Source organism: Marinobacter sp. LM1 (assembly GCF_042763285.1).
Taxonomy (GTDB): Bacteria; Pseudomonadota; Gammaproteobacteria; order Pseudomonadales; family Oleiphilaceae; genus Marinobacter; species Marinobacter nauticus.
In genome coordinates this window covers 230687-288357 of sequence record NZ_CP114373.1, presented here as the reverse complement: position 1 = coordinate 288357, position 57671 = coordinate 230687, and the positions used below count along the sequence as shown (strand labels likewise).

Sequence of the window (57671 nt, the reverse complement as noted above, 5' to 3'; positions counted from 1 at the left end):
CCAGAAGTTCAAACAGATCGCCGGTGAACTCTCCAAGGCCTTCGGGGTGCAGCGGGAAGTGCCTGCGCTTGAGATCCCTCAGGGCACCAGCCCGATCTTCGACAAGTTTTCGCCGGCGCCGCCAGAGCCCACTGTGGTCAATGAAGTCAAACAGACCACCACCGACGTACAGCCCGAAATCCAGACTCTGAAAAGCCCCGAAGAGAAAGCCATTGAGGAATCCATCCAGGAACAGATGGACGCCAACATGGCCCGGATTCTTGAAGTGCTGGAACCGGCGATTATGGATGGCCGGATCAACGTCTCGGAAGATCAGCGCCGCATCATCATTCGCATTGAGGAGAAGGGCTCGTTTGCCTCAGGTTCAGCCCAACTAACCTGGGAGTTCGAGGGCCTGCTGCTGGATATGGCGGAGGTTCTGGCCGACATGCCCGGCGACCTCGCCATTGAAGGCCATACCGATAACGTGCCCATCCGCACCGAACGTTTCTACAGCAACTGGGACCTGTCCGCAGCCCGCGCCGCCGCGGTGGCTAATGTTCTGCTGGCCCGGGAGCAAGTGACTCCGGACCGCATCCGGGTGACCGGTCTGGCCGACACCGAACCACGGGTACCCAACACCTCGCCGGAAAACCGAGCCAAGAACCGGCGGGTTGAAATCGTTATCGATCTGTCCAAGCCCATGGAAGAGCAGGAACTGCGCCTTCGCGAGCTGATTCGTTCCGAAAGCGAGTCGCAGGAAGCCATTATTGGCATTGAGCCCGGTCGGGATACGCCCAGCGAGATTACCTGGTAGTAAAACCTTGCCTCGCGCCCTATCCAGATTGGTGCACAAGCCCTTGATGCGCACGCCTCTGGTGCACTTTGACGCAGATAAATACCTCCCTCGGCGCCCTCAGGTTCTCCAACCCCCCTGCAGTACTTGATATGCATTGTTTTGGAACAGCACTTGCTTAAGCCGCACCCCAACAATGCACAACGGCTCATCAGAAGCCGCGTAATCAAAACACTCAGGAGAAAAACCCGTGGACATCACGAGTGCCGTACACACCCTGACCGAGAGCGCCAACACGCTCTTCATTCTGATTGGCGCCATTATGGTGCTGGCCATGCACGCCGGCTTTGCGTTCCTGGAAGTGGGCACAGTTCGCCACAAAAATCAGGTCAATGCCCTGGTTAAAATCATGACCGACTTCGGCATATCCGCAGTCGCCTATTTTTTCATCGGCTACTACATCGCCTATGGTGGGCACTTTCTCAATGGCGCCGCCGAACTCACCTCCGCCAACGGCTATGAACTGGTCAAATTTTTCTTCCTGATGACCTTCGCCGCGGCCATTCCGGCGATCGTTTCCGGCGGTATCGCAGAGCGTGCCCGCTTCTACCCCATGCTGATTGCCTCGGGCCTGATCGTGGCCTTCGTCTATCCTTTCTTTGAGGGCCTGATCTGGAATGGGAACTTTGGTTTCCAGGCCTGGCTGGAGAACCAGTTTGGTGCGTCCTTCCATGATTTCGCCGGCTCCGTTGTGGTGCATGCTGTCGGTGGCTGGATTGCTCTCGCTGCGGTGCTGCTGCTCGGCGCCCGCACCGGTCGCTATCGCAACGGTCGGGTCGTGGCCTTTGCCCCTTCCAACATTCCGTTTCTCGCCCTCGGCGCCTGGATTCTGACCGTGGGCTGGTTTGGCTTTAACGTCATGTCGGCCCAGACTCTGGACGGCATCAGTGGCCTGGTTGCGGTCAACAGTCTGATGGCCATGGTGGGGGGTATTCTGGTTTCCATGCTGCTCGGCCGCAAAGACCCTGGCTTCATTCACAACGGTCCGCTGGCCGGACTGGTGGCGGTGTGCGCCGGCTCAGACCTGATGCACCCCGTCGGCGCCCTGATTACCGGGGGCGTGGCCGGTGCCATCTTTGTCTATCTGTTCGAGTGGGCACAGGCGAAAATCGAGCGGCTGGATGATGTTCTGGGTGTCTGGCCCTTGCATGGCGTATGCGGTGTCTGGGGCGCCATTGCCTGCGGTATCTTCGGCCAGGAAGCGCTCGGGGGCCTGGGTGGCGTCAGCCTGATGTCGCAGATTATTGGCTCGGTGGCCGGTGTGATCGTGGCCTTTGCCGGCGGGCTCATCGTTTACGGTGCCATCAAAACCATTAGCGGCCTGAGACTGACAGAGGAAGAAGAGTTCAACGGTGCCGACCTCAGCATTCACCGTATCGGTGCCAATGCCGTTGAGTGAGTTTCCGGGCCTTATTGTGCCTGGTAACCGGTAAGCTCCATGTAACCCACGCCGGAATGGCTTCCGGTGACGGAAACCGGACTCTCCCAATACGGGTAGAGTCCGGAGTTCCGGTAATCTCCGGCCGGTGCCGAAACGTCAAGATTCACGCCGAAATCCGGCAGGGCTATCTGCCAACGGCGAGGATATCCGGATAGCTCGCCCGCAGCGGCCATCTCAATCTGCTCCACGCCCAGTGCCACCGGCTCGCCCGTGGCTGGAATCCAGGTACCGGAGCGGAACGCCTGTTGTGCTTCCCGCAACTGGAACACCATCAGCTTGTCCCCCGAATCCAGATGCAGGGCAAACCAGTCCCAGCCCTGCTGGCCGGCTTTGAGAAACTGGCTGCTCCACTCCCGGTCGAACCACCCGGTGCCCGCCACCGTCAACGTCTCGCCTTCGAGGGTGACCGTTCCCTCGATTTTCAGGTCTAACAGGCTGAAGTACATGGAGCCTTCGCCACTGGCGGATTTAGCGCTGAAACCCTCGTCACCATGGGCCACGGGATCACCCTGAGGCTGCAACAACAGGTCATAGGACCAGTGCTCCGTGGCGACCGACAGGCGCCAGCCTGCGTTTCCGTTTGCTGGCCTCAGGTGCCAGTGATCGAGCCAGACAGAAAAGGGTTGAGCAGTGGCACCGGCGTGCCCGATGTCGCCTCTGGCCAGCTTTTCGGCAAAGCGGTGCTGACCGTTGTAGCTCACCGCAGCATGGGCCATCCAGGCAGCCTCCAGAGGCCAGAGTGCCGGCTGCGGCGGTTCGGCATTGACGGGCCTTGGAGTCAGAGCCTGCCGGAACTGTGTCCATTGCAGCCCCAGGGGCTTACCGTTTTCGGTTTCCAGATTTGCGGTGAGATACCACCATTCAATGCGGTGCTGTGGATGGGAGCCGAAATCGGCGGGAAAGGAGAGCCGGTCTCCGGGCCCCGGCTGCAGGAACTCAATCTCGCTGTCGGAATCCGCCACACCAGCGAGGCCGGCGAAACCGTTCGGCTCTTTAGATCGATCACAGGCGGTGAGCAGCAGAGCCAGAAACGCGATAACGAAACGCTTCATCGTTCACCTCCCTGCAGCCCATGGGCGGACTCCGGCGCCGAACCCGGGCGACGCAGCTGCAGGCACATCAGCAAGGCAATGCTGAGGCCGATGATCAGAGCCAACACGGCCAGCTCGATCCAGAACCCCGGGTACACCGCCATCGGCAGTGACCAGCCAAAAGCCAGCGGATTGATGCGCTGGACCAGAATCCAGGTGAGCCACACGCCAAGCGGTAGTGCACAAACCAATACCGCAAAAATCAGCGCCAGGGAAACCCGGGTGAGCTGGGCCGCGGCCTGGCGTTGGGGCATACCCCAGACGATCAGCAGCCGGAAATACCAGGCGCGGGTAGAGAGGAAGACCCACACCATCAGCAACAACGCGGCGGCTGCCAGAATAAGCGTGAGGGTAGTCATGGCCCGGGTCAGCAGGAAGGTCTGGTCAAAAATATCAGTGGCCAGGGTCCGGATGGCCTGATTATCCCTCACTGTCAGTTGGGGGGTATGCCAAAGCCGGGCCAGTTGCGCCTCAACCACTTTGATCTCTTCGACGCCCGCGCTTATCGACAGGCTTCGAAAGCGGGCTTCAAAGTCCTCAGGCAAGAGACTCGCCAGCACCAGCACCTCACCGGAGGGCCGTCCGTAATCCGGATAAACGGCCAGCACCGGAGCCTGAAACCGACGGGCGCCAAGCCTGACAATGAGACGGTCGCCTACTGCAAGCTTTTGCCTTCTGGCCAACTGCTCATTGACCATTAGCCCCTTGCCCCGCGCCAACGCCTGCCAGGGCGTTTCTGTTTGCGCCAGCAAGCGCCAGTTTTGCACCAGGTGACTGACCGGCCCGAGGGCAAACACATCGACAGGCACCGGCTCACTGCCTGGTGCTGCCTGCACGCTGGCCCGCCCCCGAATCACCTGATGCCACGATTCCGGACTCACCAGCTCCGGCTGCGCCGTCAGCCAGCTTGCGGCAGCGGTGATATCCGCCCCTGGCGGTACTTCAATGTAGTAATCCGCTTCCAGCCGTTGCCCCAGCCACTGATCAAAGGTGTCCTCGAACGTGGTTACCAGGGCATGAACCGCCAGCACCAGTGCCAAGGCAAACTGCAGGGCCACCAGCGGTAGCGCCAGCCGACGCACCAGGACTGCGACTTCCTGTAGGCGCCAGCGAATCAGCGGATCCCCGGTGTTACGGGCCAGCCAGCGGACAACCCCGGCAATCGCCAGCGGGGCCAGCCAACCGGCAGCGAGAAAAACCAGTGCCACCGCCAGGAACAGCCAGATCAGAGTTGGTGCCCACAGAGATACTGCCAGCCCCAGGGCCAGTAGCACCGCAAAAAATGCCGGTTGCACCCGAGTCAGGAGCGACCCCGACGAGTCCCGAACGCCCGCCAGGCAAGCGGCCACGATCACCGCCACCATGGTCAGGGTTGGCAGCCACCAGTCCTCCCCTCCACCGGCATAGAGCGGACGATCGAACAGGCCTTCCAGGGCCTGCCCAAAGCCATCTGCCAAAACCAGTGACAGCGCCCGCCCCAACCAAACCCCGGGCAGTATGCACACCAACGCCAGCAGCAGGTTTTCCACCAGCAACAGTCGGCTGAGCTGGCTCCTGTTCACGCCATAGCGATACAGCAAAGCCAGGCTTTCCCGGCGTTGAGCCAGACCCAGAAGGAACACACTGCGCAACAACAACGAGGTAATCAGCAGGACCAGCACTCCGAGCGCATCCAGGTTGAGCAGAAAACTGTCACCCAGCTCTGCCGTGTCCGGCGCAACGGCGAATGCCTGATAGCGGTAGCCCGCCGGTGGTGGCGTCTGACCGTCGGCTTGCGACACCAGCAGAACCAGGGCCGATGCTTCGGCTGAGGCCTGGGCGGCGGCTTCGCTGATATCGACGAAGGGCTTGCCATCGAGTTCGCCCTGCCAGGGTGCTGGCGTGTGTTCCGGCTCGGCAAAGCAATGGGCCGCCAGCGGATCAATGCCCACCAGCCGGCCGCGCCCCGGTACCAGCACTTCCTGCCATGGCATCACGCACAGGCCCTGGCGTCGAAGGGTGACAAAGTCCTGCACCGAGACCGGCTGGCCGTCCTCACGCACCACTTGCTGGCGCTCGGCGACAGCGCTCTCGCTCTGTTCAAGGCTGGCCCTGGCCTGGCTGGTGAGGTGATGTATTCCAGTCCAGAGCGCGGTGGCAAGCAGGATCATGGCGGCCAGCGCGGCCAGCTGCAGGGGGTGACGACGATAATGACTGAACAATGCGATGCGGGGAGACATAGGTCTTCAGGGCCAGCCCTGGTGCCCGAGGTCCAACTGATGAAGGCAACGGGCTGCCAGGTCCGCATCGTGGGTAGCCAGCACCAGCCCACAACCATGGCGGGCCTGGAGTTCGAACAACTCATCGGCGACAGTCTCAGCCGTCCTCCGGTCCAGGCTACCGGTCGGCTCATCCGCCAGAATCAGTGCCGGCCGGGTAACAAATACCATGGCCAGCGCAGCCCGCTGGCGTTGGCCACCGGAAACCTGATCCGGATAACGCTGGCCCAGCTCACCAATGCCCAACCTCTGGAGCCAGTCGCCAGCGCTGGTGTCGTCCCGGCCAGCCAGGCGCGCTCGCAACCGGATATTATCCAGCAGGGACAGGGTCGGCATCAGGTTGGCATCCTGAAAGACCACGCCGAGTCGGCTCTGCCTCAATTCGCACCAGGTCCGCTCCAGGGCCTTGCCCGTTGGCGCGCCATCCCCGGCCAAAGGCTGTCCCAACATCGCCAGCCGACCGGAACCGGGAGACTCCAGACCACAAAGAACATTCAGCAGCGTGCTTTTCCCGGAACCGGACGGGCCGGTGAGCGCCAGCGACTCGCCTCGCCCCAGATGCACACTCAGTTCCCGCAACACGGTCACATGCTGGTCGCCGCTCTCGAACTGTTTACTCAGACCGGTGACACTGATCAGGTTATCGGCCATGTTTTCTCCCGGTATTCAGTCGGCAGCCCCCAGAGGTTCTGCCGCACCGTTCCTGCGTTGGGCACGCCATTCCCGGAATTGCTCGACCCAGGACAACAGCGCTGGAATCACCAGCAGCACCAGGAAGGTGGACAGTCCCAAGCCAAAGGCAATCGACGTTGCCATGGGAATCAGGAACTGGGCCTGCAACGACGTTTCGAACAGCAGCGGTGTCAGCCCCCCGATGGTCGTCAAGGACGTCAGCAGCACCGCGCGAACCCGCTGCACGGCGGCCTCATTCAGGGCATCCGTGATGTCCAGCCCCTTCTGCCGTTGCTGATTGTAGAAAGCCACCAGAATAATGGCGTTATTCACCACGATACCGGACAGGCCGAACAACCCAAACAGCGACAGTATGGTGAGCTGCAGCCCCATGATCCAGTGGCCCAGGAGGGCACCGACCAGGGCAAAGGGAATAATCGCCATGACGATCAGGGGCAGACTCCAGGATGCAAACACCCAGGCCAGCACCACATACATCAGGGCCAGGCCGATAAGCAGCCCCGTTTGCATGTCCGCCATGGTTTCGCGTTGATCGGCCGAGCGGCCCTCAAAGCTGTAGCGCACACCGTGGCGACTGGCGATCTCCGGCAAAGGCCCGGACTGCAGGCTTTCAAGAATCTGGTCGGTGGTGGCAACCCGGGTATTCAGCGCCGAGGTGACCTCCACTGCAAGCTTGCCATCGGCATGGCGCAGGGCCTGGAATCCCTGGCGGTGGTCCAGGTTCATCACCTGGGTCAGCGGTACAAAACGGCCATCGGGGATGCGGATGGTCATGCGCTCCAGGGTGGAATATTGTTCCCGTTGCGCCCTCGGCAACTGCACCCGGACTTCCACCTCATCGCGACCATCCTGGTAGATCTGGGCGATCCGGCCATCAAATGCCGCCCGCAACTGTCGGCCCAGATCCACAGTGGTCAGCCCCAGGGCCTCACCATAAGAGCTGACCTGATAGAGCAACTGTTCTCGGCCCCAGGGCATATCGTCTTCCACATCCAGCACGCCCGGCAGGGTATCCAGAGCCTGGGCCACTTCATCCGCTGCCCGCTTCAGGGCCTCTGCGTCATCACCGGTCAGTCGCACATTGACATCTCGCCCGGGCGGGCCGGCCTGACGCTCGTTGATGTTCAGGGCATCGAGTCCGGCCGGCAGCGTCATACGGCTGCGCCATTCCCGAATGAACTCGGCATTGCGCACAGAACGGCTGTCCGAAGGCACCAGCTCCACCAGCATGGAGCCAAGCTCGTCATCGTTCCGTGAACTGCCCTCAGCCCCTTGAGTAGCGCCGTAGGTGGTCACGGCATGGAGTACGAGATCGCCACCCAGGGCCTCCTCCGTTTCAGTGAGTGAGCGCTGCATTTCCCGGATGAAGCGCGCCACCGTGTCCTTATCCGTGCCCGCCACAAAGCTGGCATTGGCGTAGAACACCGATGGTTCCGGCGTCGGGAAGAAATTGAACCCAAGCCGTCCACCGGCCAGCAGGCCGACGGTGACAATAGCCAACGCCAGTGCCGAGGCTACGGTCATGCCCCGGTGCTTCAGGCTGTAGCGAGAGAACCGGCGGAAAGGGCCGTCGCGGAAGGTATCGAACCGTTGCTCAAATTCCCGGCGCAAACGGGCCACGGCGTGAGGGCGTCGCTCTGGCTGATTCTCGGAAACCTTGCGGACAAAGGCATGGCGAAGATGGGCTGGCAAGACCACAAAACACTCCAACAGAGAGGCAATCAACACGCAGATCATCACCACCGGAATATCGCCCAGGATATTGCCTATTACACCTCCCACCACCAGCAGTGGCATGAACGCCGCCACCGTGGTCAGGGACGAAGCCAGTACTGGCCAGACCATACGCTTGGCAGCGCCTTCGGCGGCATAGATGGACTGCTCTCCCATACGGGCATGGGCATCCGCGTCCTCCCCCACCACGATGGCATCGTCAACGATCACCCCCAGGGCCATGATCAGGGCAAACAGGGAAATCATGTTGATGGAGCCGCCGATCAGCCATAGCACCCCCAGGGCGGCGAGAAAGGCGGTGGGAATACCCACCGCCACCCAGGCGGCGACCCGCCCGGGAAGAAACAGGTAGAGCAGCCCCACCACCAGCACCAGACCACCCAGGCCATTGTTCACCAGCAGGGAAATACGGTCTTCAATCAGCTGCCAGGTTTCGTCGTAAACCTTGATATTTACGGTGGCCGGCAAGGTCGGGCGGGTATCCGTCAACCAGGACTCAAACACCCGCGCGGCGGTCAGGGAGTTGCCGTTTTCCGCCCGCTGAAGCTGCAGCTCTACGGCGGGCATGCCGTTGTTTTCCATTACCGTCTGGTTGTCCCGGGCTTCCTGGCGGATGATGGCTATGTCACCCAGTTGCATGCGGATGCGATCACCGCTGAGCACCGGAATGGTCTCGAAGGCCTGGGGGCTGCGTCGCTGCTCCACCGCCCTCAGCTCTCGGGTGGCATCCTGCTGAGCCATCATCCCCGCCGGCAGGTCACGGGACAGCGACGCCACCCGGTCGGCAATCTGTTCCAGCGAAAGGCCCAGGGATTCCAGCCGCTCCACCGGCACATCAATACTGATCTGCTGCTCCGGCAGGCCCCGGAGCGTGACCCGGTCGATGCCCCGGTCCAGTAATTCGTCCTCAAACCGGTACACCAGCTGGCGCAACTCGGCCCGGTCGACATCACCGTAAACCAGCAGCCGGGCCACCGGTTCGTACCGTTCGACCCTGGCCACCTGCGGTTCTTCGGCATCCGCCGGCAAGTTGTTGAATTCGTCGACCTGCTGGCGCACGTCATCCACTGCCTGTATCGGGTCGGTGCCTTCATGGAATTCCAGGGTAATGGACGACACCCCCTGCGCCGACGTGGAGGTCATCTTCTTGAGGCCGTCGACGCTGCGCAGACGCTGCTCCAGCGGATCGGTAATACCGCGCTCCACATCCTCGGCCGACGCACCACTCCACACCACCCGCACGCTAACCACATCCAGGGCGAAAGTAGGGAAGAACTGGATATTCATGCGAGTCAGGGCCATTACGCCACCGAGCAACATCACCAGCATCACCAGATTGCCGGCCAACCGGTGATGGACAAAAAAGCCGATCACACCCTTTTTGCGACTCATGAGGCCGGTGCTCCCTTGCTATCCGCCAGCTTTACTTTAAGGCCGGTGATCGCATTGGGCAGGTGGGTGGTGATCAGGCGCATGCCCGGTTTCAGGTGTTCACTGGCGATCAACAACCGGCGCTCGCCATTCTCGCTGAGTGCCTCGCCAACCCGTTGCACCGTCACCCGCTGCATCCTGTTATCATCAGTCATGATGTAAACACTGTCGGCCCCGTACAGTGCACTGAAGGGTATGGTAATCAGATTGTCCCTTGCTGGCCGCTGCAGCAGCAGTGGCTGCAAGGCCCCGGGCCGCAAGGCTCCCGATTCCCCGTTCAGCTCCAGCACCGCCTCGGTACCGGCCGGATCAGACAGGCCAGCAAACCGGACCAGCTCAAAGCGCTGGCCGGAAACCTCGGTGGTAGCCGTTAGTGTTGCCCCCTTGGCCAGGGCATCCACCAACTCGCCGAGATACATCTGCGGCACCCGCGCCCGGACTTCCAGCCCCTGTATCGGATAGATGCTCAACAACGCCTGATTGCGGGATACCTGATCGCCAGCCGCCACTTGCAGGTTGGTGACCATACCGTCAAAAGGCGCTGTTGATACCGCCCGCTCACCGTCCAGTTCTGCCGTGGTCAGACTGGCCCGGGCCTGCGACAACCGGGCTTCCAGGCTTTGCAGCCGGGCCGGATGCTCGGCTATGGCCCGCTCCCGGATACGAAGGGTCAACTCCGCCCTCGCCAGCGCATCGGTGGCAGCCTCAAGGCTTTCGCGGGAGGCCAGGTTACGCTCAACCAGCGACTGAATACGCTCAAACTGGCGACGGGCGTTGTCCAGAATGGCCTTTTCACTTTCCAGGGATCGCTGATCGTTGCGGTATCGCACCTGTTCGGACCGCACCTGCGCCTCCAGGTCGGCGACCTGGGCCCGGGCCTGGGCAAGTACCGGCTCGATATCGGCGGAATCCAGCGCGATCAGCAAGTCACCTTCGCTCACCTGCTTCCCTTCTCGTACCGGTAACCGGTCAATACGCCCGGCCAGAGTCGCGGTGATGGTCTGCAGATCCGGCGCTACTACCTCACCATACAGAGGCAATACCGGGGTCGCTTGAGTGGGATTGATCTCCTGCACCTGCACCAGCCAGCTGCGCTCAGTGGCGGATACTTCCGCCGGTTCCGGCCGGGTTGCCTTCAAAAGCAGGAAGCCGGCAATACCCAGGGCGATCATCAACAGGGGAAGCAGTTTTCTGGACATGGACCGTCAATACTCTGATTAAATGAAAGTGCGCAAAGACAACGAATTTACTATACAATTTTCAACAGGTTCCGGATTACTCCGGCAGGTTTCCAGGCTTCAGGATCGACTCCGTTGGACGCCACCCACGACACTCTGCTCAACGTCATGCTGCTGAACATTCTTCTGGTGTGTGCCGTTGTAGTGATACATAACGAAGTCCTGATCCGTTTGAGCGGCCTTCTCGCACGCATGCGTCAAAGCCACCATTTCCGTTTGATTGTGGCTGTGCTTGGCTGCCTGACCGCCCATGCGCTGCAAGTCTGGATCTTCGCCACGGCCTTTTATTTCATGCACCATGCCGAGGGCTGGGGCCAGCTAACAGGTAACTTCAGCGGTACCATGCTGGACTGTGCCTATTTTTCCTTCACCACCTTCACCACCCTGGGCTATGGCGATATCGAGGCCGTCGGCCAACTCCGACACCTCACCGGCATCGAGGCGCTCGCTGGCCTGATGCTGATCACCTGGAGTGCCTCCTTCCTGTTCCTGGAAATGCAGCGCTACTGGCCAACCCGCTAGCCACCAAGCCTCAGATCCATTTGCACCGGGCCAGGGTGTAATACAGCAAGGGCACCACGATCACGGTGAACAGGGTCGACATTGCCAGGCCGAACACCAGCGAAATCGCCAGCCCGTTGAAAATGGGGTCGCTCAGGATAAAGTAAGCGCCTACCATGGCCGATATAGCCGTCAGCAGGATGGGCTTGATGCGCACCGCACCCGCCATAACCACCGCCTTATCAAGCGCCATGCCCTCTGCCAGCAATTGCTGAATGAACACCACCAGCAGGATGGAGTTACGCACAATAATGCCGGCCAGGGCAATCATGCCAATCATGCTGGTAGCGGTGAATTCCTTATCCAGCAAGGCATGGCCCGGCATGATGCCGATCAGGGTCAACGGAATCGGTGCCATAATGATCAGCGGCAGCAGATAGGAACGGAACTGGGCGACCAGCAGCACAAAGATCATGAAGACACCCACGCTGTAAGCGGCGCCCATGTCCCGGAAGGTTTCGTAGGTAATCTGCCACTCACCGTCCCACTTCAGAGTGCCTTTTTCCGGCAATGGTGGTTGCTGGATAAAGAACTGCTCTGGTGCCTCAGCCTGATTTTCCAGCAAGTCCACCATACGGAACATGCCATAGAGAGGGGAATCGATGTCCCCGGCCATATCGGCCGTGACGTAGGTGACCGGCAGCAGATCCTTGTGGTAAATGGCGCCCATCCAGTCCGCCTCCCGCACGTCTGCGATGCTGGCCAACGGCACCAGTTCACCACTGCGACTGCGCACCTGTACCGAAAGCAGAGCCGAGGGCTGAGCCTTGTCACCCTCGGCCAGAATCACCCGGATCGGCACCGGGTATTTGGCCTGGTCATCATGCAGATAACTGACACCAGCCCCGCCCAGCGCGATCTGTAAGGTGCTGACCACCTGGGCCTGGGAGACCCCGAGCCGGGCTGCCCGGGCCCGGTCCACCACCACTTCCCACTGCCGGGTGGGGGCCTCCAGAGTGGTATCAATATCCACCAGGCCATCGATTCGAGTCATATCGTCGGCAATCAGGTTTGCCAGTTCCGCCCGGCGGAAGGCATCGGCGGCATAGATTTCTGCAACCACCGGCGACAGCACTGGCGGCCCCGGTGGCACCTCAACAATTTTCACCCTGGCACCGTAGCGATCGGCAATGGCTTTCAGCGGGCCACGCAGGCTCTGGGCAATCTGGTGTGATGGCCGCTCTCTGTGCTCGGAGCCGGCCAGGTTTACCTGAATATCGCCCTGATAAGGTTCGCTGCGCAGATAATACTGTCGCACCAGCCCGTTGAAATTGATGGGCGATGCGGTACCGGCATAGGTCTGCCAGTCGGTGACTTCCGGCACCGTTTCCAGATAATGACCCATATCAGTGAGCACCCGCTGGGTCTGTTCCACCGGCGTGCGCTCAGGCATATCCAGAATCACCTGCAGCTCGGATTTATTGTCGAACGGCAGCATCTTGAGAATAACCGCCAGAAAGACCGGCAAGGATGCTGCCGCCAGGGTCAGCAGCACCACGCCCAGGCCCAGAAAACGGCGGCGCCAGGCATGCTCGCCCAGAAACGGTCCCAACACACCGTTGAAGATCTTCAGCGCCAGCGGGCTGGCACCCTCGGCGGAACTGGCGGCCTCACCGGCCTCGTCCAGCTCCTGGCCCTTTTTGTGTTTCAGCAAACGGAAGGCCAGCCAGGGGGCGACGACAAAGGCGACAACCTGGGAAACCACCATGCCGGCCGAGGCATTGATGGGAATCGGGCTCATGTAGGGGCCCATCAGGCCAGTCACAAACGCCATAGGCAGCAGCGCGGCCATGATGGTCAGGCTCGCCATAATGGTGGGGGTACCCACCTCATCCACCGCCACCGGGATGATGTCCCTGATCGAACGACGAGTGTTCTGGATGCGCCGGTTGATGTTCTCGGTGATCACGATGGCGTCATCCACCAGAATCCCGATGGAAAAGATCAGCGCGAACAGCGACACCCGGTTCAGGGTAAAGCCCCAGGCCCAGGAAAACACCAACGTTAGCAGCAGTGTAATCAGTACCGAAATACCGACAATCAGGGCCTGGCGCCAGCCCATGGCCGCCAGCACCAGCAGCATCACCGCCACGGTGGCGGACACCAGATCGGAGATCAGTTTCTGCGCCTTGTCGGAGGCGGTCACCCCGTAATCCCTCGTCACCAGCACTTCAATATCCGGTGGCAGGGCACGGTTACGCAGCTCATCCAGCCGCTGCTCGATGGCGGTAGTGATATCGATGGCGTTTTCGCCTGGCTTCTTCGCAATCGCCAACGTCACCGCTGGATACACCTGGCCGGCCACGCCTGCTTTGTGCTCCGGGTGGGCCGGGCCGAAGCCGACCATTACACTCTGGTCCGGCACCGTCCCGCCACGGCGCACTTGCGCCACATCATCCATGTAGACGGCCGCCCCATTGTGCATGCCCACCACCAGGTAACGGACATCGTCTACGGATTCCAGCAGCGTTCCGGCCTGTACCGGAATGGAGACGTTGTCGCGGGTTACCCGGGCTTCCTGGCTGGCCGCGTTGCCGGCATTGAGCGCATTCGCGATGTCCTCGGTAGTGAGTCCATACCCCGCCAACAGCGCCGGATCAAACAGGATGTCCACCCGGTCCGGTACGCCGCCGAGGGTATAGATGTCCCGGGTACCGGGCACGCGCTTGAGGGCCACTTCGAGCATGTGCGCCAGCCGGGTGAGTTCTTCCCCGGAATGGGTGTTGGTGGGATCAAACAGGGTCAGGCTCATCACCGGCACATCGTCTATACCCCGGGGCTTGATCAGGGGCTGGGAGGCTCCGAGATCCGGCGGCAGCCAGTCCTGGTTGGAATACACCTGATTGTAGAGCCGCACCAGTGCTTCCTGGCGGGTAATGCCTACCTCGAATTCAACGGTCACCACCGCCTGGCCCTGTCGTGACACGGAGTAGACATGCTCCACGCCCTTGATCTCACTCATCACCTGTTCGGCCGGCGTGGCAATCACACTTTCCACTTCCCGGGCGCTGGCTCCCGGCAGCGCCACCATGATGTCGGCCATGGTGACATCAATCTGGGGTTCCTCTTCTTTTGGTGTGACGATCACCGACAGGACACCGAGGATGATCGCCAGAATGGCCAGCAGTGGGGTCAGATGATTGTTCTGAAAGGCCCGGGCAATGACGCCGGACGGGCCAACCGGGGGCAATTCCTGACTCATGGCCGCCTACTCCCCGCTTGCCGCTGAGGAACCGGGCATGGCCAGTGTTTCGCTGCCCACCAGAACCCCCGGGTTGGTCACCACCTGTTCACCGGCACTGAGCCCTGATAACACCTCCAGCCGCTGACCATCGCGAACGCCGGGCCGAATCTGGCGCAGCCGTGGTTCGCCCTCAGGGTTAATCACGAACACGGCCCGCAGTTCACTGCGCTGAACCAGGGCAGACGCCGGAATCCACAGAGCCTCCCGGCTCGCCACCGGCACACTCACTTTCACCAGCATGCCCGGGAACAAGGCACCATTGGGTTCGTTTAGCTGAAGGCGCAGCCGGAAGGTATGGGTTTGCGGGTTGGCATAGGGATAGAAGGTCATCTCGCCGGTCTCCAGCACCCGGCCATCGGGCAGGGTCACGGTGGCCTGGCGCTGGCTGCGGGCCACGTCGGCGTATTTCTGGGGCAGATCCACCACCACCCGCAGCTGTTCGAGGGACAAACCGCTAAGCAAAGGCTGGCCGGGGCTCACAGACTCACCCAACTCGACATGCCGTTCGGTGAGAATGCCGCCATAGGGGGCGATAATACGGGTGTAGTCCAGCTGCTTGCGGGCTTCGGCCACCGCCGCTTCCGCCCTTTCCACCCTGGCCTGAGCAGCGCTCATATTATTGCGGGCCTGGTCGAATTCCTGCCGGGACACCAGGCCCCGTTCATGAATGGCTTCGATTCTTTGATACTGCTGACGGGCATCCTGCAACCCGGAACGGGCTTCCTGCAATCCGGCTTCAGCCTGGTTGAGCCGGGCCTGCTGTTCGCTGTCTTCCAGGCGCACGATCAGATCACCGGCGGCAACAGAATCATCCACATCAAAGGGCAGCTCCACCACCGTACCGCTGGTCTGGGCGGATACGGTACTCTGCTGAACCGCTTCAATAACACCATCAAGATGGGCGGTTTCCTGCAGGGTGGCCCGCGTTACCGCCTGCGTTTCCACGGTCTCAGCCGATAAAGCGGAACTGATCAGCATCAGAAGCAGCACCCGAATCGCCTGAACACACTTACCCATCTTCGTTATTCCTTTAGAGAATTACTTGATAACCAATTGTAGCATTACCCCTGACACCCTTCAGTCTAGTTGCTGTCCTTGCGAACCGGGTTTGATCAACGACAAAAAAACCCCGGATGGAGTGACCTCCACCCGGGGTATCAATGTCACCCGCCGGCTATGAGAAGCGGGTAACCGCCATAATCGTTTTTACCACCGGGCCGTAAGCGCTGCGCGCAATGTGCGCCCCGGCTCATTGACCCGGAACACCCCACTGTCGGCCAGGTTGTCCTTACTGACATGGTTCGCCCAGGTATTGTCGAACAGGTTATCCACTGCCCAGGTCAGGCTCAGATTGGCCATGAGCGGGTGGGTGCCGGACAGGTTGAATACGCCGTATCCTGGCGAAGTACTGGGGTCCAGTCCGGATTCAAGATCTACCCGATCTTGGCGACGGGCCAGTTGCCATTCGGCCTCCAGAGTATGGCCCTGATAATGCCAGCCCAGGGTCTGGATAAACTGGATAGGCGGAATCCGCGGCAGCGCCTTATCGGCATCCCGGTTTTCGCCGCGCACGGAAGCCAGCTTGCTGGTGCTGCTCCAGGTACCGTTGCTCCATCCCAGCATGCCCTCAACACCAAGCAGGCGGGCGCTGATATTTTCATAGCGGGTGTCCGTGGTGTTGTTGGGGTTGCGGATGTCAAAGCGGTAGACATAGTCATCCACCTGGTCTACCCAGACAGCCGGGCGCCAGCTCCACTCGCCCTGATTGCCGGGCAGGCTGACTTCCAGCTTGTGGTGTTTTTCGGTGTCCAGATCCGGGTTTCCAATCCAACTGCCTTTCATGGTCTTACGGGCAACGTAGCGCTCATTCACGCTGGGGGAGCGCACGCTGTGGCTGGCCGTAACTTCAAGGGCCTGGACCGAAGAAAAACGCCACTCCCCGGTCAGGAAACCGCTTACGTTGTCATCGTTGGCTTCGGTATCGCTTGCACCATAGGCCGAGGCGTAAAGCCCGGAAGGGGAGAACGTCATCATACCGCCGGCCATCGGAGTAAACGTCTGATCGGCACGGGTGGCATCCATTTCCACACGGTCATAACGGATGCCGGCACCGAGGCGGGCATTGGCGCGTATCTGGTGGAAGGCTTCCACAAACACACCTACCCGGTCTCGCTCGACGCCCGGCCACATCAAAGAGGCCTCGTGGTCGAGATTCATGCCGTTGTACATGGTGGCATCCCACTCATTGCTTTCCACATCGACACCAAAGGCAATGTCTTTGGTGTAGTTGATGGTCTGATCCAGCACCAGTCGGGCACCCCGGGTGCGGGTTTCCGAGTTGGTCTGCATTTTCATGGGCATACCCATATTTACCGGCGGCTCACGCAGGCTGAAGTTATCCATCACGTGATCCACCTCTGCCTGCCATGCCATCAGGTTCCAGCCGCCGCTGGCAACCGGCGCGCCCAGCTCCAGCCGGTACAGGTCGGTATCCGTTGTCGGTGCATCCATACCCCGGCCGGGAAACTTTACATCCCGCTCTTCCTGGCGGCTGACCAGGCCCTTGATGTAAAAGCCATTATCAGCCGTCCAGGCGGCATCCACCCGGCCTTCAGAGTTTTTATAGGCGCTGCGGACTTCGTTACCGTCGCCGTCTTCATAGTCGTCGGCTTCGTCGTAGCCGCCGGCAAGGCGAATGAAGGTATCCTTGCTGCCGGCCGCCACACTGCCGTTAACCAGCTTGCCTTCGCCATTGTCGGCACCGCCGACCGTCAGGTGGCCAGTGGTGCGGTTATCATCAGCAAATTCCGGGGCGGCGGTAGTGGCCACAACCTGGCCGCCGGCAATCGGGCCCCAGCGCAGGGTGCGGTTGCTGGTGCGCACTTCCAGCACCGGCGCCAGCGCTGTGCTCAAACGGCTGGTGGGCGGATCCATCCGGCTCGGACAAGCCCCTTCAACCCGCATGCCGTCGAGCAGCACCTCAACCCGCTCTTCGTTCTGGCCACGGATCACCGGATCAAGACCACGGCCGCCCATGCGTGACAGGGAAACCCCCGCATCCGAGGACAGTCGCTGTACGGGTTCGGTCTGAATGGCCGCGGCAGAGAGCCGGGCGGCTTCGGCAGACTGACCTTCGGTCACCCGGATCAACATCAGGGCATCGGCTTCAGACTGGGCATTGGCAAGAGGTGCGACAGCATAGCCGGCCATCACAAGGCTGATACAGCGAGCCAGGTGGGTCTTTCTCATCATGGGTTGGCGGTCCTTGGGGCGTTTTGATCAGGTATTTTGCTAATTAGCCGGAATTGTATGCCGCTTCATTTTCATTGGCTTGAGACACAATGCCGCACCCCCTTGGGGGTATCTCCGTCGGGTAGAGCGCGGGGCTTCGCAGCAGATTTACTTGCCAAATACCGCACCCCTGTGGTGCAATCAGTGCCCTTTTTTTGGGCGGTCGCATTTTCCTGCGACTTTCAATACGCGTATTCCGAGGGCATGACACCATGACTGCAAAACTCGACGAAAAGCTCGAACCGATCTTCCAGGACGTTCTTCATCGCAACCCGGGTGAAAAAGAATTCCACCAGGCGGTTCACGAAGTGCTGGAAACCCTGGGGCCCGTATTGGTGAAATACCCGGAGTTCGCGGACAAGAAGATTATCCAGCGCATCTGCGAACCCGAGCGCCAGATCATCTTCCGTGTGCCCTGGCAGGACGACAGTGGTGAAATTCACATCAACCGCGCCTTCCGCGTCGAGTTCAACAGTGCCCTTGGCCCCTATAAAGGTGGCATGCGTTTTCACCCGTCGGTATACCTGGGCATCATCAAGTTCCTGGGCTTCGAACAGATCTTCAAAAACGCCCTGACGGGCCTGCCCATCGGCGGCGGTAAAGGCGGCAGCGACTTTGACCCGAAGGGCAAATCCGACGACGAAATCATGCGTTTCTGCCAGAGCCTGATGACCGAACTGTACCGCCATCTGGGCGAGTACACCGACGTTCCCGCCGGTGACATTGGCGTAGGCGGCCGCGAGATCGGCTACCTGTTCGGCCAGTACAAGCGCATCACCAACCGTTACGAATCCGGCGTCTTCACCGGCAAGGGCCTGGACTGGGGCGGAAGCCGCGCCCGTACCGAAGCCACCGGTTACGGCACCGTGTTCTTCACCCACGAAATGCTGAAAGCCCGTGGTGACTCGCTGGAAGGCAAGACTGTAGTGGTGTCGGGCTCTGGCAACGTGGCCATCTATGCCATCGAAAAGTGCCACGAACTGGGCGCTAAAGTGATTGCCTGCTCTGACTCCCAGGGCATGATCGTGCATGAGAAAGGCATTGACCTGCAGACCGTCAAGCGCATCAAGGAAGTGGAGCGCCGCCGTATCAGCGCCTACACTGAGTTCCACAAGGATGCCAAGTACGTGGAAGACGGCAACATCTGGAGCATTCCGTGTGATGTGGCCCTGCCTTGCGCCACCCAGAACGAGCTCAATGGCAGCGATGCCAAGATGCTGGTAGAAAATGGCTGTATCGCGGTTGCTGAAGGCGCCAACATGCCCACCACGCCGGAAGGCATCATCATCTTCCAGGACGCCAAGATTGCGTACGGCCCGGGCAAGGCCGCTAACGCTGGCGGTGTTGCCACTTCCGCCCTGGAAATGCAGCAGAACGCCAGCCGCGACTCCTGGACTTTCGATTACACCCAGAAGCGCCTTGAGGAAATCATGATCGATATCCACAAGAACTGTTACGAAACTGCCGCCGAATTCGGCGCACAGGGTAACTACGTGCTGGGTGCCAACATCAACGGTTTCATCCGTGTGGCCAAGGCCATGACCGCCATGGGCGTGATCTGATCGCGCCATGACCAGCCAGCAGCCTCACCAGACCGCAGACCGGGTTTCCACCGGGCTGCCCGGTCTGGATGAGGTGCTGGATGGCCTGCGAATCGGCGACAACGTTGTCTGGCGGGTCTCCGATCTGGACGACTACCGCCGATTCGTTCTTCCCTTTCTGGACGCCGCCGCCGACGCCGGCCGACAGATTATCTACCTCCGCTTCGGCGAGCATCCCCCGATCATTAACCGGCACCCAGCGGTGCGCACCATCACCATTGATGCCCTCGGCGGCTTCGAAAGTTTTACCAGCCGAGTCTGGCACCTGATAGAACAGCATGGCCGCGGCGCCTTCTACGTGTGCGACAGCCTGAGTGAGCTACTGAACGCCTGGGCCACCGATGCCATGGTGGGAAATTTTTTCCGGGTGGTGTGTCCCTTCCTGTTCGAGCTGGATACTGTCGCCTGGTTCGCCCTGCACCCGGACCGACACTCCCGGATGACCCTGGACCGTATTCGCCAGACCACCCAGGTAATGATCGATGTGCACCGCCACGGCGAGGATGTGCAGATTCATCCCATCAAGGCCTGGCGCCGTCAGTCACCGACCATGTTCCTGCCCCATCGGGAACAGGCTGGCCAGTTTCGGCCAATTACCGACAGCAGCGATGCCACCCGCTTACAGGCCTCGCTGGAATCCGAGCACCTGCATCGCCAGCCCCTGCTGGATTACTGGGACAGACTGTTCCAGGAAGTCAGCCGGGCCATCTATGAACAGGACCAGGCCTGCATGTCCGATCTGCAGGAGCAGGTTCTCCAGGTGATGATCAGCCGGGACCCCCAGATTCTGGAACTGGCCCGCCGCTACCTGACCCTGGAAGATCTGCTCACCATCCGCAGCCGTCTGGTTGGCAGCGGTTACATTGGCGGCAAGGCCACGGGCATGCTGATCGCCAGAAACATCCTGCTGCAAGACGCCCCGGAACTCTGGCAGCCGAATCTGGAACCCCACGATTCCAGCTACCTGGGCACCGATGCCTACTATGCGTTTCTGGTCCACAATGGCCTGTGGCCGGCAATCATGCGACAACGCTCGCCAGAGGGTTATCTGAGTGAAGCACCCGCCCTGCGCCAGGCCATTCTGACCGGGCAGTTCCCGGCGGAAGTCCGCTCGGAACTGGAGCGCCTGCTCGACCACTACGGCCAATACCCCATCCTGGTGCGCTCATCCAGCCTGCAGGAAGATGGCTTCGGCAACGCCTTCGCCGGCAAATACGACAGTGTGTTCCTGATTAACCAGGGGGCGCCGGAGCAGCGACTGGCTGAACTCGAAGACGCCATCCGCCAGGTCTACGCCTCCTCCATGAGCGAAGACGCTCTGGTGTACCGCAAACAACGGGGGCTGGACCAGCGCGAGGAACCCATGGCTCTGCTGATCCAGCGGGTGAATGGCCGTTTCCATGGCCGCTACTACCTGCCGGATGCGGCCGGCGTTGGGGTATCCAGAAACACCTTTGCCTGGGACAGCAACATGGACCCAAAAGCGGGCATGGTGCGCCTGGTTATGGGGTTGGGCACCCGGGCCGTGGATCGAATTGAAGGCGACCACGCCTGCGTGATGGCGCTGGACCATCCCGGCCGGCAACCGTTCCGAAATCCGGACGAACACTACCGGTTCTCCCAGCATCTGGTAGATTTGCTCGACCTGCAGGAAGGCCATCTGGAAACCCGGCCCCTGAGCCAGTTACTGGAAACCGTTACAGACCTGCCCATGGCGCACATGGGCGAGATCGACCGGGCCGCCAGTGCCCGGGCGGAACAGATTGGCCTGCCAGGGCCAGTGTGGCGGCTGACCTTCCGGCCGCTGGTTCAGGCCAGCTCGTTTATTCCGCGGCTGTCGTCCTTGTTATCGACCCTGGAGGCCGGCTATCAGCATCCCGTGGATGTGGAGTTCACCCTGCACCTGGATGAGCACGGCGAACCCTCCTTTAACCTGGTGCAGTGCCGGCCACTGGCCACCATTGGCGAAACCGGCCCAGTCACACTGCCCGAACACCTGCCGGCAGAACGAGAGATTTTCCGCACCCAGGGCCATTTTATGGGCGGGAACATCAATCTGGCGATCGAGCGGGTCATCCGTGTAGATGCAGCTGTTTACGCCAATCTGAATACCAACCAGCGTTACGAAGTCGCCCGCCGTGTCGGCGAGATCGTGCGGGCATCCAGCAACAGCACCCTGCTGATCGGCCCCGGCCGCTGGGGCACCAGCAGCCCGGAACTGGGCGTACCGGTCAGGTTTGCCGATATTGCCGGCGTCAGTGCCTTGGTGGAGGTGTCAGAGAATGCCGGCGACATGGTGCCGGATCTGTCCTATGGCTCTCATTTCTTTCAGGATCTGGTGGAAACCGGTATTGCCTATGTGGCGCTGTTTCCGGAATCCGGGCAGTGCCATTACCAGCCTGACCATCTGCCCGGAGAAATCTCCCAGCCCGATAACGCCAGTGACATTGAACGCGCCATCAGGGTGTATGTCATGAATCAGTCGCCTATTCAGCTGGCCGGCGATGTGGTTCGCCAGGAACTGGTGTGCTACCGGCCGGTTGACCCGAAGCAATAGCCAGAGGTTTTTCGCGCCGACATCGGCTACACGCTGGTAGAATGCCCCCATGGAATGGCTGACACACTCACAGACCGGTTTTCGCCAGGCCGCCCGTTACCTTTTGGGCATGCGGCTGGCCATCATTGTCACCTTGCTGGTGGCCGTTGCGGTTGCCGAAACCACCATCACCCTTGCCCATCGGGCCGAGGCCCTGCTGCTGTGCCTGCTGTACGGTGTTCTGGCCTCGCTCGGGTGGTTGTGGTTCAGCCGGCGCCCGCCCGCCTCTGCGGTTTTTGTCAGCCTTACGCTCGCGGCCGATCTTGTGCTTATCGGGTTCTGGCTTTACCTCACCGGGGGCTACACCAACCCTCTGGTCTCACTCCTGCTGCTGCCCATTGCGGTCGCCATCATCCTGGTGCCCGGGCGCCAGGGTATCGTCCTCACGGTATCCGGTATTCTGGTGTATACCGCCCTGGTGCTCTGGCACACGCCTGCCATTGAACACCAGCACCACGGCAGCGACCTGGCCCAGCTGCATCTGGTCGGCATGTGGGTCACCTTTGCCCTGACCGCCGCCATTCTGCTGCTGGTGGTGGGCACCCTGGCCCGCCAGCTCAGAGCACAGCAGTCCCAGCTTGGGCAGTTCCGGGAAAACCGGCTTCGGGACGAGCAGATCATTTCCCTGGGCCTGTCGGCCGCTGCCGTCGCCCACCGGCTCGGAACGCCCCTGAATACCATGACGCTGTTGCTGGATGAAATTCGCTCTGCCACCGCGGGGCGGGGCGACGAACATCTGGAAGAGGACCTCGGCATGATGCAGCAACAGCTGGCACTATGCAGCAGGCATCTGCAACAGCTGACCCAGGCCGCCATCGAAGCCCGCAACGCAAAACTGGAAAACCTGGCGGTATCCACCTGGCTGAAACGGCTTCGGGAGTCTGCAACCTTGCTCTGGCCCGCCGGGCCGATACGCTGGGCAGGCGAGTGTCCTGAGGCAACGGTCGCGGTAGATGCCACCCTCGATCAGGCGGTGCTGAACCTTCTCGCCAACGCCCTGACCGCCAGCCCGCAATGGGTCGCAGTCAGTTGCCGCAGCTCAGGCAATGCACGGGTGGAGATTATCGTCGAAGACCACGGCGATGGTCTGGAAAGTGCCTTTGCCGGTGCGCCGGGCGAAGACGTGGTGGATTCCCGCAACGGCCTGGGTGTGGGGCTGTTTCTGTCCAACGCCACCATACAGCGACTGGGCGGCCACCTTCGTGCCCGGGTGAGCGATCAGGGCACCACCATGGTGATCGACCTTCCGATGTCTGGCGCACCTTCCACGGGAGTTATCTGAACATGACAGACCGCGAATGCTGGTTGCTGATTGATGACGATGAGAGCTTTCTGCAGGTACTAAGTCGCTCTCTTGCACGACAGGGCGTGGAGAGCGCGACGGCCAGTAACCGGGCGGATGCGCTCCGGGCCCTTGGCGAGAAGCACTTTAACCGCTGCGTGCTGGACCTGAATCTGGCGGGTGAGAGCGGCCTGCAATTACTGCCAGAGCTGCTGCAACACGATGACAATCTGGAGGTCCTGGTGCTGACCGGCTACGGCAGTATCGCCACGGCGGTGGAGGCCATGCGCCGTGGCGCCGCAAACTATCTGTGCAAACCGGTCACCGTCAGCCAGCTGACACAGGGCTTTGAACCCCTTGAGGGCGGCCCCGCACTGCGCCAGGAACCGCCCTCGGTGGAGGAAATGGAGTGGGAACATATCCAGCGGGTGCTGAATGAACACGAGGGCAATATATCCGCAACGGCCAGGGCTCTGAACATGCACCGCCGAACTCTGCAACGAAAACTCCAGAAGCATTCCCGCTGGCGACAGTGAATCTCCCAGCTGTCCTGAAACGGTAAAAATCTCACTTCGAATTGACGATCGTCAACTTCCTGAAACCAAGGTCGAATGCCTTCCAATCCCGGATGCGGTAGCATCCCCGGCAACCTCCCTTTGCAATAAACGGATAACAGGCACACGGCAAATACGGAGGTTGCGGGTAGCCAATCATTGCTATACTCGCAAACAGTTCTCACATGGAGAGGAGGAAGCCGAAAGCCACCGATAACCGGAACACCTGATCTATGCCCAACACCCCGGATACCCCTCAGCCTGCCACGGATATCGACCCGAAACGACTGGCGCTGGTGGCCACCGCCACCCGCAACATGGCACTGATTCTGGATGCCGGCGGCTGCATCGAGTGGGTCAACCAGGCGTTTGAAAACCACACTGGCTACTCGCTGGATTCGGTGCGTGGGAAACTGCCCAGCCAGGTTCTGGCCGGCCCGGATACGGATCCGGAGACCGTCAGCCGGATACACCGCCACCTGTTCCGGGGCGAGGCGTTTGAAGAAGACATCCTGCACTACACCGCCAACGGCGAACCCTACTGGGTACACACTTACTGTACACCCGTGGATGGCGAGGACGGCGTTGAACCCGGCTTTGTGGTGATCCAGACCAACATTTCAGACCGGAAAAACAGTGAACGCGGCCTGCGCATCGCTGCCAGCGTCTTTGATCGCAGCCACGAGGCGATTGTCATCACCGATCACCTGAACCGCATCATCGATGTGAACCCGGCCTTTTCCCGGATTACCGGCTACAGCCGTCAGGAAGTACTCGGCCTCAACCCCTCTATTCTGAGTTCGGGCCGCCATTCCCGGGAATACTACCGCTCCATGTGGCAGTCCATCGAAAAGACCGATCACTGGCGCGGGGAAGTCTGGAATCGCCGGAAAAACGGTGAGGAATATGTGGAATTGCTGTCCATCAGCCGGGTGCATCTGGACGAACCCGGAAAGCACTATTTTGTGGCTGCCTTCTCCGATATCACCGCCCTGAAGAATCACGCCAAGGAGCTGGACCGGGCCGCAAATTACGACGACCTCACCGGCCTGCCCAACCGACAGCTGCTGGAAGAACGACTGCGCTCCGCCAAGGCCCATGCCGACCGGCAGAAACGCTCACTCGCGATCTGCTATCTGGACCTGGACGGCTTCAAGGGCATCAATGATGAACTTGGCCACGACTTCGGCGACCAGGCCCTGCGCATGGTGGCAGAACGGCTGACCCGAAGCCTTCGCAGCGGAGATACCGTCGCCCGTATCGGCGGCGATGAATTTGTTCTGCTGATTCAGGGTGATCATTCCGAACCCCTGTATCAACGTATTCTGACGTCGGTCAGCGAGCCATTCGAACTGGCGGACAAAGAGGTAAACCTGACCGCCAGCCTGGGCGTCACCCTGTACCCGGAAGATGATACCGACGCCGAAGGGCTGGTCCGGCACGCCGACCAGGCCATGTACGCTGCCAAAGAGAAAGGCCGCAACCAATTCCATATTTTTGATCCCGGCCAGTATGCTTTCCGCAAGGAACGCAGGAACCAGCTGATGGAGATTTCCCGGGCCCTGGAAAACGAGGAATTCGAACTCTACTTCCAACCCCAGCTGCGCATGGCGGACTGCCAGGTGATTGCCTTTGAGGCCCTGATCCGCTGGAACCACCCGGAAAAGGGACTGATTGCCCCCGGCGCCTTTCTGCCGGCGGTGGCCAACAGTCACCTAGAGATCCCCCTGGGCCAATGGGTACTGAAAGAAGCGATTCACCAGATGAACCGGTGGCGGGAAGCCGGCGAAGCCCTGGCCGTCAGCATCAACATCAGTGCGCCCCACCTGATGGACCGGAAGTTTGTGGACTACCTGGAAGGCTATCTGCAAAGCCATCCGGAAGTGAGCCCCGGGCAAATCACCCTGGAAGTGCTTGAGTCCACGGCGCTGGAGGACACCAAGCGCGCCAGCAATGTTCTGGCCCGCTGCCAGTCTCTGGGCCTGCAGGTGGCACTGGATGACTTTGGCACCGGGTTTTCATCGCTAACCTACCTGCGCACCCTGCCGGTGGATGTCATCAAGATTGATCAGAGTTTTGTCCGCAACATGCTCACCGACGCCAATGACCGCGCCATCGTCGAAAGCGTGATCTTCCTGGCTCAGCGCTTTGACCATCCTGTGCTGGCGGAAGGCGTGGAGACCATGGATCATGCCGCCGCATTGCGGGACATGGGCTGCAACCTGGTCCAGGGCTACGGCATCGCCCGCCCGATGCCATCCGGAGCGGTACTGGAGTGGCTGCAACACTGGCGACGCCAGATCGAGTCCCGAAAGGAAATCCAGCAACTGCAGGCGGTTTCCGAACAGGGCGAGGGCATCTGAACAGAACGCTTACCGGTAGCGGCTCTGATCCAGCGTACTGAGCCGGTCCGGGTGGAACACCATCAGGCCGGTCACAAAGGTGCCGTTGATAAAACCCTCCGGAATCATGAACAGCGGCAGATACCTCAGATACTCATGCACCAGTTCATCAAAACTGTAGGTGCCGCTGCTCCACAGCATCAGACACATCACAATGCCTGCCGCAGCCACCGACAGGCCGGCTCCGAAAAACCCGCAGAAGAAGATGTAGGCGAAGAAGTTACGGAAATTGCGCCGTCGTTCCCACAACATGATGCCGTGGCTGACCAAGGCCGGCACCATCACCGTAATCAGGCCGTTGGCGGCAAACATCAGTAGCGGCTCACGCCCGGTGATGACGGTGATCACCAGGGCCAGCAGGCCCGCCAGCACCGCCAAAGCCCAACCCAGCATCAGGGTAATCACCGTAATGCCAAAGATGTGAATCGCCAGCCCTGGCGAAATACCCGCCCTCAGCTGCCAGACAAAGCCCAGAATAACCGCCGCACCGAAAAACGAATGCTGTAGGGCATTGTCCCTGCGCAAGGCGGGCCAGTCGACAGAACGCACCGCTTTCAGCAGGATCATCGCAAACAACACAGCGGTGATCAGCCACTGACTGGTGGAGAGCAGGTTGTCGGTCATTCCCATGGCGTTTTACCGGTGCGGGTGCGATTGGAATCAGGGGCAGTGTCTACACATACCCCATACACCGTCAATGGGATCACACCATACAGGTCAAGCCGCCACCGCCGCCCGGCCGGTGAGTGCCTGCCAGGCTTCATAGGTGCTCAGGAAGATACGTCCACCCAGGTGTTCCAGCAGTTCCGTGCCTTTGAGCCGGTCCATGACCGGGCCCTTGATTTCCGAGAAGTGCAGGCGCACCCCGGCATCGCGCAGCCGTTCGTTGATGGCTTCCAGGCTTTCCAGGGCTGAGGCATCAATCAGATTCACCGCCGGGCACACCAGCACCAGATCGGTCAGCTCCGGCTCCCGGGTAACCAGATCCATCACGGTTTCCTCAAGGAAACGGGCGTTGGCGAAATACAGGCTTTCGTCCACCCTCAGGAAGGTAACCTTGGGGCAAAGTTCCACCTCATGGCGCAGCACGTTGCGGAAATGCTCGGTGCCCGGCACCCGGCCCACCACGGCGCTGTGGGGGCGACTGGTTCGGTACAGGAACAGGCCAATCGATAACGCCACCCCGGCAATGATACCGGCTTCGACACTGTGACCAAGGGTAAGCAGGATGGTCGCCAGCATGGCCCCGAAATCGGTACGGGAATAACGGAAAGTGCGGCCCAGTGCCGGCAGATCAATCAGGGTGATCACCGCCACAATAATGGTCGCCGCCAGCGTCGCCTGGGGCAGCCAGGCTATGGCCGGAGTGAGGAACAGGGTCGCCAGGGCGATGCCCACCGCCGTATAGGCACCGGCCGCCGGTGTTTCAGCGCCGGCATCGAAGTTCACCACCGAACGGGAAAAACCTCCGGTAACCGGCATACCGCCCGACAGACCGGACCCCAGGTTGGCCGTGCCCAGACCAATCAGCTCCTGGTCCGGGTCAATGCGCTGGCGCCGTTTGGCCGCCAGGGTCTGACCCACCGAAACCGATTCCACGAACCCCACCACACTGATCAGCAAGGCGCTGACCGCCAGTTGGGACCACAGGCCAAGATCCAGACTGGGCATGGTAAAGGAAGGCAATCCTGAGGGCACCTCACCGACCAGTCGCACCCCCTGCTCATCCAGCCGCAATGCCCAGGCCAGCAGCGTGGTGATCAGCACCGCCAGAATGGGCGCGGTCTTGGTCAGAATATCGGCACCCCTGGGCGCCAGCCCAAATCGATGCAGTACCGGTTTCAGGTACCGGCGCGACCACAACAGGAACAGCAAGGCCCCTACGCCGATCAACAAGGTGGGCAGGTTGGTATTGCCCAGGGAAACCAGTAACGAGTGGCCAATATCCAGCAGGTTGTGGCCATTGGCCTGGATACCAAACAGGTGCTTGAGCTGGCTGGCGGCAATGACAATGCCCGAGGCGGTAATAAACCCGGATATCACCGGATGGCTCAGGAAATTGGCCAGAAACCCCAGTCGCAGAACTCCCATCAGGGTCAGCATCAGGCCGGACATCACCGCCAGCAGAATAGCACCGGCCAGATAGTCGGCACTGCCCGCCTCGGCCAGTGGCGCCAGTGCCGCTGCTGTCATCAGGGAAGCCACCGCCACCGGGCCAACAGAGAGGGTGCGACTGGTTCCGAACACCGCATAGATCACCAGTGGCAGGATACTGGCGTACAACCCGACCTGCGCCGGGAGGCCCGCCAGCAGAGCGTACGCCAGGGACTGGGGAATCAGCATAACGGTGACAATCACCGCAGCCACCAGATCACTGGTGGCCTGGTCACGACCGTAGGATGGCGCCCATTGCAGAATGGGCAGATAGCGTTTCAGATCCATGCGCGGCTCAGAACAGGTTGACCGGTACCTTCAGGTACACCTGGCCGTTGTCTTCCGCCGGCGGCATATGCCCCGCCCGCATGTTCACCTGCACCGACGGCAGGATCAACCGCGGCATATCCAGCGTTGCATCCCGCTCGGTGCGCATCTTCACAAATTCCTCCTCCGACACGCCATCGTGCACGTGCACATTAGCCTGACGCTGCTCCGCCACGGTGGTCATGTGCTGGTATTCATCACGGCCGGGTGCCTTGTAATCATGGCACAGGAAAATACGAGTCTCCGGCGGCAACGCCAGGACTTTCTGGATGGACTGGTAAAGAACCCGGGCATCGCCGCCCGGGAAATCACAGCGGGCCGTGCCGTAATCCGGCATAAACAGGGTATCGCCCACAAACGCAGCGTCGCCAATCACATAGGTCAGACAGGCTGGTGTATGGCCCGGCGTATGCAACACACGGCCTTCGAGGCTGCCGATAGCAAAGGTGTTGCCTTCCTCGAAGAGCTGGTCAAACTGGCTGCCATCGCGGGCAAACTCGGTACCGGCGTTGAACGCCTTGCCGAAAATTTCCTGTACCTGAATGATGTTTGCCCCGATGCCGGTTTTGCCTCCGAGCTTTTCATGCAGGTAGGGCGCCGCGGACAGGTGATCCGCGTGCACGTGGGTTTCCAGAATCCATTCCACGGTCAGATCGTTAGCCTGAATGTACTGAATGATTTCGTCGGCCGAGCGCACATCGGTGCGGCCAGCGGCATAATCGAAATCCAGCACCGAATCCAGAATCGCACAGGCCTGGCTGTCGGGATCGCGCACAACATAACTGAAGGTGTTGGTGGGTTCGTCGAAAAAATGCTGAACGATGGGCTGAGTCATGGTGTTCACCTCTGAAGTCGCCAGATCTTTAATTTGATCTAAGGATATACTGAAACGATATATAAGGTGAAATGCTGTTTTCTTATATGCGCGATAATCCCGATGCATCAACCAGGCAATCCCGGCCACCTTCCTTGGCCTGGTAAAGGCGGTGGTCCGCCAGAGCAATCAGGGCTTCCGGAGTGGCAGGCTCGTCGGTGAGTTCCGACACACACACCGCCCCGGCACTGACAGTAATGTTGAATTCATGACCATCGACCGAAAACGCCTCTGCCCGAACCGCTTCCATGATTCGCATCACCAGGGTTTGCACATCCCCCTCGGTTACCTCAGTAAAAACCACCAGAAACTCCTCGCCCCCGAAACGAGACACCACATCCGTAGTTCTGGTGTGGTTAAGCAACAGCTCAGTAAACCGCATCAATACCTGATCGCCCGCCAGGTGGCCCAGGTTGTCATTAATCCGTTTGAAGTGATCAATATCGAACATGGCCAGGCAGAAACGGTCACCGTGGCGATTACTGGCAGCGAGTATCTCGTCCAGCCGGGGCATCAGGTATCGACGATTATGCAGGCCGGTCAGGGGATCACGAATCGACTGATTGAGCAGATCCTCTTCCAGACGGTTGCGCTCCAGTGCGCCGGACAACAAGCCGGAGACGATGATCAGCAGGTCTGCCATATCCCGGCGCCAGCTCCGCTGGGACAATGAATCCACACCAAAAAAACCCATCACCTGGCCCCGGATGCGGATGGGAACGCAGAACATGGAACTGACCCCCTGCTGCTCCAGCAGCGCCCGCTCATTCTCCGCCTCGCGCGGCAAATCAGCGGTGTCTTCAATGAACACCACCTGGCTCTGGGCCTCCATCAGGCGGATCTGTTGCTGCCACCACCGAAAATCGTCAATCGGCACCTCCTGCTGATCTGCCATCAACGAGGGCACCCCCGGGGCGCACCATTCGTGGGTGTTGGTCATGGTGACAAGGTCGGGTGAAAAAGCATAGACGTAGGCGCGATCAACACTGAAGAAGGCGCCGATGGATTTGAGCAACTCATCGATACACTCATCGATGGAGCCAAACCCGAGATGGATGAATTCGCTGGAAAGCCGGGCAATCAGCTTCTGGAAACCGGCCTGGAACGAGAATTCCGCTTCGCTATCCCGAAGATGCTGCTCCAGCTCCTTGTAGTGCTGGATGTTGTGGAACTGGCCATACCAGAGGGTGCTGCCGTCCGGTTGCCGCTCGGGCACGGAATGGGCTTCATACCACTGGTACTCGCCATCTTTCATCCGAAGCCGGGCCCGGTAGCACCAGGGCTCAAGCGTTTTTGCCGATTGTAGGATGCTCTCGCCCACACCGGCAGCGTCTTCGGGATGGATGACACTGAACACCGAGTCTGCACTGGTCTTCAGCCGCTCCGGCTCAACACCGAACAGGTCACGGACCTGGGAACTCACAAACGGGTAATAGTGGGATTGATGATCAGCGCTGAGCCAGTAGGTAAACAAAACCCCTGGCACTCCAGATGCCAGTTTCTGGAAAAACTCGGCCGACAGGCCCTCTGGCTGCCGCTCCCCGGGCTGTTTTGCCATGTATGGCCTGTCTCCCCTGTACTCATCACCCTTATCTTCAGTGAGTGTAGTCCAGCCCGACAGTCGCTGCGAACAGAACCTTACAGGCTATCCAGGCGGGCCCTTGCTTCGGCTCGACGGCCGTCATCCGCCACTTCCCGACCAGGCCTTGCAGGAGCAGCCAATACTTTTTCAAGATAGACTCGGGCCCGTTGCGGCTCATCCTGCTCGGCCAGAAAATCTCCAAAGAAGTAATTGGCATCAATACCTTCCGGGTTGATTGCCAGCGATTTCTGCAGGTACTTTCGGGCCATCTCATCATCCCCGAACCCGAGCGGCCAGCCCGGCACCTGATAGTACAGGCTTCCCAGGGAAGTGTAGGCCGAGCCGTCCAACGCCTCCGGATCGATTTTCAGTGCCGATTCCAGGGAGGCCCGGGCCTCTTTCACCAGTCCCAGCGCACCCAGGCCGCCTTTGGCGCCGGCGTAGGTACTGAGCACAATACCCTGCCAGATCAGCGGTTCGGCACGGCCCGGATAATCAGCAACAAAGGTCTCGGCCTCTTGGGCCAGTGACTCAAATGCCTTTTCCTTATCATCGTCTGGCAACTGATACTGGATCTGCGCCCAGCGTTGCTGGATTTGGGCCAGTTCCGCCTGCATGTCCTGAGCCCACAGGGGCATGACCATGACCCCCGCCAACACCATTACGATCCACTTCATGACACCACTCCTGAATCCAGAAAGCGCCGGATCACCGGCAGCTGTTTTAACATCGCTTTATCCACAAGCTTCGGCAGGATGCCGTTGATCACCACAAACAGTTTTTCCGGCCAGCCGAGAAACCGCCGGCGTTCATCTTTTTCCATGGCCTGAAGAATCTGGGCTGCGACAGCTTCCGGTGCGTCCATGGCATTGCCCAGGGCACGGTTCAGCTCGTTCACCGGCGCCGGGTTCATAGCCGTGGCCGTGGCTCTGGGCGCTACGTACACCACCTGCACCGGGGTGTCCGCCAGCTCCCGGCGCAGGGCTTCGCTGAATCCGCGCAGGCCGAACTTGCTGGCGCAATAGGCGGTGTAGCCGGGAAACCCGATGCTGCCGAAGGTGGACCCCACCAACACCAGGGCGCCCACGCCCGCTTTACGGAAACGAGGCACAAAATGCCGGGCCACCAGCATGGCGGAACGCAGATTGACCATAAGCTGGGCATCCAGGTCACTGATCGCCATGGCATCCAGCGCCGCAAACCGGTTCTGGCCGGCGCAATGAATCACGCCATCAATATCGGGATACACCTCACTCAACTGTTGAAGCTGTCGATCCAGCTCCGGGCTGGCCAGCTCCAGGTGTACCGGAGAAACGCCGGCGCGCTTTTCCAGCCGCTCCGGATGCCGGGTCGCAACGATCACCCGGGCACCGCATTCCACCAACGGCCCGATCAGGGCCTGGCCAATGCCACCGGTACCACCCAGCAGCAGGAAGGTACGGTCATGCAGCCTCATGACGTTGCTCCTTGCCATGGGCCCGCAGCGGAATACTGTGAAGCATATCGCCGTACAGGCGATACACCATGCGCGCAGCCTCGATGATGGCCTGCTGGTCCTCCGGATCGGTGATGTCGTTCATCAGGTTGCGGAAGAACTCGAAGTGGTCCTGATCCAGGGCGCCGTGAGAGTAAAGATAACTGAACGCCTGATTGGGCAGGCCCAGCTGTTTCTGGATGGCTTCACCCAGGGGCGTGGCCAGCTCAATGGAGGTGCCCTCCAGCACCTGAACCATGCCAAAAAAAGCCGCCGGGTTACCCCGCTGGATGCGGTCATACAGGTAGGCCACCATCAGTTCGATGGAGGTATCGGGCTGGCCATGACGAATGGCTTCCTTGTCTTCACCGCAGGCTTCAAGGTCGTTGAGAATCCACTCGTGGTGGCCGTATTCTTCCTCGATGTATTCCACCAGTGCCTTGCGCACGAATTCCAGCCGTTCGGGCAGCCGGCCACCACAGGCCATCATCAGTGGCACGGTGTGCTTCACGTGGTGATAGGCCTGGGTCAGGAACCAGGTGTAACCCTCAAGATCAAAGCGACCCTCGCGGATAGCCTGAATCACCGGGGCTCCGGTGACATGGGCCCGGGCCTGTTCAGTTTCGGATTGCAGTCGGTCAAAAAATGCCATGTTGGAGTCTCCTGGCGTTGGCTGTCGGATAGAAGTGCCCGCAGGCACTGAGAGATTCATGAATAAGGGAAAGGATTCGGCCATGAGCCTGGGCAGGTCCGCCTGAATCTGGTGCCGCACCGGGCGACCGTTGGCCGTGATGTGACCCTCGGCCTGGGTCAGCCGTTGCCGGCGCAGGTACACAGCCTGCAGGCGGGCATAATCCGGTAAACCGGCATTCAGCAACGTCAGGGCCGCACGCACATCATCAGGGCTTCGATTATCGGTGATCACCACCAAAGCACCGGGTTGTGGCTCACCATCGCCAAATACCACGGCCTGAGTGGCCCCCAATGCCTGGACCAGTTCACTTTCCAGCCATTCCGGGCTGATGTTCCGGCCAAAGCTGGTGATCAACAGATTCTTGGCCCGGCCGTTGACGGCCAGAAAGCCCTCGGCGTCCTGGTCGCCCAGATCTCCGGTATCCAGCCAGTCATCGGCTTGCGGCTCATCACCGAGATACCCCAGATGGGTATTGCCCCGAACCAGAATCCGGTGTTCGTTATCCACCTTTACCTGCACATGCCCCAGGGGCCGGCCCACCGAGCCTTCTCGCTCGGCTCCGGGCACGTTCAGCGCCACCACCGAGCCACATTCAGACAAACCGTAGCCCTCGTACAGAGGCAACCCAATCGACCGTCCCCGGGCCAACAGGTCCGGCGATACCCGGCCGCCGCCGACCGCCAGGAAGCGAAACGAATCCGTAGCCAGCGAACCCTGCTCGGCGGCATTGGCCAGCGCCATGGCCAGCTCCGGCACCAGAATCACCGAATGGGGCTGGTGCTGATTCAGGCCGACCACCAGCTGGCCCAGTTCCAGGCCGCTGCTGCCAGTCATGCCCAGGGTTTGCAGCGGGGCAACCGTCACCGTGGCACCCATCAGCAGGGGCAGGTATACCCCGGCAATGTTCTCCAGCAGGGTCGCCAGGGGCAGGATGCACAGGTGTTGCTGTAACGTCACGCCTTCAAGCCGCTGTTGCAGTGCACAAGCGGTCGCAGCCATCTGCTGCGCCGACAGGCACACGCCCTTGGGGGTACCGGTGCTGCCGGAGGTGAAGGTAATCTTGGCGGTGTGTTCCGGCATCCAGGCCGCACCCGCAGACACCGGCAGGTGCCGCAACCAGACACCCTGGCCAATCGCCTCCGCCTGGTCGGCCTCGGCACTGAACAGCAGGGCATCCAACCCTGCCCGCTGAATCAGGTGCTCAGTCTGGCTTTTGGAGAAAAACACAGGCACCGGCACACACACCACCTCTGCCATCAGGCAGGCCAGGTCCGCCACCACCCAGGCCGGGGTGTTGTCGCCACACAGCCCGATGCGTTTGACGCCCAGATTTCGCAACTGATCAGCCACTGCTCCGGCTGCGCGCCACAAATCCTGGTAACTGAGGATGGCATCCGGCCCGCGCAGGGCGATGTGGTCCGGATGCTGCTGTACGCGCCGGAGCAACAGATCAGGCAAGGCGGCCATAGGCACCTCCCAGGTCCGCCTGCAGTTTATCCTCGGCCGCAACAACCGGCTGCACCAGCTTCAGCAAGCCGGCGGCGCGCAAGGCCGCCATACCATCAACGACCTTGATGGTCATCACCACCGGATGATGGTCGTAATAGCGACCCCAACCAGCGCCGCCATCCGGCAATTTTGAAGGGTCGGCATCCGCCAGCACCTGCGTGGCGATGCCGAGCCGATGGAAACTGTTGCGCAACTGGTCGGTACCGGTACACACCACCCAGTCATAGCCGGCAGCATCCAACCACACTGAGAGCGAGGCGAACAGATAGCGGCTGACCCCGGCTTCCACCCCGGCCAGGTGGGCAATTTCGGCAATACCGCTGCGTCTGGTTCCCGGCTCCGGCATCAGGGTTTGCACCGGCACCGACAGGTAATCCTCCAGAAAAAGCCGTTCCTGTTCCGCATTGCGCACGCCAACGGCGGCCAGCAGCGTTCCCTGAGCGGTTGTCAGGGCCAGAAGCCGTGGAATACGCAGGGAAGGCTCGGCCCCGTACGCGTGGAGGAAGCGGCGCCGAATGAAATCCGACACCGTGTGGGCCAATGGCGTGTTGGACTGGATTTCGCAAAACCACCGGCCAGCACAACGGACGGCCGGAACCAACTCCCCGGAATCCGGAGGACAACAGGTCGACATTGTTAACGGATCAGTCATGGCTGCCTTCTCTCTGCTTGCTTTTCCTGGCCCAGACGGACGCAGGGTCATGGCTGACAGATTAGAAAGGCTGGCTTAAACCAGTCTTAAGACGGCACCACAGAAACCTTAAGAGCGCCTTAAGGTTTCTGTGCCTGCACGGTTAAGGCTCACTTAAGAAAGGAGGGGTAGATTGCGGCCGACCTCGGGGCTATCCCGAAAACAATCGACACAGACGCAAACACCTATGCCCAAAGCTCGCCATTTTTTTCAACGCCGACTTGCCCGTTTCCTTGCAGCCGGCGGACTGGCCACGCTGTTGCATTGGCTGATGATGGGCCTGCTGGTTCAGGCCGGGCTTGACCCCAGGCTAGCAACAGCAACCGGAGCCACGGCCGGACTGGTTTTCAACTACGTGGCCCAGCATCAGTACGCGTTTGCCTCGAACCTGCCGCACCGAGTCGCGATGCCGCGATACCTGGCGGCAGCCAGTCTGGGCTGGACCCTGAACCTTTTCAGCTTCTCCGTTCTCAGCCTGGCTGGCCTCAAAGTCCTGTCAGCACAGTTCCTGGCCACGGCACTCGTCACGGTTGCCAATTACTTCTTTGCCAAGAGGTTTGTTTTCCATGAAAAAACAACGCTCAAGCTCCCCTGAACCTATGCTGAGCATAGTTATTCCGGTCCACAACGAGGCTGAAGTGCTCCCGGCCCTGCTGGCTCGACTCTGGACAACCGGGCAAAAGCTCGACGGCAGCTTTGAGCTGCTGTTTGTCGACGACGGCAGTCGGGATGATTCGGTCGCCATTCTGATGGCCGCCAGGCAACGGCAGCCAGAAATGCGTGTCTTGCAGTTGTCCCGAAACTTCGGCAAGGAGGCGGCAGTCTCGGCCGGCCTGGAGCACGCCCGCGGCGAGGCCGTGGTGCTTATGGATGCAGACCTTCAGGATCCCCCCGAACTGATTCCCGACATGCTTGCCGAATGGCGCAAAGGGGCCGATGTCGTGCTGATGAAACGCCGATCCCGGGCCGGCGAAAGCTGGCTTAAACGCATCACGGCCAGCCTTTTCTATCGTCTGATCAATCGGATCAGCGATTCTCCGATTCCGGTCGATACCGGCGACTTCCGGCTGATGAGCCGGCGCACGGTCGAGGCCCTGAACCGGCTTCCGGAACGCAACCGTTACCTCAAGGGCATGTTTGCCTGGGTCGGTATGCCCACCGTAACCCTGGAATTCGATCGCGACCCCCGAATCGCAGGCAGCACCAAGTGGAACTACCTGAAACTCTTACACCTGGCCATGGAGGGCATCACCTCATTCTCGACCCGACCACTGCGACTGGCCCTTGTGCTGGGCTTACTGGCCGCGGGGGCAGGCGGCACCGTTGGCCTCTGGGAGGTAATCCGGGCGCTGGCCTTCGGCATTTCAACACCGGGCTATGCCTCCCTGATTGCCATGATCACCTTCCTGTCCGGCGTCCAGCTTCTGTGTGTCGGCTTGTTGGGGGAATACATCGGGCGCATCTATATGGAAACCAAGCAACGCCCGGTTTTTATCGTGGCGGAAGATAGTCAGGAGACCATGACTTACATACAACCCATGCTGCGAGTGGCCGGCCATGACCAGAATCAGTAACACCTTGCTGTGGCTGCTGGTCTCGGTGCTTGCTGCCAGGCTCGGCCTGTCTGCCTTGTTGCCGTTCGCGGACACCACCGAGCCCCGCTACGCGGAGATGGCGCGGATTATGGCGGAAACCGGCGACTGGATAACCCCCTGGTTCGATATTGGTGTGCCTTTCTGGGGCAAGCCGCCCCTGTCGTTCTGGACTCAGGCACTGTCATTCAAGCTGTTCGGCGTCAGCGAATTCGCCGGCCGACTGCCCTCCTGGCTGGCCAATGTCGGCATCGTCTGGCTGGTCTACAACCTGCGTCGCTACCTGCACCCCGACCCGCTCGGCCACGGAGCCAAAACTCAAGGGCTCTGGGCTGCGTTAATCTACGCCACTACGGCATTGGGCTTTCTGTCTGCCGGCACGGTAATGACGGATTCATTCCTGGCCCTTGGCACCAGCCTGACACTGGTGAGCCTGATCATTCGCCTGCAGGGGGGGCCGCCGCTCTGGGGCTGGCTGTTCTTCATCGGCCTGGCTACTGGCCTGCTGGCCAAGGGACCATTGGTTCTGGTGCTTGCTGGCCTGCCGGTGTTCCTCTGGGCGCTCACCTTCAACCGTTGGCAGACCCTCTGGCACAGTTTGCCCTGGGTGCGCGGGCTGGCCCTGACCCTGTTGATGTCAGCGCCCTGGTATGTCCTGGCAGAGCTGAAGACACCGGGTTTCCTGGATTACTTCATTGTCGGTGAGCACATCAAGCGCTTTGTCGTCAGCGGCTGGCAGGGTGATCTGTACGGCAGCGCCCACGATTTCCCCCGGGGCACTATCTGGCTCTATCTGGTGCTTGCCAGCATGCCTTGGGGGCTGGCTGCGATGGCCGGGATGGTCCGCCACCACTGGCGCGGTGTTCACAAACTGCAGCATTGGCATAGTGGCGAACACAACGTCAGCACCCTGGTGGTGCTGGCGGCGTTAGCTCCGGCCCTATTCTTTACCTTGGCTGGCAACATACTCTGGACCTATGTGCTGCCGGGGCTGCCCTTTGTGGCCGTGCTTGCCTCGGGATTACTGGCACCAGACACCGGCCAGCGCCTGCCGCGCCCCACGGTAGCGGCCAGCCTGCTCATCCCCGTGCTCGGCACCCTGGCCAGCGGCTGGGTCTACCTGTATCCGGAGCAACTGAAAACGGAACGGGAGCTGGTGATGACCGCCAGCCAGCTGGCCGGGCGTTCATCGGCCAGGCTTGTGTACACCGGCGAACCGCCATTTTCGGCCAGGTTTTACAGCGCAGGCAGAGCCGATAGCATTGACGTGGAAAGTCTTCGTCTTCAGCTCGCGAATGGAACTCTGCGGCGACCTTTGGCGGTGGCCGTGGGAAAAAACCAGCATGACTTACTTGGCCAGTTGCAGCAGATTACCGATCCGGTCGACGAAAACCGGCGTTACATTCTGTTTCTGCTGGAACCGGTAACCAAGAGTGCAGCGTTGAGCAATGATTCCGGCCGCACTCCGCCAGCTTTCAATTACACTGAAGAGCACAAACAACCTTTGAGTTGAACACCAAACGGATGGCTGTAACAGAATGCGCATACTTCTGACCGAAGATGACCACCCCCTGGCCAACACCATGTTGAGCATGCTCCGGGACGACCAGAATACCGTAGATTGGGTCGATGATGGCCAACAGGCTCTGAACGCCTTACTGAACGAGAGCTTTGACCTGGCCATTCTTGACTTGACGTTACCCCGTGTCGATGGCCTGGACATTGTCCGCCAGGTGAGGGAGCAGGGCGTAGAGTTGCCCATCATCATCCTGACTGCGCGGAGCGAACTGACCGAAAAACTACAGGGACTGGATGCAGGGGCAGACGATTACCTGACCAAGCCCTTTGCCATGTCAGAACTGAAAGCCCGGATAAGGGCGGTTACTCGCCGCCGCTCAGGCACACGAGTCTCAGGACTCAAGGTGGGGCGACTCGTGCTTGATCCGGACTCTGCGCAATTGCAGGTAGGCACAGAGACGTTCGTGCTACCCCGTAGCGAACTGCAGATCCTTCACTATCTGATGCGGCACCCTGATCAGGTGGCAACCAGACGACGTTTGGAGGAACAACTTTACGGCTGGGATCAGGGTGCCGAGAGCAACGCCCTGGAAGTTCACGTTCACCATCTGCGCCGGCGGCTGGGTAAGCAGGCCATTCGCACTGTGCGCGGCGTTGGCTACATGCTGGACAGCAAAGCAGCCTCGGAAGGCCAAGAAATATGAGCCTGACACGGAAGCTGATTCTGCTAATTACCAGCACTGTTTTTATGATCACTCTGATCGCGGCAGGCTGGGGGTTCTATGTCAGCAATCACCAGTTGGACGAACTGTTCGATGCGGAGCTGGCACAAAGTACCCGGATTGTGCAGGGGCTGGTGGAACATCTCTCGAGCACTCAGTCTATCGAGCAGTTAGCCTTTACGCTGTCGAAAACTCTCGAATTGCCGGACGCATTATTTCAGGGCGATGAAGAAGAGGACGAAATTCTGCCCGACGGTGCCGGGCATAAATACGAACGCAAAATCGCTTTCGAAGTCTGGTCTCCTGATCAACAACCTGTTCTGGACACTCTCCGGGCTAACGATGCCCAAGGCCTTGAGCCAGGATTTGCCTGGCAGGAAGCCGCCGGCTATCAATGGCGAACGTTTACCATTCGAGATCCATCGACCGGGTTCTGGATACGTACCGCCCAGCGAGAAGACGTTCGGGATGAACTGAGCCAGGAAATTGCACTGGGCAACGTACTGCCCTTTCTGTTGGCGTTACCTTTACTGGCCATAGCCGTACTGGCATCAATTCAGGTGAGTTTCAAGCCTTTGAGAAAGCTCGAAAAACCGGTTCGGAACATGGCGCCGGAGAACATCCATCCCCTCGATGATCGTCAGGCTCCGAAAGAAGTAGCTGGATTGGTGCACGCAGTCAACGGCCTGTTGAGACGGCTGAATCAGGCTCTGGAACGTGAACGCCGCTTCTCCGCTGATGCGGCACATGAGCTGCGAACCCCATTGGCCGCGCTGCGCCTGAACCTGGAGAAAGTTTACGGTGACAACCCCGAACAATATGGAGACCTTATCCAGGCCGTAGACCGAATGGTTCATCTGGTCGAACAAATGCTGTTACTGAGTCGGGTGGACTCCGGCGCTCAGTTTCCGCCGGAGCATCACAATCTTTCCGCCATTCTGGAACAAAGCATCGCAGATGTTGCACCGCTGGCGCTAAAGAAAAACATAGAGCCGGTGCTCCAGGACGAAACAGGTCAGTCCCTGATTAGCTGCCATCGTGCCCTGATTAACACCCTCATGCGCTCCTTGCTGGCCAACGCCATCCAATACAGTCCGCCTCATACCATAATCACCACCAATCTCGTTCCCGCAGGTGAAGGCTACGCCATTTCGGTTTGTGACCAGGGTCCTGGAATTCCCGCGGAGGAGCGTGAACGCGCACTCAGCCGGTTTGTGCGACTGGATCAACGTAAAGGAGGAGGCGCAGGGCTGGGGCTGGCGATTGCTCGGCGTATTGCCGAGCTCCATGGCGGCCATCTTATCCTGGCAGACAGGGCAGACGGTCAACCCGGGCTTTGTGTGCAAGTATGGCTGCCAGCACGATGCCCGGCGCTCACGAAACGCTCTTAAGATTCGGTTAAGCTTCAAGGCTGATAATTCTCCAAGGCATAAACCGCACGGCAACGTGGTTTGGTTAACATCTTGGAGAATATCTCAATGTCTCAGCACAGCACTCTGTCACTGGTCATTCCTGCAAAAAACGAGCAGGAAAACATCGCGAAGCTGCTGACCGAGGCCTTCAACGTTATGAGGGATTACCCGGGCTTTGAAGTCGTGCTCGTGGACGATGGCAGTTCCGACCAGACACTGGCAACAGCTCGTCGCACTGCCGAGGCTTTGGGGGGCAGGCTATTGGCGGTTCGACATGAACAGAGCATCGGACAGAGCGGGGCACTGGCGACCGGTATCCTTCGCGCCACGGGCCAACTGATTGTGACAATGGACGGAGATGGTCAAAACGACCCCGCCGATATTCCAGCACTGTTGCAACAAGCGAACAGACTCCACAATCCCGACTTTTGTATTGCCGGCTATCGCAGAAATCGGAAGGATACAGCATGGAAACGTTTCCAATCACGCCTGGCTAATCGTATTCGCAACGCCTTTCTACATGATGGAGTTCCCGATACAGGCTGTGGACTGAAGCTGTTTCCCCGGTCGACCTTTCTCAAACTGCCGTGGTTCGATCACGCCCATCGGTTCATTCCCGCGCTGGTGAAAGGCGCGGGAGGCGAAATCGCCATTGTCGAGGTCAATCATCGCCCAAGAATGGCCGGGATTTCCAAATACAATGCCTGGAACCGTGCATGGGCCGGAATCGTCGATATGATCGGCGTTATGTGGTTACTTCACCGCACACGAGTTCCTCAAATTGCAAACCCAGAGGATCCGAACAACAGTCGACCGGCAACGGAACGGGCTTGATATGGCTTCGGGACTGCGCTGGCTATCTTTCGCCATCCTGGTATTAACAGGCTATCTGACCATGAGCGGGGACTGGTTCGGTTTTCTGACCGATCAGGAGCGCGTGGCAGATTTCCTGAACAGTAATGGGCTGGCAGGACTTTCAGCCATTACGCTGCTCGGTGCACTTTTCACTGGATTCGGAGCCCCCAGACAGGTCCTCGCTTTCGTTCTGGGATTTGCCGCAGGCAGCATTCAGGGTGCGATCCTATCGACTATCGCTACAGCCATTGGCGCGACAGGCTGCTTTTTTGTCGCACGCTGGCTTTTGCGAACATCACTCCTGAACCGTTTTTCAGATCGCATGCAACGTTTTGACCTGCTGTTCACGGAAGGCACCCTGCTCAAAATCCTCATGATCAGGCTGTTGCCGGTAGGCAGCAATCTTGTCACCAATCTCCTCGCCGGGTGTTCCGGGATACGATTCGTCCCATTTTTGTTGGGCAGCGTTCTTGGCTACCTGCCCCAGATGGTGATCTTTGCAATGGCCGGCGCAGGGATTGGCCAGGCCCGTCTCGATCAGCTTGTGGTAAGCGCGGTTCTGTTCGCGCTGGCAAGTGCCATTGGCGCTTACCTGTATCACAACCAGCGCAATCAGACCCTTGCTGATTCCGTATCTGACCCCTCCTGAGTTGCGATTATGACACTCGACTTCCGTCTTCGGCGTTTACCCGACACCTTATTCAATCTGCCGTACAACCGATTGTTACTGGTGGTACTGGCCTTCGCGGCACTCATGATTCTGACCGGCATCGGGTTACGCTCTCCGTGGCCCGCCGACGAACCGCGATTCGCCGAAGTCGCCCGGGAAATGGTGGCCTCCGGGCAATGGCTGCTGCCCATGCGGGGCGGCGAACTCTACCCGGACAAACCACCGGTGTTCATGTGGGCCATCGCCTTTTTCTACTGGCTGACCGGCAACCTGAAAATCGCGTTTCTGCTGCCGAACGCCCTGTGCAGCCTGCTAACCCTGGGCCTGGTGTTCGATCTGGGCACACGCTTGTGGAACCAACGCACCGGCGCCATTGCCGCACTGCTGCTGATGGTGGCACCCCAGTTCCTGATTCAGGCCCAGCGAGCCCAGATTGATGCCATGGTGGCCTGCTGGATCATGGTGGCCTGTTACGGTCTGATCCGGCATTTTTTCGTGCAGCCGTCCTGGCGTTGGTATTTCGTGGCCTGGGCCTTTATGGGGCTTGGCATTATTACCAAAGGGGTTGGCTTTCTGCCCGCCTTGCTGTTCATTCCGATACTGGCCCTGAAACTGCAGGACACTTCTCGGTTTCAGGGCACACTCCGCTGGCGCTGCGCCCTCGGGCCCCTGGTCATGCTGGCCGTTGTGGCAGCCTGGCTGGTGCCGATGGTGCTGGCCGTCAGTCACCTGGGCACGGACGAGGCCCTGGCCTATCGCGACAACATTCTGTTCAAACAGACCGGTGAGCGCTATGCCGATTCCTGGGGGCACATTCAGCCCTGGTATTACTACGTCGTCAGCGTGATTCCCTCGCTGTGGTTTCCGCTGCCGCTGCTATTCCTGGCACTGCTGCGGCCCATTCGTGAGATTCTCAAACACAGGCTGGACGTGGTGGTTCTGCTGGCGTGGGTCGTGTTGGTGGTGGCATTTTTCAGCCTGAGCCCGGGTAAACGCGGGGTCTATGTGCTCCCGGCTTTGCCGGCACTGGCCCTGAGCCTGGCCCCGGCATTGAGTGGACAAAACCCGGCACGCTGGTTCGGGGCGGTCATCAGTGTTCTGCATCTGCTGCTTGGTGCAGCCTTGATCATCCTGGGCGTCCTAGCCTGGAATGACCACCCTCGTCTGGTGGAAAAGGTCGCTGACTACACCCAGGATCCGGCTCGACTGCACGAAGCCGGCACCCTGTTGTTCACCCTTGGTTTTATCTGGGTCGCAAGTCTCATGGCGTTCTGGCGCTGTCGGGCACTCGGGCGCTGGTTCATTGCCCTGATGGTGAGTTGGCTGGTGTTCACAACCTGGGGTTATCGGATTCTCGAGCCATTGCGCACACCCAGAAATGTGCTCGCCGCAGCCGAGCAGTTCGTGCCTGCCGGCGGGCAGATTGGCATGATTGATTTCCGTGAACAGTTTATTCTTTTCTCGAAGCGGGATTTCACTCATTTCAGCTTCTTCAGTTCACTGGAACAGGAAGATCGTAATGCATGGGTCTGGATGAAGAAGACGCCAGACAGTTACCTCATTGTGGCCGATCGGCATGCTCTGTCGTGCTTCACCACTGACGGCGCAAAATCAATTGGCACCGCTCACCGGGATACCTACGTGCTGCTGAGCGACCAGGACATGACTGACAGCTGTGAACCACCGGACAAGGTGACACGCTTTACCACCGAAAACCCCGGGAAGTGGTTGGACTGATGCAACCCTGAGAACACCGCAAATTTTGTTGGTCTCACGTACAATGGGCGCTTTTGAATTCTCAAGGAGGCGCCCTTGCTCCCTCGCTCGCAGATTGCACAAGAATGGCAGGCCTTCTGGCTGGCCCTGGGCTTCCTGACTCGTATCCCAATGCTCGTTCGGATTGATTACTCCCAGCGCCTGATGAACCAGAGCAGCGTTTATTTTCCCCTGGTGGGCCTTCTGCTCGGCCTTGGCTATTGCGCCGCCTACTTTCTGTTCTCATTGGTGGCCAGCCCGCTGGCGGCCATTATCCTGGTAGTTATTCTGCACCTGTTTATCACCGGGGCCTTCCACGAAGATGGCCTGGCCGACAGTGTTGATGCTCTCGGCGGCGGCTATACCGTTGAAAAACGACTGGAGATCATGAAAGACAGCCGGATCGGAACCTATGGCACAGTGGCACTGGTGATGGCCTTGCTGCTGAAAGTAGCTCTGCTGGCTGAGGCTGAATTGATCTGGCTTGCGTTGCTGGTGGCACCTGCGGTTTCCCGGCTGACACCACTGATATTGATGGCCTGCCTGCCGTACGTCACTGACCCCGATAAGAGTAAATCCAAGCCGGTGGCAGACGGTTTCTCCCGCAGCCGTTTGCTGGCGGCCGCGGGGTTTGTATTGTTGCTGGCAGCCGGATTATCACTCTGGCAGCCGTTACTGATTCCCGCAGCCATAACGGCCGTCCTGCTGGTTGCTGTGTTCTGGGGCAGCTATCTTCGTAGCCAGCTCGGTGGTTACACCGGCGACACCCTGGGCGCAGCTGTCGTGTTCAGTGAACTGGCGCTGTTGCTGTTTCTCTAACGTGGGGGCATCGTCAGTTATCCACCGTGAAGGACACTATCCGGGACAGGTGGCTGATGGGCATTTCCGTCTCTTCGTGCCAACGGTTGAACGCCTCCTGGGCCTGGCTCATGCCTTTCTTGCTGGCCGGTGAGGCATCCAGTATTCCGGCCCGGGTCAGGGCGGTAACCACATCGTGGGACAGGATAAAACCATCCCAACCCACCCGGCGCAGGAAGTACTGGGCTGAGTTCCCCCCCAGACGCTCACCGTTACGCTTCAGGTAGAGCAGCAGCCCCACCTGATCGGTCGACGGCCACTGGGCCAGAAACTGACCAAAGCTGCCATGGTCTTTCGCCACATCCATGATCATCCGGGCATTTTCCGGCACGGTCCGGATCTTCTGCATGTTGCGAACGATACGCTCGTCTGTAGCCAGCTGCTCGATCACTTCTGGCGGCACCTGCTGCCAGTAGGCGGGCACAAACCCTTCGAAGGCCGCCTCAAAATCCGGCCACTTGTTCTCGATTACCCGCCAGACAAAACCAGCCTTGAAAATGCATCGGGTGATCTCGGACAGGTAACGGTCGTCGCCGATCTCCGCCAGACGATGTTTTTCGGTGACCGGAGGCAACAGGGATTTCAGGGCCTGCTCGCCACCCTTCCGGGCCAAGGCCTGCTGGTAAAACACAGAAAACTTCATAGACCCTCCACAGAGATCCCCAAATTGGGACTTAAAGATCCCAATATGGGATTGAAAATACCCAAATCAGGTACTAAAGTACCCATATTGAGACTCATGAGATGCGACCTGACCATGCCTGGAACCAGTATCGGTGACGCACTGTTTACCAAAACCCAACAGCGCCTGCTATCGCTTATCTACGGCCATCCAGACCAGAGCCTGTACCTGAATGAACTGGTACGTCTAGCAAATATAGGGCGCGGCACCGTTGTCCGGGAGCTGGCCAAACTGACCGATTCCGGTCTGGTCGTCATGACCCGCCAAGGCAACCAGAACCACTACCAGGCCAACCCGGACAACCCGATCTTCGATGAGCTGAAACACATCGTCCAGAAAACCTTTGGTATTTCCGATGTGCTCCGGAATGCCCTGGCGCCACTGGCGGATACTCTCGAACAAGCCTTTATCTACGGTTCCGTGGCAAAAGGGGATGCCCATGCGGGCAGCGATGTCGATGTCATGCTGATCGGCCACGATCTCAGTTACAGCGAGGTTATGGAACTGCTGGCCCCCGCCGAACAACAATTACAACGAACCATCAATCCCACGTTATACTCTCCCGCCGAGTTCGAGCAGCGTATCAAAGACAATCAGAGTTTTGTCACCCGGGTGCTGGACCAACCCCGCCTCGACCTCCGCTTCAGCCACTGAGACAAGACACATTGCATGGAAGCACTCGATAATCTGGTCAGGATCCGACGACTCAAGGCAGAACCACCTGATGCCCGGGAGTTCGAAGGCATGCTCAAGGCTGCCGACACCAAGCTCCGGGACGCCTGCATTGAGGGATTGTCTGAGGACAGCCAGTTCTCTCTGGCTTATGGCGCCGCCCACGCATTATCGCTCGCCGCCCTGAGATGGCACGGGTATCGTTCCGAAAGCCGTTATATTGTCTTCCAGTGCCTGCAACACACCATTGGCTTACCCAATGCCAAATGGCGCGTGTTGGACAAGTGTCATTCGGCCCGCAATCTGGCCGAATACGAGGGCCACATGGACGTGAACCCCCAATTGCTGAAGGAGCTGATTGCGATCACTCGCGAGCTGCAATCACTGGTGAGGGATCTGCCGCCAATAGGAAACTGACGTCCATCCCGATGTCAGACCTGCTTTAACCGGGCCAGCAGGGACTCCTGATCAAGGGCGCCACCCCAGGTATTACCATGTACCAGATCTTCCAGCGGCAGCCGGGAACGCCAGCCTTTGGACTGTAATTCCGGTTGCTCCAGGAATTCACTGACATAGCCCAGGCAGAGATAGGCCAGTGGGTATACATGATCCGGTAACTGCAGGATATTCGACAGTACATCCTGATCCAGGATGCTCACCCAGCCCACGCCAATGCCCTCGGCCCGTGCCGCCAGCCAGAGATTCTGCACCGCCAGGCAGGTGCTGAACAGATCCATTTCCATAATGGAATTACGCCCCAGGACATTGGGGCCGCCGCGGGATCGATCACAGGTGATGCAGAGGTTGATGGGGCTTTCCAGAATGCCCTGCAGTTTCAGGCTCCGATAGGTTTGCTGGCGCTCGCCGGTGTAGTTTTCCGAGGCCTTTGCGTTTTCATTGTTAAAACTGTCCAGCACCTGCTCGCGCACCGCCAGGCTGTCGATCACGATGAAATCCCAGGGCTGCATGAAGCCGACGGACGGGGCGTGGTGGGCAGCTCTCAGGATGCGCGCCAGAACCGCCTCCGGAATGGCATCCGGCAGGAACTGAGAGCGCACATCCCGGCGCTCGAAGATGGCCCGGTACAGGCCTTCGCGCTGGGCCTCGCTGAAGGGATCATTCGGGTTACTCACAACTGCAAAAGTCTCCTTAACCGGTCTGTGTCCAGGCACTGGTGCACCTGATCGGCCAGGCGATCAAGCTGCTGCAGACGGTGACGCTGGTAGTCCACCGACTGCTCGCCCTGTGTTTTAAGGCCTGCCCAGTCCAGAATGGCATTGCAGGCGGCTGGCTCGTCGAAGACGCCGTGGATATAGGTACCCGCCACCTGGCCATCCGCACTGACGGCGCCATCCGGCCTGCCTTCCAGCTCTGCAAATGGGCGCACCAGCGCGGCACCTTCCGTGACACCGTTGTGCATTTCATAGCCTTTCAGGGCGCTTGTCACCGCCGTGCTGGCAATATGGGAAGTCAGCCCACCAATTACCATTCGAAGCTGCTTGCCCGGCACCATACGGGTCACCATCTCGAACAGGGCCAGGCCCTCGGTTATACCGATTTCACCTTCCAGCCCTTCCGGGTCTTCCACTTTAAGTCCCAGCATCTGGAAGCCGCCACAGATACCCAATAGCTTGCCGCCATACCGCAGGTGTTTCTGGATGGCCTCCGGCCAGCCTTGTTGCTTCAGCCACTGCAGGTCGTGCCGGGTGCTTTTGCTGCCGGGCAAAATAACAAGATCGGCTGGCGGAATGGGTTCATCCGGCCCCACGAACACCAGGTCAACGCCCGGGTGGAGTCGCAACGGATCAAAATCGTTGTGGTTGCTGATTCGGGGCAATACCGGCACCACCACTTTCAGGGCGCCGGCCTCACTGGTGCCGGCGGCACTGACGCTGTCTTCGGAGTCGATCACCAACCCGTGCAGGTATGGCAAAACGCCGAACACCGGCTTGTCCGTGTGTTCCGTCAGCCAGTCCAGCCCGGGCTCCAACAGCCCAATATCACCCCGGAACCGGTTGATGACAAAACCCGCCGTCCTGTCCCGCTCACTCTCGGAAAGCAACGCCAGTGTACCCACCAACTGGGCGAAAACCCCACCCTTGTCGATATCCCCTACCAGCAACACCGGGCAATCGGCGGCTTCGGCAAAACCCATGTTGGCAATGTCGTTGGCCCGCAGGTTGATTTCCGCGGGGCTGCCGGCGCCTTCGGCGATGACCACATCGTAGCGGGCGCTCAGATCCCGCCAGCTCGCCATCACCGAATTCATCGCCTCAGCTTTGTAGGCGTGGTAATCCAGAGCATCCATATTGCCATGGACCTTGCCCCGCAAGATCACCTGGGCGCCGCAATCGCTCTGGGGTTTCAACAACACCGGGTTCATGTCGCTGTGGGGCTCCAGGCCACAGGCCAGCGCCTGTAACGCCGTGGAACGGCCAATCTCGCCGCCATCCACGGTGACTGCACTGTTCAGGGCCATATTCTGGGGCTTGAATGGCGCGACTGAGACCCCCTGCCGGGCCAGCCAGCGACACAGCGCCGCCACCACCGTGGTTTTGCCAGCATCCGAGGTGGTGCCCTGCACCATCAGGGTGGGCATTTACAGCTCCACACCCTTCTGGGCCTTGATGCCCTGATCCTTGAAGGCATGTTTGACCACACCCATCTCGGTGACCGTATCAGCCAGATCAATCAGTTCCTGCGGAGCCCCGCGACCGGTGACCACCACATGCTGCATTTCCGGACGGGCCTGCAGGTCGTCCAGCACCCTATCGAGATCGATGTAGTCGTACTTCAGGGCGATATTCAGTTCATCCAGCAGTACCAGGTCATAGCTGTCATCGCTCAGCATGCTTGCTGCAACTTCCCAGGCATCGGTTGCGCTCTTAACATCCTGTTCCCGGTTCTGAGTGTCCCAGGTGTAGCCCTGTCCCATCACGTGGTAGGTGACGTTCGGCAGCTCACGGAAGAAAGCTTCCTCACCGGTGCTGAATGCGCCTTTGATAAACTGGACGATGCCCACTTTCATACCGTGGCCCAGAGCCCGGGCCACCATGCCAAAGCCTGAACTGCTTTTGCCCTTGCCGGGGCCGGTGAGCACCAGCAACACGCCCTGTTCTTTCTGGGCTCGGGCGATGCGCTCCTGCATGATTTTCTGCTTGGCGGCCATGCGCCTGGCATGGCGTTCGGGGTCTTTGGCGCGTTCACGCATGATGACTCTCCTTGGGTTAAAGCGTTCGAGTTGCTCAAGAAAACCGGATTTCCTCACCGCGAAAGATCGCGCTAATCAAAGCAGGCGCTGACGGGAAGTATCCGTGAAAATAGCTGGCCACCAGATTCTGGTCGCGATACACCGCCTCACCTTCCGAGCCAGCCTGTTTCTTCGCCCTGGCGGCAGGTAGCCACGGTGTCTCAAGACTCGAATGGTGATAGGTGTGGCCCCGCAACCCGCCGAGCTGGGTTTCCAGACTTTGCAGACCCAGTGCGGTCAGTCGGTTAGCCATGGTCGCCCGCCCGGGCACCAGGCCCAGCAGACGATGTACTTTGCCGTCTTTATCTGCCAGCTCTTCGGCACAGGCCATCAGACCACCGCACTCTGCCAGAATGGGTTTACCGGCCTGGTGGAAGGCGCGAATCGACGCGAGCATGGCCTGATTCTCAGCCAAGGTCCCAGCATGTAACTCTGGATAGCCGCCCGGTAGCCAGAGTGCATCGGCCATCGGCACTTCCGAATCTGTCAGGGGCGAAAAATACACCAGCTCAGCGCCCATGGCGGTGAGCAGATCCAGGTTGGCGCGGTAGATAAAACTGAAGGCCGCATCCCTGGCAACCACGATCCTGAGCCCCGCCAGCAGCAGTTCTGGCCGGGAAGGTGCCTCAAAATGAAAAGACACGGGCTTGGGCAGCACATCCATGCCCGCTGACATCAGGACTTCGGCAGCCTTATCCAGCCGATCACTGAGGTCGTCCATTTCAGCCGCCTGGACCAGACCAAGGTGCCGGTCCGGAATGTTCATGGCATCGTTTCGGGGTATCGCTCCCAGCAGGCTGATACCTTCCGGCAGGCTCTCCCGTAGCAGCTCGCCGTGGTAGGGGCTGCCAATCTTGTTGGCAATTACCTGATGAACAGGGAGTTCGGAATCAAAGCTCGCCAAGCCGAGGGCAACCGCGCCGAAGGTCTGAGCCATACCTTTGGCATCAATCACGGGCAGGGCCGGAATACCCGCCAGTTTGGCCAGGTCGCCGCTGCTGGGGCTGCCATCAAACAAGCCCATGGAACCCTCCACCAGAATCAGGTCCGCGCTCTGGGCGGCCTCGGCCAGCCGCCACCGACACTCGTCCTCGCCGGTCATCCAGGGGTGCAACTGGTAAACCGGGTTACCGGAGGCTACCTCCAGCACCATGGGGTCCAGGTAATCCGGCCCGTGTTTGAACACCCGGACGTTACGGCCGGCGTTCCGGTGCAGTCGGGCCAGGGCGGCGGTGACCATGGACTTGCCCTGGCCGGAGCCGGGGGCGGTGATCATGGCCGCTGGGACCTTATTTTCCATCATTCAAACCAACTCCATAAGTTTGGCGACCGGTGGCGGGGTGTGCCTCCCGGGACCGTCAAAACAGGGATGTTTTTGTCGAGCGTACAGGGACGTATTTACAGCGTGTCCCGGGAGGCACACCCCGCCACCGGTTGCTGCACAAGGCTCGAGGTCAGGTTCGTCTCGGCACAAAAAAAGGCGCGCCATCCACTTCCACCGTTGCCAGTTGCTGGTTGTACAAACGTTCCAGAGCGTTCGGCACCAGCATCCTTTCTGCCGGGCCCCAGCAAGCTTCGCCATTGGGGTACATCAGCAGAATATGATCACACCAGCGGGCAGCCAGATTCAGATCATGCAGGCACATGAAAATCGCGTTCCCGGCTGCCGCACGGTCGGTGAGCAGTTTCATGACGGCCACCTGGTGATGCAGATCCAGATGATTCGTCGGTTCGTCCAGCAACCAGGTATGAGGCGACTGGGTCATCAGGGTGGCAATCGCGACTCGCTGGCGTTCGCCGCCAGAAAGGGTGCTGACCAGGCGGTCTTTCAGGTGCAGGACATCCAGCGCTTCAAGAGCCCTTTGCGCCATAGCCAGATCGCCTGCCCCTTCCATCTGCCACGGAGACAACCAGGGATGGCGACCGATCAGCGCGGTTTCCATTACCGTTGCCGGGAAGCCGTCCTGCCGGTCCTGGAACACCAGCCCCAGCTGTTGAGAGAACACACGGCGTTTTATTCCGGATACCGAAACATCATCAAGATACAAAGCACCAGCGCGAGGCGGCCGAAGGCCTGCGAGCGTATGCAGCAAAGTGGTCTTGCCGGCACCGTTGGGCCCGAGCACGCCCCAGATCTGACCGGAGCCGATGGTTAAATCCAGCGGGTAGCCATCGGCGCGGCCGGGAATATCAATCACCAGGTTCCGGGTACTCAGGGTCTGCATGTGGCGGCTCTGCATGGCGTCCATCACCGACTCCGGTACAGCAGGTACAGGAACGTAGGTACACCCAGCAACGCGGTGATCACACCCACCGGTAGCTGTTCCGGCGCGATCACCACCCGCGCCAGGGTATCCGCCAGCACCAGAAGGGTGCCGCCAGCCAAGGCACAGGCTGGCAGAATCAGTCGCTGATCATTGCCCAACACCAGCCGGAGCATATGTGGAACCACAAGGCCGACAAAGCCTATGCTGCCCGCCATGGTGACCGCCGTGGCGGTGAGCAAGCTGGCGAGAATGTAAATCAGCCATTCCAGCGGGCGCACCGAAATACCCAATGCCGCCGCCTGCATCGGTCCCCGAGCCAACACATTCAGGCTCCGACCCAGTGGCACCACCAGAACACAAACAACAGTCAACAATCCCAGTCCGGGCCATGGTATCCGGGCGTAAGAAACATCGCCCATCAGCCAGTACAGCATGCCCGGCAACTCCCGGGCCGGGCTGATCGCCAACATCAGGGTAATCACCGCACCCCAGCCAGCGGCCACCACCACCCCGGTCAGCAACAGGCGGGAGGGCGTCCAGCTGCCAGTGCCATGGGCCAGCCCAAACACCATCAAGGTCGCGAGCAGGGCACCGGCAAAGGCAGAACCGGAAATAACCGCGCCGCCAAGTCCCGCCAGCATCGCCAGCAACGCACCAACAGCGGCGCCGCCGGACAGGCCCAGAACATAGGGATCGGCAAGCGGGTTACGCAGCAATACCTGCATCAGGGCCCCGGCCACGGCCAGCAAACCTCCGGTGGCAAAGGCCGACAAGGTTCTGGGTAGCCGGAGTTCAAGGATCAGCGTGCGCTGGAGATTCGAGCCTTCACCCAGAAACACCGACAGCACATCAGCAGGTGATATCGCCACGCTGCCAACACCGACCGAGATCACCATGGCCAGCACGCCGGCCAGAGCCAGCACCAACAGTGGCAAAGTGATCGGCCGGATCACGCCAGGGCTCCATTAAGGTCGCCGGTCACGGGCCACCTCCAGTTTTTCACAAAACAGGCGCGTACCTTCGAGCATTCTCGGTGTTGGTCGCTGTACCAGAGATGGCGGGATAAAAAACAGGTTGTCCCGCTCTGTGGCGGTCAGGCTCGGGAATGACTGCCATCGAGTCAGCCAGTGGCGGTTTTCCTCCCCCATCCCGCCCGCCAGGATAGCTTCGGGATTGGCCGCAATAACGGCCTCGGCACTGATTCTGGGCACCAACCGTTCCAGGTGGCCAAACACGTTGTCACCCCCACACAGCTCAATCATTTCACCAATCAGATGGTCACCGTTAATCGTCATCAAAGGCTCATCCCACACCTGATAGAACACCGGTACCGGGTCGGCATCGGTAAACCTGGCTCGCAGGTCTGTAATGCCTTTGCGAAATCGCTCAGCTTCGGCAAAACCCGCGGCGTCGGTACCGGCCAAGATAGAGAGACGTTCAATGGTGTGAGACACAGCCTCAAAACTGCGGGGCTCGATGGAGAACACAGGCACACCCATTTCTCTGAGTGTCGCCAACTGCTCGGTCGGGTTACCGGTTACCCAGCCAATCACCAGATCCGGCTGCAGTTCCAACAGGCGCTCCATGTCCATGCGGGTGTGGCTGCCAACCGAAGTGACTTCTTTGGCGGCCGGGGGGTAGTCACTGTAGGCGACCACTGCGACCACCTGATCGCCGGCTCCTGCAGCCCAGGCCAGCTCGGTAGCCCCGGGGGAAAGCGCGGCAATCCGTTGTGCCGGTTGCTCAAGGCAAATCTCTTTACCCAGATCATCCGTGGCACAGACCGGCGATGCCAGGGCGGGGAATGCCAGCAGCATCCCGCCCAGAATCAAAGCCATTGCCTTCAGATCTGCCACAGAGGCCTCCCCCGGTTTAACGGTTATTATCGGATATCGTAACGCACGGTCAGCATGGCAGTGCGGCCGGCTGCAATGTAGTCCAGGTCATTCTGCCGATCATAACGAGCGGTGCTGTATTCCTTGTCCAGCACGTTAGCCAGCGTCAGCCGGGTTGACCAGTCAGGGGCAAAGCGCCAGCCCGCCCGCAAGTCCAGAGTAGCAAAACCGGGCAGTCTGTCGTCGTTGGCACGGTCATCGTAACGATAACCTTCGGCCACCACTGTGCCACCGAAGTCCCAGGTACCAACGCGCTTACTCAGGTCAAGACGCAAGGTTTTGCCACTCCGGCGCTGGAGTCGGTTTCCGGTTTCCCGGTCTTCCGGATCCAACAGCGTCAGAGCCGCATCACCGCGCCAACCATCCCGCTCAAAACCAGCGCTGAACTCGGCACCACGGATTCGGGCTTCATTGACGTTCATTGGCGTCCACAAGCCACTGGGGGTCGGGCTCCAGGCAATCAGGTTGTCCACATCCAGTTGGAACAGCGCTGCATCCCAGAACCAGGTCTGATAGTGGCCACTGGCACCCAACTCCACCGTGCCGGACTCTTCTGCCTCCAGGTCCGGGTTGGCGCCGGGAAAATACAGATCGTTGAAGGTGGGCGCCCGGAAAGACGTACCATAACTGATCCGTACTCGGTGGGATCGATCCAGAGCATGGCCAAGGGCAATGCCACCGGTTTCATTTTTGCCGTAGGCTTCGTTGTCGTCACCGCGCACACTCAGTTGAAGGTCGGTTGGGCCGAAGTTCAGGCGCAACTGGCTGTACAGGGCGGTGTTGGTGCGGCTGGTCTCGGCGTAATCGGTGGTACCGCTGACTTCGTCAGTCATTAACTCTGCCCCTACCACCAGCTCATGGACATTCCAGGTAAAGGTGTTGTCCCAACGCGCTGCCCGTGAACGGGTATTGAAGGTGCTGTTGAACGTGGGCGTAATGTTGTCGGTTTCGTCCCGGGATTCAGAGAACTGAAGTGAATGCCGCCAGTAGTCACTCACCGGGGTTTCCAGCCCGAAGCCGATGGTGCGAATCATGAAATCAATTTCGCCGCCTTCGTATTCGGTATTGCCCTCGCTTTGCACCATCACCAGGCTGGCTTCTCCGCCGGAGTCCAGCTCATGGACGACACGTCCGATACCGGCGGTGTTACGGAAGCCCCGGTCGTCACCATCGGTGATCACTGCTGTACCGTCGGTTTCTTTATGCAAACCACTCAGGCTGAAACGGGTATTTCCAGCGCGGGCAGCAACACCGGCACTACCCTTCTGCGTGTTGAAATTGCCTGCACCGGCTTCTACCCAACCTGCCGGCGTGTCTTCCGGGTCCAACGTAAAGGCCTGCACCACACCACCGACAGCATCGGAACCGTACAGTGAGCTCCGGGCGCCACGGACAATTTCCACGCGCTCGATCAGTTCAACGGGAAAGTACTGCCAGGAAGGACCACCGGATGTGGCCGAACGCAGGCGCACACCATCAACCAGCAGCAGCGTGGAGTCGTTGGCCGTACCGCGGGTGTAGACACTGGTGGTTTTTCCAAAGGAACCGTTGCCGGTCACGTTGATTCCGGGTTGTCCTCGCAGGAGCTGGGTGAACTCTGAGGGGCTTTGCTCGCGGATGGTTTCTTCGTCAATAACCGTGACCGATGACAGGCTTTCACCCGCAGTCAGAGGCCCAAGGGTGGCGGTAACGACAATCGGTTCCAGCTTGCGTTCATCCGACGCTTCATCGGCGGCAACGGCTGGAAACGCCAGTGGTAACAACATCAGGACGGGAAGGGCTTTGGCAGTACTCATAGCTTCACTCACGGTTCACCGCACGCACCCGTACGGTCGATCAATTAACTGCGGAGGAAGACAGACTGCTCAGACGGGGGTGGAGGGCGTGTCAGTACTTGCGAGCCAGGTTCACCCACCGCCGTCGCCCTCCGCAACGTCTGGTGTCCGGAACTCACGGTTCCGCCTTTCAGGCCGGTCTCCGGGCTTACAGGCGGAGCCGATGCTCCGGGGCAACCACCTTCCCATGCCGTTGGCACAGTGGCGTACTGGATTGCCTTTCACCTGATTACCGTTGCGGGGGCAGCGCCGGAATGTCACCGGCTTCCCGTTTCACTGCGAGCACTCCTCCGGACTATCGCCAGCCTGGACAAAATGCATACAGCACCTGAAATCGCGGGCAAGACTATCAACCAGGGTGGGGGTGGTCAATGAGATATGTTAATTCAGACAACGCACCCTCCAGCCGTTGCCAACCGGTTTCATCCGGCGGCAAACCGAAACGCAGGGCTGCGGGTGCATCAAAACGTCGGACCAAAATGCCACGGCGAGCCAGTTGTTCGGCAATGTCCGCTGCACGGGGATGTTGAACCGTTCTGAAAAGCAGGGTGCCGGCGGGGATCGGCATCCCAGATTTTCTGAGCAGACCGTCCATTCGCAGTCTTGCCGTTTGCAGGCTGGCACGAGCCTCCACCTGCCAGGCCCGGTCTTGCAGAGCCCTGGCCATCAGGTACCGGGCCGGACCGCTGACCGCCCAGGGGCCAAGTTCGTTCGCCAGCTGGCGCGCCAGGCCAGGATCGGCCAGGACCGCACCGGCACGGAGACCGGCCAGCCCGAAAAACTTGCCCAGTGAGCGCAACACGATCAGCCCCGGAGCGCCCGCCCACGGGTCCAGGCCGAAGCCCGGCTCGCCCTCAATAAACGCCTGATCCAGCACCAGCCAGCCATCACGCTCGCGCAGCCGCTCGTGCCAAAACCGTAAACGGGCAGGATCCATCAGCTTCCCGGTCGGATTATTCGGCTGTATCCAGACTACTACATCCACAGAATCCAACCATGCCAGCTCCGCTTGCATTGTCGCCTGTTCAGGAATCGCCACCACGTCGAAACCCGCTCGCCGCCAGGCATGACCATGCTCACGATAACCGGGCATGGGCACAGCCACCCGACCGAAACCATGCATCCGGGCACGAACCGCTGGCAGTGCCATGATCGCCGCCTGGGAGCCTGCCACAGGCAGGCAGCAGGCACGCTCCGGTGCCCCGGCCCAGATACGGATAATCTCTTCCAGCCCATCCTCCGGCTCCGGCAGCCGTTGCCATACCTCCGCCGGAATTGCCGGAACCGGCCAGGGCACAGGATTAATACCGGTGGAGAGATCCAGCCATTGTTCCGGAGGAATGCCCCAGCGCTGAGCCGCGGCCCTCAGGCGGCCGCCATGCTCCGGCAAATCAGCACCATCGAACGCTGTCACCCGATACCTCCTGACCAGAACGCATTCAGACTTGCGGCCAAGGCCAACAACACCAACAGCCACAACATCACGCCACGCTGAACCAGGGAAATCGCGCCCTCCACGGTTTGCGCCGTGGCGCCTTGCCCGCTGCCCAGCACCGGTCGCTGTTTGATGCCAACGGCATAAGGCGCCGGGCCGCCCAGAGTGACCCCCAGTGCGCCAGCGCCTGCAGCCATCACCGGGCCAGCATTAGGGCTGTCCCACGCTTTTGACTGCTCACGCCAGCATTGCAGTGCCAACCGGGTATTGCCCAGCAACGCATAGGTCAAGGCAGTTAGCCGGGCAGGCACCCAGTTCATAGCATCATCGAGCCTGGCGGCGCAGCGTCCGAAATACAGATATCGTGGCGTCCGGTAGCCCCACATGGCATCCAACGTGTTCACCAGCCGGTGCAAAACCAGTCCGGGCAAGCCAGCGACCAGATACCAGAACACGCTTGAAAACACCGCATCCGCACCGTTTTCCAGCATGGATTCCGAGGCCGCGGCGGCAACGCCTTCGTCACTCAACGCTGCTGCATCCCGACTGACAATTCGGCCAACCGCCAGCCGGGCCCTGGCGCCATCCCCGCACGCCAACGCATTCGACACCGCCCGACCATGCTCTGCCAGCCCCCGTAATGAAATGGCAAGCCAGACACCGGCCACCTGAGTGAGCAGCCACAGCCAGCCCTCC

46 protein-coding genes and 1 riboswitch (2 of these 47 running past the window's edge) are annotated in these 57671 nt (G+C 60.1%); of the genes, 19 read left to right on the top strand and 27 right to left on the bottom strand.

From position 1 onward, the window contains the following. Together OZ656_RS01250 and OZ656_RS01245 are read left to right on the top strand one after the other, a co-directional pair. On the top strand, positions 1-796 hold the 3' portion of the coding sequence (locus OZ656_RS01250; protein WP_379944893.1) for a flagellar motor protein MotB. The gene continues 122 nt to the left of window position 1, outside the view; only the last 796 of its 918 coding nucleotides appear in the window; the start codon falls outside the window, past its left edge; the stop codon is at positions 794-796. A 229-nt stretch (positions 797-1025) separates the two neighbouring features. Then, positions 1026-2234 (top strand): ammonium transporter, encoded by a 1209-nt coding sequence (locus OZ656_RS01245; RefSeq protein WP_011783865.1) that lies wholly within the window; start codon positions 1026-1028, stop codon positions 2232-2234. A gap of 11 nt (positions 2235-2245) precedes the next feature. On the opposite strand, the gene OZ656_RS01240 is transcribed toward OZ656_RS01245, so the two are convergent. The 5 genes from OZ656_RS01240 to OZ656_RS01220 are packed head-to-tail and all read right to left on the bottom strand — an operon-like array spanning position 2246 to position 10682. Continuing rightward, a complete protein-coding gene (locus tag OZ656_RS01240) occupies positions 2246-3328 on the bottom strand; it encodes a lipocalin-like domain-containing protein (protein WP_379944892.1) in 1083 nt (360 codons plus the stop codon). After that, the gene (locus OZ656_RS01235) at positions 3325-5586 is read right to left on the bottom strand and encodes an FtsX-like permease family protein (protein WP_379944891.1); all 2262 of its coding nucleotides are present in this window, start codon (positions 5584-5586) and stop codon (positions 3325-3327) included. The genes OZ656_RS01240 and OZ656_RS01235 overlap by 4 nt, the downstream gene beginning before the upstream one ends. 6 nt (positions 5587-5592) lie before the next feature. Next, positions 5593-6276: an ABC transporter ATP-binding protein gene (locus OZ656_RS01230; protein ID WP_379944890.1), complete on the bottom strand. Its 684-nt coding sequence runs from the start codon at positions 6274-6276 to the stop codon at positions 5593-5595. A 15-nt stretch (positions 6277-6291) separates the two neighbouring features. Continuing rightward, the gene (locus OZ656_RS01225; protein ID WP_278349810.1) at positions 6292-9444 is read right to left on the bottom strand and encodes an efflux RND transporter permease subunit; all 3153 of its coding nucleotides are present in this window, start codon (positions 9442-9444) and stop codon (positions 6292-6294) included. After that, positions 9441-10682, bottom strand: coding sequence for an efflux RND transporter periplasmic adaptor subunit (locus tag OZ656_RS01220; protein WP_222197705.1), 1242 nt, complete (start codon positions 10680-10682; stop codon positions 9441-9443). The genes OZ656_RS01225 and OZ656_RS01220 overlap by 4 nt, the downstream gene beginning before the upstream one ends. 135 nt (positions 10683-10817) lie before the next feature. Here OZ656_RS01220 and OZ656_RS01215 point away from each other — a divergent pair, with 135 nt between their 5' ends. Beyond that, the gene (locus tag OZ656_RS01215) at positions 10818-11243 is read left to right on the top strand and encodes a potassium channel family protein (protein WP_278349854.1); all 426 of its coding nucleotides are present in this window, start codon (positions 10818-10820) and stop codon (positions 11241-11243) included. A 10-nt stretch (positions 11244-11253) separates the two neighbouring features. Here OZ656_RS01215 and OZ656_RS01210 read toward each other — a convergent pair whose 3' ends face one another. From OZ656_RS01210 to OZ656_RS01200, 3 genes are all read right to left on the bottom strand, one after another. Next, positions 11254-14484, bottom strand: a complete 3231-nt coding sequence (locus OZ656_RS01210; RefSeq protein ID WP_278349809.1) for an efflux RND transporter permease subunit — start codon at positions 14482-14484, stop codon at positions 11254-11256. 6 nt (positions 14485-14490) lie between these two features. Continuing rightward, positions 14491-15543: an efflux RND transporter periplasmic adaptor subunit gene (locus OZ656_RS01205; protein WP_278349808.1), complete on the bottom strand. Its 1053-nt coding sequence runs from the start codon at positions 15541-15543 to the stop codon at positions 14491-14493. Between the two features lie 189 nt (positions 15544-15732). Next, entirely contained in the window at positions 15733-17778 is a 2046-nt protein-coding gene (locus OZ656_RS01200) for a TonB-dependent receptor domain-containing protein (RefSeq protein ID WP_278349807.1), read from the bottom strand. A 251-nt stretch (positions 17779-18029) separates the two neighbouring features. On the opposite strand from OZ656_RS01200, the gene gdhA reads away from it, so the two are divergent. From gdhA to OZ656_RS01175, 5 genes are all read left to right on the top strand, one after another. Next, a complete protein-coding gene (gene gdhA / locus OZ656_RS01195; RefSeq protein ID WP_113879565.1) occupies positions 18030-19379 on the top strand; it encodes an NADP-specific glutamate dehydrogenase in 1350 nt (449 codons plus the stop codon). A gap of 7 nt (positions 19380-19386) precedes the next feature. Next, the gene (locus OZ656_RS01190) at positions 19387-21975 is read left to right on the top strand and encodes a PEP/pyruvate-binding domain-containing protein (RefSeq protein ID WP_278349806.1); all 2589 of its coding nucleotides are present in this window, start codon (positions 19387-19389) and stop codon (positions 21973-21975) included. A 49-nt stretch (positions 21976-22024) separates the two neighbouring features. Next, on the top strand, positions 22025-23296 hold the full coding sequence (locus OZ656_RS01185; RefSeq protein ID WP_278349805.1) for a sensor histidine kinase KdpD: 1272 nt from the start codon (positions 22025-22027) through the stop codon (positions 23294-23296). Positions 23297-23298: 2 nt separating this feature from the next. After that, positions 23299-23832, top strand: coding sequence for a response regulator transcription factor (locus tag OZ656_RS01180; protein WP_226597466.1), 534 nt, complete (start codon positions 23299-23301; stop codon positions 23830-23832). Between the two features lie 251 nt (positions 23833-24083). Next, entirely contained in the window at positions 24084-26213 is a 2130-nt protein-coding gene (locus OZ656_RS01175) for a bifunctional diguanylate cyclase/phosphodiesterase (protein ID WP_278349804.1), read from the top strand. Between the two features lie 9 nt (positions 26214-26222). On the opposite strand, the gene OZ656_RS01170 is transcribed toward OZ656_RS01175, so the two are convergent. The 8 genes from OZ656_RS01170 to OZ656_RS01135 form a co-directional block, all read right to left on the bottom strand. After that, the gene (locus OZ656_RS01170; protein WP_278349803.1) at positions 26223-26882 is read right to left on the bottom strand and encodes an energy-coupling factor ABC transporter permease; all 660 of its coding nucleotides are present in this window, start codon (positions 26880-26882) and stop codon (positions 26223-26225) included. An 87-nt stretch (positions 26883-26969) separates the two neighbouring features. Further along, complete coding sequence (locus OZ656_RS01165; RefSeq protein ID WP_278349802.1) at positions 26970-28694, bottom strand: sulfate permease; 1725 nt, start codon at positions 28692-28694, stop codon at positions 26970-26972. A 7-nt stretch (positions 28695-28701) separates the two neighbouring features. After that, complete coding sequence (locus OZ656_RS01160; RefSeq protein WP_278349801.1) at positions 28702-29568, bottom strand: MBL fold metallo-hydrolase; 867 nt, start codon at positions 29566-29568, stop codon at positions 28702-28704. 82 nt (positions 29569-29650) lie between these two features. After that, positions 29651-31165 (bottom strand): diguanylate cyclase, encoded by a 1515-nt coding sequence (locus OZ656_RS01155; RefSeq protein ID WP_278349800.1) that lies wholly within the window; start codon positions 31163-31165, stop codon positions 29651-29653. 80 nt (positions 31166-31245) lie between these two features. Further along, positions 31246-31851 carry a hypothetical protein gene (locus tag OZ656_RS01150; RefSeq protein WP_278349853.1) on the bottom strand — a complete coding sequence of 202 codons (606 nt, stop codon included), beginning with the start codon at positions 31849-31851 and terminating at the stop codon, positions 31246-31248. A gap of 11 nt (positions 31852-31862) precedes the next feature. Then, the gene (locus OZ656_RS01145) at positions 31863-32645 is read right to left on the bottom strand and encodes an SDR family oxidoreductase (RefSeq protein ID WP_023010684.1); all 783 of its coding nucleotides are present in this window, start codon (positions 32643-32645) and stop codon (positions 31863-31865) included. After that, entirely contained in the window at positions 32632-34824 is a 2193-nt protein-coding gene (locus tag OZ656_RS01140) for an AMP-binding protein (protein ID WP_278349799.1), read from the bottom strand. Before OZ656_RS01140 ends, OZ656_RS01145 begins: the two co-directional genes overlap by 14 nt. Beyond that, positions 34808-35518 carry a thermostable hemolysin gene (locus tag OZ656_RS01135; RefSeq protein ID WP_200861814.1) on the bottom strand — a complete coding sequence of 237 codons (711 nt, stop codon included), beginning with the start codon at positions 35516-35518 and terminating at the stop codon, positions 34808-34810. Before OZ656_RS01135 ends, OZ656_RS01140 begins: the two co-directional genes overlap by 17 nt. A gap of 226 nt (positions 35519-35744) precedes the next feature. Here OZ656_RS01135 and OZ656_RS01130 point away from each other — a divergent pair, with 226 nt between their 5' ends. The 9 genes from OZ656_RS01130 to cobS all read left to right on the top strand — a co-directional run bounded on the left by OZ656_RS01130 (position 35745) and on the right by cobS (position 44900). Continuing rightward, positions 35745-36152 carry a GtrA family protein gene (locus tag OZ656_RS01130; protein WP_011783843.1) on the top strand — a complete coding sequence of 136 codons (408 nt, stop codon included), beginning with the start codon at positions 35745-35747 and terminating at the stop codon, positions 36150-36152. Between the two features lie 4 nt (positions 36153-36156). Then, complete coding sequence (locus OZ656_RS01125) at positions 36157-37131, top strand: glycosyltransferase family 2 protein (protein WP_379944888.1); 975 nt, start codon at positions 36157-36159, stop codon at positions 37129-37131. After that, entirely contained in the window at positions 37115-38662 is a 1548-nt protein-coding gene (locus tag OZ656_RS01120; protein WP_278349797.1) for a glycosyltransferase family 39 protein, read from the top strand. The genes OZ656_RS01125 and OZ656_RS01120 overlap by 17 nt, the downstream gene beginning before the upstream one ends. Before the next feature lie 25 nt (positions 38663-38687). Beyond that, positions 38688-39371, top strand: a complete 684-nt coding sequence (locus OZ656_RS01115) for a response regulator transcription factor (RefSeq protein WP_011783840.1) — start codon at positions 38688-38690, stop codon at positions 39369-39371. Continuing rightward, the gene (locus OZ656_RS01110) at positions 39368-40780 is read left to right on the top strand and encodes an ATP-binding protein (protein WP_278349796.1); all 1413 of its coding nucleotides are present in this window, start codon (positions 39368-39370) and stop codon (positions 40778-40780) included. The genes OZ656_RS01115 and OZ656_RS01110 overlap by 4 nt, the downstream gene beginning before the upstream one ends. 87 nt (positions 40781-40867) lie before the next feature. Beyond that, positions 40868-41635: a glycosyltransferase family 2 protein gene (locus OZ656_RS01105; RefSeq protein WP_153739789.1), complete on the top strand. Its 768-nt coding sequence runs from the start codon at positions 40868-40870 to the stop codon at positions 41633-41635. A 103-nt stretch (positions 41636-41738) separates the two neighbouring features. Next, complete coding sequence (locus tag OZ656_RS01100) at positions 41739-42305, top strand: TVP38/TMEM64 family protein (protein ID WP_227548780.1); 567 nt, start codon at positions 41739-41741, stop codon at positions 42303-42305. A gap of 9 nt (positions 42306-42314) precedes the next feature. After that, positions 42315-44063 carry a glycosyltransferase family 39 protein gene (locus OZ656_RS01095; protein ID WP_011783836.1) on the top strand — a complete coding sequence of 583 codons (1749 nt, stop codon included), beginning with the start codon at positions 42315-42317 and terminating at the stop codon, positions 44061-44063. A 75-nt stretch (positions 44064-44138) separates the two neighbouring features. After that, positions 44139-44900 carry an adenosylcobinamide-GDP ribazoletransferase gene (gene cobS, locus OZ656_RS01090; protein ID WP_011783835.1) on the top strand — a complete coding sequence of 254 codons (762 nt, stop codon included), beginning with the start codon at positions 44139-44141 and terminating at the stop codon, positions 44898-44900. 13 nt (positions 44901-44913) lie between these two features. Here the strand turns inward: cobS and OZ656_RS01085 are convergent, their stop codons facing one another. After that, positions 44914-45582, bottom strand: coding sequence for a DNA-3-methyladenine glycosylase I (locus OZ656_RS01085; protein WP_153739788.1), 669 nt, complete (start codon positions 45580-45582; stop codon positions 44914-44916). A 114-nt stretch (positions 45583-45696) separates the two neighbouring features. Here OZ656_RS01085 and OZ656_RS01080 point away from each other — a divergent pair, with 114 nt between their 5' ends. Continuing rightward, the gene (locus OZ656_RS01080) at positions 45697-46275 is read left to right on the top strand and encodes a nucleotidyltransferase domain-containing protein (protein ID WP_023007791.1); all 579 of its coding nucleotides are present in this window, start codon (positions 45697-45699) and stop codon (positions 46273-46275) included. A gap of 15 nt (positions 46276-46290) precedes the next feature. Continuing rightward, on the top strand, positions 46291-46710 hold the full coding sequence (locus OZ656_RS01075; protein ID WP_023007792.1) for a hypothetical protein: 420 nt from the start codon (positions 46291-46293) through the stop codon (positions 46708-46710). A gap of 14 nt (positions 46711-46724) precedes the next feature. Here OZ656_RS01075 and bluB read toward each other — a convergent pair whose 3' ends face one another. The 10 genes from bluB to cbiB all read right to left on the bottom strand — a co-directional run. Next, on the bottom strand, positions 46725-47426 hold the full coding sequence (gene bluB, locus OZ656_RS01070; RefSeq protein ID WP_278349795.1) for a 5,6-dimethylbenzimidazole synthase: 702 nt from the start codon (positions 47424-47426) through the stop codon (positions 46725-46727). Next, complete coding sequence (locus tag OZ656_RS01065; protein ID WP_278349794.1) at positions 47423-48892, bottom strand: cobyric acid synthase; 1470 nt, start codon at positions 48890-48892, stop codon at positions 47423-47425. Before OZ656_RS01065 ends, bluB begins: the two co-directional genes overlap by 4 nt. Further along, entirely contained in the window at positions 48893-49504 is a 612-nt protein-coding gene (gene cobO, locus OZ656_RS01060; protein ID WP_011783832.1) for a cob(I)yrinic acid a,c-diamide adenosyltransferase, read from the bottom strand. A gap of 34 nt (positions 49505-49538) precedes the next feature. Then, positions 49539-50846, bottom strand: coding sequence for a cobyrinate a,c-diamide synthase (locus OZ656_RS01055; RefSeq protein ID WP_278349793.1), 1308 nt, complete (start codon positions 50844-50846; stop codon positions 49539-49541). Positions 50847-50997: 151 nt separating this feature from the next. Then, on the bottom strand, positions 50998-51792 hold the full coding sequence (locus OZ656_RS01050; protein ID WP_273030763.1) for an ABC transporter ATP-binding protein: 795 nt from the start codon (positions 51790-51792) through the stop codon (positions 50998-51000). Beyond that, positions 51792-52706, bottom strand: coding sequence for an iron ABC transporter permease (locus tag OZ656_RS01045; protein WP_050999037.1), 915 nt, complete (start codon positions 52704-52706; stop codon positions 51792-51794). The genes OZ656_RS01050 and OZ656_RS01045 overlap by 1 nt, the downstream gene beginning before the upstream one ends. Positions 52707-52775: 69 nt before the next feature. Next, positions 52776-53666, bottom strand: coding sequence for a cobalamin-binding protein (locus OZ656_RS01040; protein ID WP_273030766.1), 891 nt, complete (start codon positions 53664-53666; stop codon positions 52776-52778). A gap of 26 nt (positions 53667-53692) precedes the next feature. Further along, a complete protein-coding gene (locus OZ656_RS01035; RefSeq protein WP_278349792.1) occupies positions 53693-55501 on the bottom strand; it encodes a TonB-dependent receptor domain-containing protein in 1809 nt (602 codons plus the stop codon). A 154-nt stretch (positions 55502-55655) separates the two neighbouring features. Next, a riboswitch (cobalamin riboswitch) is annotated at positions 55656-55865 on the bottom strand. 24 nt (positions 55866-55889) lie between these two features. Further along, positions 55890-56954 (bottom strand): threonine-phosphate decarboxylase CobD, encoded by a 1065-nt coding sequence (gene cobD, locus OZ656_RS01030; RefSeq protein ID WP_278349791.1) that lies wholly within the window; start codon positions 56952-56954, stop codon positions 55890-55892. After that, positions 56951-57671, bottom strand: the 3' portion of a protein-coding gene (gene cbiB, locus OZ656_RS01025) for an adenosylcobinamide-phosphate synthase CbiB (RefSeq protein WP_278349790.1). The gene runs 239 nt beyond the window's last position; 721 of the gene's 960 nt are visible here — the last part of the coding sequence; its start codon lies beyond the right edge, outside the window; it ends in the stop codon at positions 56951-56953. The genes cobD and cbiB overlap by 4 nt, the downstream gene beginning before the upstream one ends.

What these genes read in the sequence shown, in the direction of transcription:
- OZ656_RS01240 (WP_379944892.1), bottom strand. Translation starts at nt 3,328, where the DNA reads ATGAAGCGTTTCGTTATCGCGTTTCTGGCTCTGCTGCTCACCGCCTGT.
- OZ656_RS01235 (WP_379944891.1), bottom strand. Translation starts at nt 5,586, where the DNA reads ATGTCTCCCCGCATCGCATTGTTCAGTCATTATCGTCGTCACCCCCTG.
- OZ656_RS01230 (WP_379944890.1), bottom strand. Translation starts at nt 6,276, where the DNA reads ATGGCCGATAACCTGATCAGTGTCACCGGTCTGAGTAAACAGTTCGAG.
- OZ656_RS01225 (WP_278349810.1), bottom strand. Translation starts at nt 9,444, where the DNA reads ATGAGTCGCAAAAAGGGTGTGATCGGCTTTTTTGTCCATCACCGGTTG.
- OZ656_RS01220 (WP_222197705.1), bottom strand. Translation starts at nt 10,682, where the DNA reads ATGTCCAGAAAACTGCTTCCCCTGTTGATGATCGCCCTGGGTATTGCC.
- OZ656_RS01210 (WP_278349809.1), bottom strand. Translation starts at nt 14,484, where the DNA reads ATGAGTCAGGAATTGCCCCCGGTTGGCCCGTCCGGCGTCATTGCCCGG.
- OZ656_RS01205 (WP_278349808.1), bottom strand. Translation starts at nt 15,543, where the DNA reads ATGGGTAAGTGTGTTCAGGCGATTCGGGTGCTGCTTCTGATGCTGATC.
- OZ656_RS01200 (WP_278349807.1), bottom strand. Translation starts at nt 17,778, where the DNA reads ATGATGAGAAAGACCCACCTGGCTCGCTGTATCAGCCTTGTGATGGCC.
- gdhA (WP_113879565.1), top strand. Translation starts at nt 18,030, where the DNA reads ATGACTGCAAAACTCGACGAAAAGCTCGAACCGATCTTCCAGGACGTT.
- OZ656_RS01190 (WP_278349806.1), top strand. Translation starts at nt 19,387, where the DNA reads ATGACCAGCCAGCAGCCTCACCAGACCGCAGACCGGGTTTCCACCGGG.
- OZ656_RS01185 (WP_278349805.1), top strand. Translation starts at nt 22,025, where the DNA reads ATGGAATGGCTGACACACTCACAGACCGGTTTTCGCCAGGCCGCCCGT.
- OZ656_RS01180 (WP_226597466.1), top strand. Translation starts at nt 23,299, where the DNA reads ATGACAGACCGCGAATGCTGGTTGCTGATTGATGACGATGAGAGCTTT.
- OZ656_RS01175 (WP_278349804.1), top strand. Translation starts at nt 24,084, where the DNA reads ATGCCCAACACCCCGGATACCCCTCAGCCTGCCACGGATATCGACCCG.
- OZ656_RS01170 (WP_278349803.1), bottom strand. Translation starts at nt 26,882, where the DNA reads ATGGGAATGACCGACAACCTGCTCTCCACCAGTCAGTGGCTGATCACC.
- OZ656_RS01165 (WP_278349802.1), bottom strand. Translation starts at nt 28,694, where the DNA reads ATGGATCTGAAACGCTATCTGCCCATTCTGCAATGGGCGCCATCCTAC.
- OZ656_RS01160 (WP_278349801.1), bottom strand. Translation starts at nt 29,568, where the DNA reads ATGACTCAGCCCATCGTTCAGCATTTTTTCGACGAACCCACCAACACC.
- OZ656_RS01155 (WP_278349800.1), bottom strand. Translation starts at nt 31,165, where the DNA reads ATGGCAAAACAGCCCGGGGAGCGGCAGCCAGAGGGCCTGTCGGCCGAG.
- OZ656_RS01150 (WP_278349853.1), bottom strand. Translation starts at nt 31,851, where the DNA reads ATGGTGTTGGCGGGGGTCATGGTCATGCCCCTGTGGGCTCAGGACATG.
- OZ656_RS01145 (WP_023010684.1), bottom strand. Translation starts at nt 32,645, where the DNA reads ATGAGGCTGCATGACCGTACCTTCCTGCTGCTGGGTGGTACCGGTGGC.
- OZ656_RS01140 (WP_278349799.1), bottom strand. Translation starts at nt 34,824, where the DNA reads ATGGCCGCCTTGCCTGATCTGTTGCTCCGGCGCGTACAGCAGCATCCG.
- OZ656_RS01135 (WP_200861814.1), bottom strand. Translation starts at nt 35,518, where the DNA reads ATGACTGATCCGTTAACAATGTCGACCTGTTGTCCTCCGGATTCCGGG.
- OZ656_RS01130 (WP_011783843.1), top strand. Translation starts at nt 35,745, where the DNA reads ATGCCCAAAGCTCGCCATTTTTTTCAACGCCGACTTGCCCGTTTCCTT.
- OZ656_RS01125 (WP_379944888.1), top strand. Translation starts at nt 36,157, where the DNA reads ATGCTGAGCATAGTTATTCCGGTCCACAACGAGGCTGAAGTGCTCCCG.
- OZ656_RS01120 (WP_278349797.1), top strand. Translation starts at nt 37,115, where the DNA reads ATGACCAGAATCAGTAACACCTTGCTGTGGCTGCTGGTCTCGGTGCTT.
- OZ656_RS01115 (WP_011783840.1), top strand. Translation starts at nt 38,688, where the DNA reads ATGCGCATACTTCTGACCGAAGATGACCACCCCCTGGCCAACACCATG.
- OZ656_RS01110 (WP_278349796.1), top strand. Translation starts at nt 39,368, where the DNA reads ATGAGCCTGACACGGAAGCTGATTCTGCTAATTACCAGCACTGTTTTT.
- OZ656_RS01105 (WP_153739789.1), top strand. Translation starts at nt 40,868, where the DNA reads ATGTCTCAGCACAGCACTCTGTCACTGGTCATTCCTGCAAAAAACGAG.
- OZ656_RS01095 (WP_011783836.1), top strand. Translation starts at nt 42,315, where the DNA reads ATGACACTCGACTTCCGTCTTCGGCGTTTACCCGACACCTTATTCAAT.
- OZ656_RS01085 (WP_153739788.1), bottom strand. Translation starts at nt 45,582, where the DNA reads ATGAAGTTTTCTGTGTTTTACCAGCAGGCCTTGGCCCGGAAGGGTGGC.
- OZ656_RS01080 (WP_023007791.1), top strand. Translation starts at nt 45,697, where the DNA reads ATGCCTGGAACCAGTATCGGTGACGCACTGTTTACCAAAACCCAACAG.
- OZ656_RS01075 (WP_023007792.1), top strand. Translation starts at nt 46,291, where the DNA reads ATGGAAGCACTCGATAATCTGGTCAGGATCCGACGACTCAAGGCAGAA.
- OZ656_RS01065 (WP_278349794.1), bottom strand. Translation starts at nt 48,892, where the DNA reads ATGCCCACCCTGATGGTGCAGGGCACCACCTCGGATGCTGGCAAAACC.
- cobO (WP_011783832.1), bottom strand. Translation starts at nt 49,504, where the DNA reads ATGCGTGAACGCGCCAAAGACCCCGAACGCCATGCCAGGCGCATGGCC.
- OZ656_RS01055 (WP_278349793.1), bottom strand. Translation starts at nt 50,846, where the DNA reads ATGATGGAAAATAAGGTCCCAGCGGCCATGATCACCGCCCCCGGCTCC.
- OZ656_RS01050 (WP_273030763.1), bottom strand. Translation starts at nt 51,792, where the DNA reads ATGGACGCCATGCAGAGCCGCCACATGCAGACCCTGAGTACCCGGAAC.
- OZ656_RS01045 (WP_050999037.1), bottom strand. Translation starts at nt 52,706, where the DNA reads ATGGTGATCTCGGTCGGTGTTGGCAGCGTGGCGATATCACCTGCTGAT.
- OZ656_RS01035 (WP_278349792.1), bottom strand. Translation starts at nt 55,501, where the DNA reads ATGAGTACTGCCAAAGCCCTTCCCGTCCTGATGTTGTTACCACTGGCG.